Below are 57,308 nucleotides of genomic sequence, written 5' to 3'. Positions count from 1 at the left end.
TTATGCCCTCCATCCCCCCCACCATTTTTAAACCTCACAACGCCTAAATCCAAATCCAAGTCGTCATGGACAATTAAAAGCTCTTTGGTTTTGTAAAAATTTTTAGCGCTTAAAACGCTCTCGCCGCTTAAATTCATGTAAGTTTGGGGCTTTAAGAAGATAAAATCCTTATAAACGCATAAACAAGCGTTGTGTTTGGAAGAAAGAGTGAAAGAAAGATCCAATTCGCTAACGAGCGAATCTAAAATATCAAAACCAGCGTTGTGTCTGGTATGGGCGTAACGCAAAGTAGGATTGCCTAAACCTACTAAAAGCGTCATAACCTAAAATCACTTCGCCTTAATCACACCGATCACAGCGATAGAATCATGATCTAAAATCTTAACATTCTCGTGTTTTTCTAAATCGCGCACCAAAATAGACTCATTCACATCTAAAGGGGCTACATCCACTAAATAGTGATCGGGCAAATGCTCTGGAGCGCATTCCACGCTGATACGCTTTTTAGAGAGCATTAAAATCCCTTTATTTTTCAAGCCCACTGGAGTGCCCTGGTGTTTAACAGGGACTTTAAATTTAGACTTCACGCCCTTAGTAACAGCGAGTAAATCCACATGGATAAGCTCATTAGTAACAGGGTTTTTTTGGTATTCTTGAACCACGACTTCAAAAGTCTTATTCCCTAATTTCACCGGAAAAATCAAATGCTTTTTTTCCTTAAGGTATTTAATGAAAGGGTTTAATTTGAACGCACAATTCACATTTTCAACGCCCTTTCCATAAACATTTGCGATTAGATAGCCATCTTTTTTTAAAGCTTTAGCGTTAGCTTTAGTAATACTCTCTCTAATAACGCCTTCTAACATGTCAATCCTTTAAAATAAAATAAGGGCTTATTCTATCCAAAAAACCCTTAAAAATCAAAAACTGCTTAAAAGCTTTTCAAAGGATTGTTTGAACGCTATCAAGCCTTCTTTAAGGAGTTTTTGAGCGGTGTTTTCTAAATCAATGTTTTGCGCTTTTAATTCTTTTTTAAACGCTTCAATTTCTGTAATCTTTAAAGGGGTTTGATACTCGGTGTTTGGGTCAAGCAAATAAGCGTTTAAAGCCTCTAGGGGGGCTGTATTGATAGAGTTTTTAAAACACAGCGCTTTAATGTAATAATCTTTAACTAAAGCGTTGGATTTAACGCCGGTGGACGCAAAAAGGGTGCTTATTAGCTTATTGGCATGCTGATTGATTTGATAATAGCACTCCGTAGCGTTCATAATCCCGCTTTGAGCTTGCAAATTTTGTGGTGCTAAAGGGTCTATTTCTTTGTCAAATCGTGAGACAAACACGCTAATGACCGCTCTTTTTTGCGCTTCTTTGGCTAAGATTTGAGCGATTTCACCGGCAATTTTAGGCGAAAAAACTAAAGTTACATTAACAGGAATAGAGGCTTTAGTTAAAGCGCTAATCACTTCAAGCCCGCTTTCACTAGCCGGGACTTTAATCATCACATTAGGGCGATCTAATATTTTGAATAACCGCTTGGCTTCATCAATGCTTTTAGCGGCATCATCTTCTAAAAAAGGGTCAATTTCTAGGCTAATGTAGCCATTGTTAAGGTCTTTTTCATGTAAGGGCATCAACGCGCTAGAGACTTGTAAAATATCCTTTAGTGCTAAAGTTTCATAAATTTCTTTAGCTTTTTTGCCTTTGAGTTTAGCGATTTCATCTTTATAAAACGCGCTTTTTGTGATCGCTTCACAAAACAAACTAGGGTTGCTCGTCGCCCCGCAAATAGCCCCCTTATTGATGAGCTTTAAAAAGTCGTTTTCTAAAAAATCCCTTTCTATAAAATCGCACCACAAACTGAATTCTTGCATGTTTTATCCTTGTTTTAAATGTTGGTAATAGCTTTTAACGATTTCTTGGTCGCTAAAAAAAATCGTTTTGTCTTTGAAAATCTGAGTGTTTTCATCGCCCTTGCCTAAAATCAATAACACCTCATCGTCTTTTAAATTTTCTAAAGCGGTTAAAATGGCTTTCTTTCGGTCTTTTTCTATAACCACTTTAGAAGAATTATTGATGCCTTTTAAAATATCCTTAATGATGTCTTCTTCATTCTCGCTTCTGGGGTTGTCTGAAGTTAAGATGATTTTATGAGCGTAATAGCTCGCTATCGTTCCCATTTTAGGGCGCTTGGTTTTATCCCTATCGCCCCCTGCTCCAAAAAGAGCGGTGATTTTTTGGTTTTTAAAGCTTTCAAAGACTTGTTGCATGCCGTCTGTGGTGTGGGCAAAATCCACGATGACCAAGGGTTTGGCATGCACCACTTCCAAACGCCCCTTAACCCCATAAAAGTTTTCTAATAACGGCGCAATCGCTTCTAGCGGTAATTGAGTGAGCAGTTTGACCCCTAAAACGCCCGCTAAGATATTATAAAGGTTGTAACGCCCTAAAAGGGGGGAATGGATTAGAGCTGTCTCCTTATTGTTAGGATCTCTTAAATCCTGTTGGTAGCATAAAGATGCGCTAATGGATGGGGTGAGCGAAAAGGCTTGAATGTTTAAATGCGCTTTTTTATCCAGCGCGTAAGTGTGCGCGTTAATGGGGTTAAAAAGGGCGTTTGTTTCATCTCTGTTAATCGCTTTCAAGCCCTCATCTTTAAAAAAGCTGTTTTTAGCGTCTCTGTAATTTTCTATGCTTTTGTGGAAATCTAAATGATCGCTTGTGATATTGATGAGGATTTTAAGGGCAAAATCAAGCCCAGCAATGCGCTTTTGGACAATCGCATGGGAGCTCACTTCCATGATAAAGTATTCGCATTTTAAACGCACCGCTTCTTCTAAATCGCTATAAAGCTCTAAAAGAGTGGGCGTAGTCAAGCCCTTTTCTTTGATGCGTTCATCGTTAATAAAAAACCCTCTTGTGCCTAAAAGAGCGGTCTTTTTATTCAAATCTAAGAGCAAGGAATACATCAAGCTCGCTGTGGTCGTTTTACCATTAGTGCCAGTAATCCCTACAATTTTCATTTTAAAATCAAAATAGTTTTTAAGCTCGTTAAAATCTAAAATAGCCAGGTTTTTTTCTGCAATGAAAGGAGAGTATTTTTCATTTAAAGGCGTTTTGACAAAAAGGATTTCTTTAGGGTTTTCTAAAACTTCATGCGTGTTATCGCTTAAAAAAGAATAGGTGTGGTTTTGATAAGTCAGGGTTTTTTTAAGCTTCATTCTTTAAGCCTTATTGGATTTGAGGGCGTCTTCTAAAAGAGAGCGCAAAAAATTATCGTAAATAAAAGAATCTTCATGCATGTTTTCAATGTAATTTATCGCTAATTCATAATAGCCATAATGGTTCAATTCTTTCAAAAATTCATAAAAATCCTCTTTATTGTCAAAAATCACCCTAGAGCTGAACATCAAATCTTCAAACGCTTCCTTAAAGCCGCGCTCCAAGCTCAAGCGTTTGAAATCCGCATACAAAATGCCATTCAATTCTTCGCTTTTTTGAGAAATTTGCGCATCAATCTTTTCAGCCATTTGGTTTAGCCCCTCATCAAAAGAAGCGATCAAATTGATGATTTGCTCTTCAGCTTGGTTTTTTAAACTTCGTTTTTGCATAGCGATCAAGCTTTGATACAATTCATAAAAGCTATGGGCTTCTTTAGGAAAATCTTTAGCTATATCGCTCAATAACGCCCCTATTTTGGCTTTTTGGTTGTCTTTATCCAAAAACAACACTTCAGAAAAAAGGCGTAACGCTTCAGCGTAATGGGCTTGTTTGAACGCTAAAAAGCCATCTTTAATCAACGCACGCTTTTTAAATTCATAATCAAACTTTTGCATGCCTAATCATCCTTAAAGCTCGTGAAACTCCTTAGCGTTTTCTAAGCACACCACTTCTAAATTGGGGTGAATATCCATTTTAAGCTGCCTTTCAATGACATTTTTTAAAGTGATCTTACTGCTAGAGCAAGTTTTACACGCTCCCTCTAAAGCCACATAAATTTTCATGCTTTTCACTCCTAGCACTTCAATATTGCCGCCATCTTTGAGCAAGTAAGGGCGGATTTTTTCTATCACAATACGCACCGGTTTTTGTAAATCTTCATCGCTAAATTCTATCATTTTTAAAAACCTTATTTTTAAAATTTTACTTTAAGATACCATATAATGAGCCATTTTTATCAAACAACGCTTTTTAAGAGTGGCTCAAGGGCTAATTGGATAGAATAAAACCACTATTAGAATAAGGTTTTTATGACGATATGGAAATTAAAAACATCAAGGAGTTTGAAAAAGCTTCTAAAAAACTCCAAAAAGACACTTTAAAGATCGCTCTCGCTCTTTTGTTCCTCATTGGTGCTGCTTTGCTCGCTCTTATTTTTGGGCAGGCTAATTCTAAGGGATTGTTGCTCATCTTTGCGGCTGTGATTGGAGGGTATATGGCGATGAATATTGGCGCGAACGATGTGTCTAATAATGTCGGCCCTGCCGTAGGCTCTAAAGCCATTAGCATGGGCGGGGCGATTTTGATTGCTGGGATTTGTGAAATGCTTGGAGCGATCATTGCTGGGGGGGAAGTGGTTTCTACGATTAAGGGCCGTATCGTTTCGCCTGAATCCATTAATGATGCACATGTTTTCATCAATGTCATGTTGGCTAGCCTTTTGAGTGGGGCGTTGTGGTTGCATGTAGCCACTTTAATTGGCGCTCCCGTTTCCACTTCACACTCTGTAGTGGGGGGGATTATGGGGGCTGGAATGGCGGCAGCTGGAATGGCAGCTGTCAATTGGCATTTTTTATCAGGTATTGTGGCCAGTTGGGTGGTTTCGCCTTTAATGGGGGCTTTGATAGCCATGTTTTTTTTAATGCTCATTAAAAAGACTATCGCTTATAAAGAAGATAAAAAGAGCGCGGCTTTAAAGGTCGTGCCTTATTTGGTAGCGTTGATGAGCTTAACATTCAGCTGGTATTTGATTATTAAGGTTTTAAAACGCCTCTATGCACTGAATTTTGAAATCCAACTGGCTTGCGGCTGTATCCTTGCGCTTTTAATCTTTATCCTTTTTAAAAGATTTGTGTTAAAAAAAGCCCCACAATTAGAAAACAGCCATGAAAGCATTAATGAGCTTTTCAATGTCCCTTTGATTTTTGCCGCTGCGCTTTTAAGCTTTGCGCATGGGGCTAATGATGTGGCTAACGCTATAGGCCCCTTAGCGGCTATCAGTCAAACTTTAGAAGATGCAAATAGCCCCATAGGGAATACTTTAAGCTCTGTGCCGTTGTGGATTATGGTAGTAGGGGCAGCTGGGATTGCTTTAGGCTTGAGTTTGTATGGGCCAAAGCTCATTAAAACGGTGGGGTCAGAAATCACAGAATTAGACAAAATGCAAGCCTTTTGCATCGCGCTTTCTGCAGTCATCACCGTGCTTTTAGCCTCTCAATTAGGCTTGCCCGTAAGCTCTACGCATATTGTGGTGGGTGCGGTGTTTGGGGTGGGCTTTTTAAGGGAGCGCTTAAGAGAGCAATCAAGAAGGCGTTTTGCTAGAATCAGAGACAACATTGTAGCGGCACACTTTGGGGAAGATTTAGAAGAAATTGAAGGCTTTTTAGAGCGCTTTGATAAAGCCAATTTGAAAGAAAAATCGCTCATGCTAGAGAGCTTGAAAAAAAGCAAGAACACCGCCATCGCTTTGGAATTGAAAAAGAAAGAAAAAAAGTCGCTTAAAAAAGTGTATAAAGAAGAAGTGATCAAACGCTCCATTTTGAAAAAGATTGTTACCGCTTGGCTTGTAACCGTGCCGGTTTCTGCGCTTTTGGGGGCGCTTCTTTTTGTGGCTCTTGGTTTTATAGAAAAGTATTTCTAGGGTTTTTAAAGGCTTGATTTTTAAAGTTAGGCTTAATCTTTTATGTTAAAATTCTAAGATTTTATATTTATTTTATATTTATCGTTAGGTTTAAAGTCATGGGGAGGAATCAAGGAGCTTATTTGGATCCGTCTGAATCAATTCTGATGTTGATGGTTGCTTTTTTATTGGTGCTGTTGAACGCTTTTTTTGTGCTTTCAGAGTTTGCCCTTGTGAAAGTGCGTAAAACCCGCTTAGAAGAGCTGGTTAAAATCGGTAATTCCAACGCTAAACTCGCTTTAAAGATGAGTCAAAGACTAGACACTTATTTGAGCGCAACGCAGTTAGGCATCACCCTTTCTTCATTAGCTTTAGGCTGGGTGGGTGAGCCCGCTATCGCAAAATTGTTAGCCGCGCTGTTTGAGTCTATGGATTTGAGAGAAAATCCTATTTTTATCCATTCAATGAGCGTGGTTATAGCGTTTTTAAGCATCACTTTTTTGCATGTCGTGCTAGGCGAGATTGTGCCAAAATCTTTAGCGATCGCTAAATCTGAAAAAGCCGCTCTTTTTGCCGCGCGCCCTTTGCATGTGTTTTGGGTGGTGTTTTACCCGGTGGTGCGCCTGTTTGATGTGATCGCTCATTTCTTTTTAAAAAAAGTGGGCATCAATCCTAAAGAACATGATGGCACGCATTCTGAAGAAGAGTTGAAAATCATTGTGGGCGAGAGTTTGAGAGAGGGCATTATTGATTCAGTGGAGGGCGAAATCATTAAAAACGCGGTGGATTTTTCTGACACGAGCGCTAAAGAAATCATGACCCCACGAAAAGACATGGTGTGTTTGGATGAAGAAAACAGCTATGAAGAAAATATAGACATTGTTTTAAAAAGCCGCTTCACGCGCTACCCTTATTGTAAGGGTTCTAAGGATAATATTATCGGCATGGTGCATATTAGAGACTTGCTTTCGCGCTCCATTTTCACCCCTGAAATGCATGATTTCAAGCAAATCGTTAGGAAAATGATCATCGTCCCTGAAAGCGCTTCCATTTCTCAAATCCTTATTAAAATGAAAAAAGAGCAGATCCATACCGCTTTGGTGATTGATGAATACGGCGGCACGGCCGGGTTGCTCACTATGGAAGACATTATTGAAGAGATCATGGGCGAGATTAGCGATGAATACGACTTGAAACAAGAGGGCGTGAACAAACTTGAAGAGGGCGTGTTTGAATTAGAGGGCATGCTAGATTTAGAGAGCGTAGAAGAAGTGCTTCACATTGAATTTGATAAAGAATGCGAGCAGGTAACGCTTGGGGGCTATGTTTTTAGCTTGTTAGAACGCATGCCTATGGAGGGCGATACCATCATTTCGCATGGGTATTTGTTTGAGGTGTTGAGCGTGGATGGGGCTAGGATAAAACGCTTAAAAGCGAGTAAAAAAGATCAAGGAGAAAACAAAGCATGAAAAAAACAACCCTCTTTGTATTGGGCTTATTATTCAATAGCTCTTTAAACGCTGTTGATGGAGTTTCTAAAACCGATCTTTCTTCTTTGAGCATGGCTGAAGATAGCGCATCTTTGGACCACCCTAACGCTCAAAAACTCTCTTTAAAAAACGCATGGACTAGGGTATTGTCTAGCCATGAAGGCTTGCATGCACAAGAATACGCCATTAAGCGAGCGAGTAAAATGAAATTAGCGGCTAAACTTTCTTTTTTGCCTCAAATTGATTTGAGTGCTTTTTATGTGTATCTCTCTAACCCTATTAAAATGGATTTTGCCAGTCAAAAACAACCGGGCGTGCAAAAAGCCACCAACCAGATCCATCAAGGCTTGCAAAATATTCAGCAAAATATCCCCCCTCAAGTATTAACCCCTCAAATCCAGGCAGGCATACAAGGGGTGATGCAAGGTTTTGGGGCTTTGAGCAGCACTTTAGAATCCCCCTTATTGTTTTCTAAGCAAAATGTGGTGCTTGGGGCTTTGAGCATTATTTATCCCCTTTATATGGGTGGGGCAAGATTCACGATGGTGCGCATTGCGGATTTGATGCAAAAAGACGCCAATGAAGTGTATCGTTTGAAAAAGCTTTCCACTTTTCAAGAGCTTGTGAGCGTGTATTACGGCATGGTGTTAAACACAGAAGTGGCTGAAACTTTAGAAGAAGTGGAAAAAGGCCATTACAAGCATTTCCAAAACGCTTTGAAAATGCAAAAAGTAGGGCAAATCGCTAGGGTTGAAACTTTAGGCGCTCAAGTGGCTTACGATAAGGCCCATATCGCTAGCGTTAAGGCTAAAGATGTGTTAGAAGTTTCGCAGCTCTCGTTCAATTCTATTTTGTCTAGCAAAGACGATCTGGCGCCTTCAAGCAAATTAGAGATTCACACGGAGAAAAATCTGCCCGATTTGAGCTTTTTTGTTGCTTCCACGCTCAATTCTTACCCGGCTTTAAAGACTTTAGAAAATCAGATTCAAATTTCTAAAGAAAACACAAAACTTCAGATCGCTAAATTCTTGCCCCAAGTGAGTTTTTTTGGCTCTTATCTCATGAAACAAAACAATTCAGTGTTTGAAGACATGATCCCTAATTGGTTTGTGGGCGTGGCCGGGCGCATGCCCATACTTTCCCCCACAGGGCGTATCCAAAAATACCAAGCGAGCAAATTAGCGGAGTTGCAAGCCAGTAGCGAGCAAATCCAGGCTAAAAAAAACATGGAATTGTTAGTGAATAAGACTTATAAAGAAACGCTTTCTTATTTGAAAGAATACAAAAGCTTGATTTCTAGCGTGGAATTAGCCAAGGAAAACCTAAAACTCCAAGAGCAAGCCTTTTCACAAGGCTTAAGCACGAACGCTCAAGTCATTGATGCAAGGAACACGCTTTCTTCTATCATCGTGGAGCAAAAAAGCGTGGCTTATAAATACATTGTTTCATTAGCGAATTTAATGGCGTTAAGCGATCATATTGATTTATTTTATGAATTTGTTTATTAAAGGAAAAAATCATGTCAAATAGCATGTTGGATAAAAATAAAGCGATTCTTACAGGGGGTGGGGCTTTATTATTAGGGCTAATCGTGCTTTTTTATTTAGCCTATCGCCCTAAGGCTGAAGTGCTGCAAGGGTTTTTGGAAGCCAGAGAATACAGCGTGAGCTCCAAAGTCCCTGGCCGCATTGAAAAGGTGTTTGTTAAAAAAGGCGATCACATTAAAAAGGGCGATTTGGTTTTTAGCATTTCTAGCCCTGAATTAGAAGCCAAGCTCGCTCAAGCTGAAGCCGGGCATAAAGCCGCTAAAGCGCTTAGCGATGAAGTCAAAAGAGGCTCAAGAGATGAAACGATCAATTCTGCAAGAGACGTTTGGCAAGCGGCAAAATCCCAAGCGACTCTAGCCAAAGAGACTTATAAGCGCGTTCAAGATTTGTATGATAATGGCGTGGCGAGTTTGCAAAAGCGCGATGAAGCCTATGCGGCTTATGAAAGCACCAAATACAACGAGAGCGCGGCTTACCAAAAGTATAAAATGGCTTTAGGGGGGGCGAGCTCTGAAAGTAAGATTGCCGCTAAGGCTAAAGAGAGCGCGGCTTTAGGGCAAGTGAATGAAGTGGAGTCTTATTTAAAAGATGTTAAAGCTACAGCCCCAATTGATGGGGAAGTGAGCAATGTGCTTTTAAGCGGTGGCGAGCTTAGCCCTAAGGGCTTTCCTGTGGTTTTAATGATAGATTTAAAGGATAGTTGGTTAAAAATCAGCGTGCCTGAAAAGTATTTGAACGAGTTTAAAGTGGGTAAGGAATTTGAAGGCTATATCCCGGCGTTGAAAAGAAGCGCGAAATTCAGGGTCAAATATTTGAGCGTGATGGGGGATTTTGCGACTTGGAAAGCGACAAATAACTCCAACACTTATGATATGAAAAGCTATGAAGTGGAAGCCATACCCTTAGAAGAGTTGGAAAATTTTAGGGTAGGGATGAGCGTGTTAGTTACCATTAAACCTTAGAAAGGATTGTTTTGTTCAGATTGATAAGCGCATGGGTTTTACAAGACAAGTTCTTGTTTATCGTGTGTTTTATATTGCCTTTTTGTTTAGGGGTTTTAGGCACGCAAATCTTTAAACAAGAAATCCCAAGACAGCTCCCTATCGTGGTGGTGGATTTGGATAAGACCACGACAAGCCATCAAGTAGCGTTTGAATTAGGCGCAACGAGCGCGCTTCAAATCAAATACCAAGTGGCTAGCCTTTTAGAAGCCAAACGCTTTTTAAACTCCGCTGAAGCGTATGGGGCGTTAGTTTTGCCTAAAGATTTAGAGAAAAAAATCAAAATGGGGCGGAAAGTGGGTTTGCCCTTTTATTATAACGCTGAGTATGTTTTAGTGGGGAAAACGCTCAAAAACGCCTTCTTACAAACCGCTTTGACTTTAGACGCTAAAACCTTAGCCACCAAAGCTTTAGTGCGAGATTCCAATTTGATTTCTGCTAAAGCCCAAGCAATGCCCATCATTCTCCAATTGCATGCCCTATACAATGAAGAAAACAATTACACGCAATACCTTTTAAGCGTGATGCTGCCTTGCATGTGGCTTATTTTCATTGCGATTGGCATGCTCAATTTCATTCAAAAAACCTCTAACATGCGCGAGCTTTTGATCAGTATTTTAGCGAATGTGTGCGTGTTTAGTTTTTGGGGGATGGGTATGGCGTTTTATTTTAATTTCATTGGCATGCAGGGGAATTATGCGCATTTGTCATTGGTCTTTTTGGCGGTAGTTTTAATGGTGCTGATTATGAGCGGGTTTGTGGTGCTAGTTTATGGCATTTCAAAAAGTGCTATTGAAACCGCGGGCGCGATTGGGGTCTATACCGCTCCAAGCTTTGCGTTTGCTGGGGTTACTTACCCGCAAAACAACATGGAAATTTTTGGGGATTTTTGGAGCCATTGCTTGCCCATTAGCCATTTTATGAAGTTTTTTTTACAAGAGGCTTACTATAAGACGGATTTTACCGAGTCTTTAAATTCGTTAATGCCGCTTGCGTTCTTTTTAATCTTTTTAGTCTTAGGGCTTTTGATTTTTTATTTTTCTTTTAAAAAAGATAGGGCTAGCGCATGAATTTTTTTAAAATCCTTTTAATGGAATTAAGGGCTATTGTTTCTCATAAGGGCGTTTTATTAATCCTTATAGGCGCTCCTTTAATCTATGGTTTATTATACCCTTTGCCTTATTTAAAAGACATCGTAACGCAGCAAAAAATCGCCCTTGTAGATGAAGACAATTCCTTCCTTTCTAGGCAATTAGCCTTCATGGCGCAAAGCTCCAACGAGTTAGAAATCGCTTTTTTTAGCCCCTCTATGCTGGAAGCCAAAAAGCTTTTAAGAGAAGAAAAAATTTATGGGATCTTGCATATCCCTTCGCATTTTGAAGCCAATATCCACAAGCAGGTGCCTGTAACGATAGATTTTTATGCGAATTCCAATTACTTTTTGATTTATGGCGCGTTAGCGAATGCGGTGGTGGAGAGCATCAACGCTTTAAATGATGAGATAAGATTCAAACGCAACGCCCAAATAGAAGAAGCTGAATTAGGGACAGATGGGATTAAAATTAGGCCTATCGCCTTGTATAACCCTAGTGAGGGGTATTTGAATTACGCGCTCTCTAGCGTGTTTATTTTCATCTTACACCAGGTGATGCTCATTGCAAGCAGCATGTTTACTAGCTCCAGGCGTTTGGAATTGGCCCTTTTAGATAAAAAGCAAATCGCTTTAAGGCTGTGCACAAGACTCTTGGTGTTTATGGCAGCGTTTAGCGTTTTTATTTTATGGTATTTTGGGGCGCTGTTTTCTTTTTATGGGATCGAACGGCATGGAAGCGCTTTAATGGTGTTTTTGAATAGCTTGATTTTCATGCTTGCGACCTTGAGTTTGGGGTCGTTTTTAGGCGCATGGATCAAAAATGAAGCCCACACCACTCAAATCGTTTTGATTTCTTCTTTACCCTTGATCTTTATGATGGGTTTTGTGTGGCCTTTTGAATCCTTGCCCTCTTATTTACAGGTTTTCGTTCAAATAGTGCCAGCTTATCATGGGATCAGTTTGCTAGGGCGATTGAATCAAATGCATGCGGAATTTATAGATGTTTCTGTGCATTTTTATGCGCTCATTGCGATTTTTATTGCGAGTTTTATAGGGTGCGTGTTCAAACTCAACTCTTTAAAGAAAGCTTGTGAAAACGCTTAAAAACCTCATCACTTCCAAGCACCAGATTAAAGCGTCTCGCTTTTTAGGGTATCTTATGCCTTTTGATGATTTTGAAAAAACCCTTTTACAATTGAAAAAAGAGCATTTTAAAGCCGCGCATTTTGTAACGGCGTTCCGCTATTCTTTAGAGGGCAAAATCACGGAGGGTTTTAGCGATGATGGCGAGCCTAAAGGGAGTTCAGGCATGCCTGTGCTTAGCGTTTTGAGGCGAAAGGATTTAATCAATATAGGATTAGTGAGCGTGCGTTATTTTGGAGGCACGCTTTTAGGGGTGGGGGGCTTGATGAAAGCTTATGCCACTAGCGCGTTATTGTGCGTAGAAAACGCTCAAAGAGAAAACGCTTTTAAGGATTTTGTGGAGTTAGAAACTTTAAGCGCTCATTATTCTTATAAAGAATTAGACGCTCTTCAGCGTGAAATTAAGAAATTTAGCCTACAATTAAGCAAAAAGAATTTTTCAAACCAAAGCGTGGAAGTGGAAATCAGCGGCACGAGGGAAAATTTGCAAGCGTTTTTACAACAAAATAAGATAAATTAGGGAGAGTGGTATGGGATTTTTGAGCGGGTATTTTTTATGGGTTAAGGCTTTCCATGTGATAGCGGTCATTTCGTGGATGGCGGCGTTATTTTATTTGCCGCGCCTTTTTGTCTATCATGCAGAAAACGCGCATAAAAAAGAGTTTGTAGGAGTGGTTCAAATCCAAGAAAAAAAGCTTTATTCCTTTATCGCTTCACCGGCTATGGGTTTCACGCTTATTACAGGGATTTTAATGTTGTTGATAGAGCCTACGCTCTTTAAAAGTGGGGGTTGGTTGCATGCTAAATTGGCTTTAGTGGTTTTACTTTTAGCCTATCATTTTTATTGCAAAAAATGCATGCGCGAGCTAGAAAAAGACCCCACAAGAAGAAACGCAAGGTTTTATCGTGTGTTTAATGAGGCGCCAACGATTTTAATGATCCTCATTGTGATCTTAGTGGTTGTCAAGCCTTTTTAAAGACAAGCCATGAAAAAAGAAAAATCATGAAGAAAGAAAAGCACCTCAAGCAAGAAAAAATCATCAACATGTTTGATGATATAGCCAGCTCTTACGATCAAGCCAACCGCTTGATGAGTTTTGGTTTAGACGTTAAATGGCGAGAAAGGGCTTGCGAGCATGCGTTTTTGTTTTTAGAAAACAAGAAAGCGTTAAGGCTTGTGGATGTGGCATGCGGGACGGGGGATATGCTTGTCGCTTGGCAAAAAAGCGCTTTAAATTGTGCTATAGAGTTTAAGGAATGTTTGGGGATTGACCCCTCTAACAACATGCTTGAATTAGCCATTAAAAAATGTGAAGAGCTTGAAAACAAAATTTCTTTCATCCAAGCTCAAGCCAAAGATTTAAAAGGCGTTGAAAATAACAGCGTGGATATTCTCTCCATTGCGTATGGCTTGCGTAATATCGTGGAAAGACAAGAGGCCTTAAAAGAGTTTTTTAGGGTGTTAAAGCCTAGGGGTGTTTTAGTGATTTTAGAATTTTTAAAAAAGGACAACCCCACATGGCTGGATAAAATCTCAGGGTTTTACACGAATAAGGTTTTGCCTTTAGTGGGAGGGGCTATCAGTAAGAATTATGGTGCTTATTCTTATTTACCGCAATCCATTGAGGGGTTTTTGAGTTTAGAGGGTTTGAAGCATGAATTAAAAAACGCAGGGTTTGAGATTTTAAGGACTGAAGATTCTATCGCTCAAATTTCAACGACCATGCTTGTTAAAAAAAGCTAAAGGAATGTTATGCAAGATGAATTATTTGAAACCGAAAAAGCCCCCCCAAAAAACACTAGAAACGCTAAAAACGCCCCTAAAAAAAGCTTTGAAGAGCATGTTCATTCCCTAGAGCGAGCCATAGATCGCTTGAATGATCCTAACTTGTCCTTAAAAGACGGGATGGATTTGTATAAAACGGCCATGCAAGAGTTGTTTTTGGCTCAAAAGCTTTTAGAAAACGCTTATTTGGAGTATGAAAAACTCCAAACGCCAGACAAAAAGGCTTAAAGGATGCGAGTGTTTGCTTTGCAATTAGAGTCTTTTAAAGAAAATCTCATGCAATCCTTATTCAACTCCATACCTAAGCAAAGCGTAATCGTGTTGCCTGAATACGTGATCAACCCCTTTTTCCACCATAACATGGGATTGGATGTGAATGAAATCAGCGCGCAGTCTGTGCGAGCGATAGAATTTTTGTCGCAAAAATGCGAAGAATTGGATTTGATCGTTTCAGCCCCGGTGCTTTTAGAAGAACATTCTAAAATCTATAAAAAAATCGCCCTCATTTCTAAAGAAAGCGTGAAGTATTACACGCAACAACGCTTAATCCCCTATCCTCACTGGGATGAAGAGAGCTTTTTTGACAATGAAAAAAGCGCTTTTAAAGAATTGCTCGTGTTTGAAAGAGACGGCTTGAAATTCGCTCCTTTGTTTGGCTTTGAAGTGCATTTTGATGAAATATGGGTTCAGGCTAAAAATCAGGGCGTGGATGTGGTGCTTTTAAGCAGCGTGGCCACTTTTGAATCCAATGAAAGGTGGCGGCTTTTGTGCCAGATGCGCGCTTTTTGCGCTTCTTGCGTGGTGGTTAGGGCTAATAGAATCGGAGCGTATCGCCAAATCATTGTAGAAGAAGATCAGAAAAACGAATTTTTGTGGAAATTTTATGGGGATAGTTTTGTGGCCTTACCTAATGGCACCATTGAGGATTCTTTAGAGGGTAAAATGGGGGCTTTGAGCGCTCAAATAGATAAAAACGATATAGACGAATGGGCTAAATTGTGGCATTTTAGAACGATTAAAGAGGGTTGAATGATTGATAGAAAACTTTTATTGCAAGATTTTGATAAGGTGGCTCTTTCTTTAAAAAAGCGTAATAATGCGATGGATGATGGATTGGAGCGTTTGTGCGAAGTCATCACGCATTATAAAAATCAGCTCATTGAATTAGAAGGCTTGCAAGCCTTTCAAAACAAGGTTTCTAAAGAATTTGGTATCAAAATGGCTCAAAAAGTGGATACAAGCGATCTCAAAAAAGAGCTAGAAAACAATAAAATCAAATTGAATGAGCTTTCTAAAAGCGTGGGCGAATTGGAGCAACAAATTGATTTGAAGCTTTCCATAATCCCCAATCTGGTGGATGAAAAAACCCCTTTAGGCGCAAATGAAGAAGACAACATAGAAATTAAAAAAATCTTAACCCCAAGGGTTTTCACTTTCAAACCCAAAGAGCATTTTGAACTCGCTCAACAAAATGGCTGGATTGATTTTGAAAGCGGCGTGAAACTCGCCAAAAGCCGTTTTTCGGTCATCAGGGGTTTTGGGGCTAAAATTTATCGCGCGCTCATTCATTTAATGCTGGATTTTAATGAAAAAAATGGCTTTGAAATCATTTACACGCCGGCGTTAGTGAATGAAAAAATGCTTTTTGGGACCGGGCAATTACCCAAATTCAAAGAAGATGTTTTTAAAATAGAAAATGAAAATTTGTATTTGATCCCCACCGCTGAAGTAACGCTCACCAATCTATACAACGACACCATTATTAGCGTTGAAAACCTTCCCATTAAAATGACCGCGCACACGCCTTGTTTCAGGAGCGAAGCAGGGAGTGCGGGCAAGGACACAAGGGGGATGATAAGACAGCACCAATTTGATAAAGTAGAGCTTGTGGCTATCACGCACCCTAAAGAAAGCGATGTCATGCAAGAGTGCATGCTAGAGAGCGCGAGCGAAATTTTAAGGGCTTTGGAATTACCGCACCGGTTTGTGCAATTGTGCAGTGGGGATTTAGGCTTTAGTGCGAGCAACACGATAGATATTGAAGTGTGGCTGCCCGGACAAAATTGCTACCGAGAAATCAGCTCCGTTTCTAACACGAGGGATTTTCAAGCCAGGCGCGCCAAAATCCGCTTCAAAGAAAATCAAAAAAACCAATTAGTGCACACCTTAAACGGCTCTTCTTTGGCGGTAGGCAGGACGATGGTCGCTTTAATGGAAAACCACCAGCAAGCGGATGGGAGCATCCACATTCCTAAGGCGTTAGAAAAATACCTTTAAGGCTAGTTCGTGCTGAATGAAGAGCAAAATTCATTAGAAGAAAAAGGGGGCGAAAACAAAAACGAAAAAGAAACCCCCCTAAAGGGCATTCATTCTAAAATCCCCTCTTTGAAGCAGGCTTTGGAGCAGACGATTAATAAAATCAAAAGCTCTAAAGAGTTTTTTAAACAGATTTTACACAATAAAAAAAAGCTTTATATTGCGCTTGGAATATTGCTTTCACTCATCGCGCTCATTGTGGCTTTGAGTTTGTTACTAGGGCATAAAAAAGAAAATAAACAAACTTCTTTACAAACTAATACCGCCACCACCAATAACGAAACGCCTAACGACACCAACAACGCTAACAACGCACAAGCCGAAGGGCAAATAGAAAATTTAGACTTACCCGATTTAATCGGCAAGGACTCCCTCAAACGAAACGATGAAAATCAAGTGGATGCGATCATGAAAAAAGCGAGCCTTTTGTATGAGCAAGGGCAAAAAGATGAAGCCTTACACCTGTTTGACAAAGCCGCTTCTTTTTCGCAAGGGATTGCGAGCCATAATTTAGGGGTGATTAAGTTTAAGGAAAAGGATTTTAACGGGGCGTTGGATTTGTTTGATTCTAGCATCGCTTCTAAAGAAAACGCGAGCGTGAGCGCGATTGATGCGTTAGTGAGCGCTTATCATTTGCAAGATGAGGATTTGTATTATCATTATCTAAAAATTGTGAGAGACACTCTGTATAAAGACTATAAAAAGTCTTTTTACTCCTACGCTTACGCGCTCAAATCCTATTACGCTGGAGAGTATTTTGAAGCCCTTTCGCCTTTAATGCACCCTAATTCCAACGCCTTTTTAAAGCCTAACGCGCGCTTAGCGTCTAAATTGTTTTTGATGTTTAAAGATGAAACGAACGCTTACAAGCAATTACAAAAAAGCGCAAACGCCCAAGATGAGATTGCTTTAGGGCTTTTACAGGCGCGTTTGGGCCATTACAAGCAGGCTTTGGAGCATTTGCAGCATTATTTGCACAACTACCCTAAAGATTTAAACGCTTTGATGGCTTTGGAATTGGTGAGTCTGAAAAAAGGCGACACCCTTAAAGCGAGCGAAGCCTTAAAATTAGCCAGCCACACAAAAGAAGATAGTGCGCTAGCCAACTCTTTTTACCCCATCAAGCCCACTATCAACCCTGTTTTTTTGGACAAAGAAAGAGCCAAAGAGCGTTTTTGGAACACGCGATATTTTGAAGGCAAAAGGGATTTTATTTACCGCTTGCTATTTTATTACGCTCCTTTTAAGGTTTTAGACTCTAAAGAAACCTTAGGCGTGATTGAAGAGGGGCTGTTTCTTTTGGATTCTGAAGCGCAAAAGGATTTAGAGGGGGCAAGCCTTGCTTTTAAAAGGGGGCGTTTGATGGCGATAGCGGATAAAAACGCGCTCAAAGGGTTGAAAGCGTTAGAAAACAAGCGCTTAAAAAAAGCCCTTTCTTTTTTTGATTTATCTTTAAAAAACAGTCCCAATAACGCGCTCCTCCATTATAATACGGGCTTGATTTATGCGCAATTGGAAAATTACCACAAAGCTTATTTCCATTTTTTAAGGGCTTTTCATTTGAACTCTGCGGATTATTTGAGCGCGGTTTTTGCGATTTTAGCCTCGCATTTCACCCACGAAGACACCACGGAGTTTTTAAGAGAAATCACAGAGAATTTTTATAGTCAGGATTTTTCTAGCCCCACGCAAAAAGCTTTACTCTCTTCGCTCATCGCTTATTTGAATTACCGCACCAATTGGGATATGGAATGGCTCAAAAACGCCCCTAAAAAGCTCCCTTTTTATTACGCGCTAGAAGCGGTGTTCGCTAAAGAGAGCAAGGATAAAAAATTGATGGTGCAATCTTTTGGGAATTTGAAAAAAATGCTCCCTAAAGATCTCATCTCTAATATCTTTTATGAAATCGTCTCGTATTATGATGCGAGCATCCGGCATACTTTAAGCATTTACACCCTTTTAGATTCGCGTAAAATCAGCTGGGATCAAACCATGCAAGGGCCCATTTTAGGGCGTCATTTCTACACCTATATGGGATTTATGGTCAATGATTTAGACCATCAAGAAAGATTATTAGAGCAAAAAATCGCCAGTTTAGAAGAGGGCGAAGCCCCTAACGATTGGTTAGAAAATTTAGCGCTAGTGAGTTTGTTTCAAGGCCAGTATGAAAAAGCGAGCGCGTTGTATCAAAACTTAATTAGCGATCTTAAGGATAATGAGACGCGTTTAAAAATCCTAGCGGGTTTAACCTATATCGCGCAAAGCAATTACAATAACGCCGCTTTATGGCTAGAGCTTGGAAAGCTAGATGATCCTAATAATGAAAATATCCGTTACGCTTTAGGGTTGTTGTATCAAAGAAAAGGGGACTTGAAATCAGCGCTAAACCATTTTTTAGCCATTAAAACCTCTGATTTTTCTTCGCCTTATTTTGATTTTGAAATTGATGCTAACCTTTTAAAAGAGCGTTTGGACCAAGAAAAAAAGGGCGGGTTTTTAGAATAATGGATTTTGAAAAAAGCATTTTAGACAATTTAAACGGAGCGCAAAAAATCGCTGCAAGCCACATTCAAGGGCCTTTGCTGATTTTAGCGGGAGCTGGGAGCGGTAAGACTAAGACTTTAACGAGCCGTTTAGCGTATTTGATTGGCGCTTGTGGCGTGCCTAGCGAAAACACTTTAACGCTCACTTTCACCAATAAAGCGAGCAAAGAAATGCAAGAAAGGGCTTTGAAATTGTTGAAAAACCAAGCCCTTATCCCCCCCTTGCTTTGCACTTTCCATCGTTTTGGTTTGCTGTTTTTAAGGCAACACATGAACCTTTTAAAAAGAGCGTGCGATTTTTCGGTGCTAGATAGCGATGAAGTCAAAACGCTGTGCAAACAGCTCAAAATTTCAAGCTTTAGAGCCAGTATTTCTCAAATCAAAAACGGCATGATGGATTTGAGCATGCAAGATAGCGAATGTTATAAAGCGTATGAGCTTTATCAAAACGCGCTTAAAAAAGACAATTTAGTGGATTTTGACGATTTGCTTTTGTTAAGCCTTAAGATTTTACAAGATAATGAAAAACTCGCCAAAGAGATTAGCGAGCGCTATTATTACATTATGGTAGATGAGTATCAAGACACCAACGCCCTGCAATTAGAATTTTTAAAACAATTGAGTTGCGCGCACCATAATTTGTGCGTGGTGGGCGATGACGATCAGAGCATTTATGGTTTTAGGGGGGCTGATATTTCTAACATTTTAAATTTTTCCAAGCATTTTAAAGGGGCTAAGGTGGTGAAATTAGAGACCAACTACCGCTCCAGCGCTGAAATCTTAGCGTGCGCTAATTCTTTGATTAGCCATAACCAACACCGCCACATTAAAACGCTTCAAAGTTTCAAAGGCTCGCATAAAAGCGTGGTTTGTAAGGAATATTTGACGCAAAAAGAAGAGAGCTTGGATGTGGCTTATCAAATCAAAGCCCTTTTAAAGAAGGGCGAGAATTTAGAAAATATCGCTATTTTGTACCGCTTAAACGGGCTTAGCCGCAGCATTGAAGAGAGCTTGAACGCTTTGAATATCCCTTATAGGCTTATTGGGGCGGTGAGTTTCTATGAAAGAGCCGAGATTAAAGACGCTTTGGCGTTCATGCATGTAGTGGCGAAAAAAGACGATCGCTTTTTTATTAAGCGCGTTTTAAACAAGCCCCCAAGAGGCCTTGGCAAGATCACTCAAGAATGGATTTTTTCTCTTTTAGATGAAGAGGGTTTGAATTTAGAAGAGGCGTTAAAACTTGGGGCGTTTAAAGACAAACTCAACCCCAAAAACGAATACGCTTTAAAGAAATTCACCGCCATGATAGGGCGTTTGAGGGAGGCTTTTGAAATTTCAGTAGAGAAGTTTTGCGAGCGGTTTTTAGAAGAAACCAACCTTTTAAAAAGCTATGAAAAAGAAGACAATTACGAAGAAAGAGAGGGCTTTGTTAAAGAGCTTTTAAGTTTAGTGAAAGAGCATTTTAAAACGAACCCCACGCATTCTTTACTGGATTTTTTGAATGAAAGCGTGTTAGATGTTCATAATACAGAAAACGCGCAAAAAGTGAGTTGCATGAGCGTACATATGAGTAAGGGGTTAGAGTTTAAGCATGTGTTTGTGATCGGATTAGAAGAAGGGTTTTTCCCGCATAGGGGATTCAATCAAGAAAGCGATTTGGAAGAAGAAAGGCGCTTGGCTTATGTGGCAATCACTAGGGCTAAAGAAGAATTACAACTTTCTTATGTCAAAGAGCGTTCGTATTTTGGGAGGAAAATTTCTTGCTCGCCCTCGGTGTTTTTAGAAGAAGCCCAGTTGCTTAAAAGCGATCAAGCCCCTAAACAAAATCACCAAAAAGATACGCCCATTAAAGTGGGGGATTTGATCAAACATAAGATTTTTGGCACCGGTAGGGTTTTAGGCGTGGAAAAAGGCTTGAGCGGTTTGTGCTTGAAAATCAATTGCGGAGGGAATGTCTATGATAAAATCTCAGAAAAATTTGTAGAAAAAGTGGATAACGAGTTTTGAAAATTTTAACCCTTTTTTTGATAGGTTTAAACGCATTGTTTGCCCTAGATTTAAATACGCTTAAAACAGGGATTAAAGAAACTTACCTCAAAGAATACCAAGACTTAAAATTAGAAATTGAAACCATTAATTTAGAAATCCCAGAGCGCTTTTCTCACACTCCCATTTTAAGCTATGCATTAAACGCTTCTAACAAGCTTAAAAAAGATGGGGTCGTGTTTTTAAGATTGGAAAATGAGCCTAATTTACGCCTACCGGTGCGTTATAGCGTGATAGGCAGCATGCAGGCTTTTAAAAGCATAAGCGCGATTAAAAAAGACGAGAACATCACCGCTGACAACACTCAAAAAGAGCGCGTTTTGTTTGGCGCGCTTTCTAACCCCCTATTAGAGGGCGCGATTAATAAAGTGAGCGCGAAAAATTTTATCCCCCCTAACACGCTTTTAAGCGCGGATAAAACCCAAGCCTTAATCATCGTGCGTAAAAACGACATCATCACCGGGGTGTATGAAGAGGGGCAAATCAGCATAGAAATAAGCCTAAAAGCCCTAGAAAATGGCGCGCTCAATCAAATCATTCAAGCGAAAAATTTAGAAAGCAATAAAATACTGAAAGCAAAAGTGTTGAGCAGCTCTAAAGCGCAAATCTTATAAAGGACATTCATGAAATTGGTTTTAGGCATCAGTGGGGCGAGCGGGATACCCCTAGCCTTGCGGTTTTTAGAAAAATTACCCAAAGAAATTGAAGTTTTTGTCGTGGCGTCTAAAAACGCGCATGTCGTAGCGTTAGAAGAATCCAATATCAACCTTAAAAACGCCATGAAAGATTTACGGCCTAGTGGTACTTTTTTTAACGAGCAAGACATCCATGCGAGCATCGCTTCAGGGAGTTATGGCATCCATAAAATGGCGATCATTCCAGCGAGCATGGACATGGTGGCTAAAATCGCGCATGGCTTTGGAGGGGATTTGATTTCTAGGAGCGCCTCTGTCATGCTTAAAGAAGGACGCCCCTTACTCATTGCCCCTAGAGAAATGCCTTTAAGCGCTATCATGTTGGAAAATTTGCTCAAACTCGCCCAATCTAATGCAATCGTTGCACCGCCGGTGATGACTTATTACACCCAGAGCAAGACTTTAGAAGCGATGCAAGATTTTTTAGTGGGGAAGTGGTTTGACAGCTTGGGGATAGAAAATGACTTATATCCCCGATGGGGAATGAACTGATGCAAAAAATCGGCATTTATCCGGGCACTTTTGATCCGGTCACTAACGGGCATATAGACATCATCTACCGATCCAGCGAATTGTTTGAAAAGCTCATTGTCGCTGTGGCGCATTCAAGCGCTAAAAACCCCATGTTCAGTTTAAAAGAACGCCTAGAGATGATGCAACTCTCTACCCAAAAATTTGAGAATGTAGAATGCGTGGCGTTTGAAGGGCTATTGGCTAATCTGGCTAAAGAATATCATTGTAAGGTGCTAGTTAGGGGCTTAAGGGTGGTGAGCGATTTTGAATACGAATTGCAAATGGGCTATGCGAACAAATCCTTAAACCACGAATTAGAAACCTTGTATTTCATGCCCACTTTACAAAACGCTTTCATAAGCTCTTCTATCGTGCGATCCATTATCGCGCATAAGGGCGATGCGAGCCATTTAGTGCCTAAAGAAATTTACCCTTTGATTTCAAAGGTTTAAAATGTATGTGGTGTTAGAAGGCGTTGATGGCGTGGGCAAAAGCACTCAAGTAGGATTATTAAAAGCTAGGTTTAAAAACGCCCTTTTTACCAAAGAGCCAGGGGGGACAAAAATAGGCGAAAGTTTAAGGCGTATCGCTTTAAATGAAAACATCAGCGAATTAGCTAGAGCGTTTTTATTTTTAAGCGATAGGGCTGAGCATGTAGAAAGCGTGATAAAACCGGCATTGAAAGAAAAAAAGCTCATCATTAGCGACAGGAGTTTGATTTCTGGCATGGCTTATAGCCAATTTTCAAGCTTAGAATTAAACCTTCTTGCTACTCAAAGCGTCTTGCCTGAAAAAATCATTCTTTTACTCATAGATAAAGAGGGTTTAAAACAGCGCTTAAGCCTTAAAAGTTTGGACAAAATAGAAAACCAAGGCACAGAAACATTACTCACAATCCAGCAAAAACTCAAAACTCACGCTTATGCGTTAAAAGAAAAATTCGGGTGCGAAGTTTTGGAATTAGACGCTCAAAAAAGCGCTAAAAACTTACACGATCAAATCGCCAACTTTATTGAATGCGTTGTTTAACTTGTTTAAAGCTTTCTTTTAAGCCCCTTTGCCCGAATTGCTTAAACGATTTGCCCTTAAGCTTAAAGGTAAGGGTTTTAGAGGGCGTGAGCGTGTATAGTTTTTACGCTTATAGCGAAATAGAAGAACTCATTAAAAGCAAATACGCGCTGATTGGCTCTCGCATTTTGCCCTTGCTTTCTCAAAAAGCCGGCAAAGAATTTGTGAGAATCTTACAAGAAAAGGGCTTGAATATTCCCCTTTATGGCATCGCCATTGATGATAAAATCAAATCCTTTTACTCGCATTCAGCCGCGCTTTTAAAAGGCTTTTGTCAAGGCAATTTAAAGCCCACTTATGGGCGTTTAAGGGCTAATAATACTATTTCGTATGCTGGGAAAAGCCTGGAATTTCGCACCAATAACCCACGGGATTTCACCTTCAAAGGCGATGAAACTTTAGATTATTTTTTATTAGATGACATTATCACCACCGGCACCACCCTAAAGGAAGCCCTAAAATACCTTAAAACCCTAAACATCAAAGCGCACTTTGCAATCGCGCTTTGCAGCGCGGATGAATGAGTTATAATTTTATTTTTTAAAAGGATAAAACCATGCAAGCTTTTTCTTTAGAAGATGATGTTGATGACTATGTCAAAAAAGAATTGACAAATTTAGGGCTTATGAAAAATAAGGATTTTAATGTTAAAAGCCAAATGAGTTCTAGCCTTAAAAACGCCCTTTTGAATGCGAGTAAAACTAAAGATAAAAAATCTTTTGGCGAGCCAGATTTTAGCTTAGAAAAATACACGCACCCTAAAAATAAAGAGAGCGTTATCCCTATAATCATAGAAAACAAACTCCACGCTAAAAATTTAAAAAAGCTTAAAAACGGTGCGCTGCAAAACGATGATCATTCCATTTCAAAATTCGCCGTGAATGGGGCTTTACACTATGCTCAAAATATCCTAAGAAACAAAGAAAAATATAAAGAATGTATCGCCATAGGCATAGCCGGCGATGATGAAAAAAACCTTGATATAGAAGTGTATTATGTTTTTGCAAGTGGGATCAATTCGCACAAACTCACTAACGCTAAAACCCTGCATTTTTTAGAAAATCAAGAATCGTTTAACGCTTTTTATAAAGAATGCGCACTCACTGAAGAAGAAAAGCATTCCATCTTAATCAAAACCAAAGCCGATCTAAACGAAACCACTAAAAAACTCAACCGCCTTATGCATAGCCATAACATCACCGTGCATCAGCGCGTGCTATACGTGAGCGGCATGCTTTTATCCATGCAAGAAATTAAGGGCAAAAAAGGGGGCTTAAAACCAAGCGATTTAAAAGGCGAAATAACCGATACTAGCCGTGATGGCGTTTTAGTGTTTAACCAAATCAGCGAATTTTTGAAAACCAAAAACTTGAGCGAAGAAAAACGGGATCTAATGCTCGCTAGTTTTAAAGAAATCAGTAAAGACCCGCAGCGTGATAAAGAAACGAGCCTTCATAAATCCATAAGCATGCTTTTAGAAAAAGATTCAAGCATCACTAAGCAAATTTTTACTTTTCTTTATGAATTTGTCCATAAGCCCATTAATGAAAGCGATAATACCGGTCATTTAGACATCATGGGCGAACTTTATAGCGAATTTTTAAAATACGCTTTAGGGGATGGTAAGGAATTAGGCATTGTTTTAACCCCGCCTTATGTAACTAAAATGATGAGCGAGCTTTTAGGGGTTAATGCAAAGTCTTTTGTGATGGATTTGGCCGCAGGGAGCGCGGGCTTTTTAATTTCTTCTATGGTGCTAATGATTGAAGACATTGAAAAAACCTATGGTAAAAACACCACTATAGCGAACGAAAAAATAAAAAGCATGAAAACCACGCAACTTTTAGGCGTGGAGCTTAACGCTGAAATGTTTTCGCTAGCCACCACTAACATGATTTTAAGAGGCGATGGTTCAAGCTTGATCATCAAAGGCAACACTTTTGAAACCAATAAAAAGATTTATGAAGATTTTAAACCCAATATCCTTTTATTAAACCCTCCTTTTAGCTACGAAGAAAACGGCATGCCTTTTATCAAGTTTGGATTAGAATATATGCAAAAAGGTGCTTTAGGAGCGATCATTATCCAAGATAGCGCAGGGAGCGGGCAAGCTTTAAAATCCAATGTTGGAATTTTAAAAAAACATTCGCTTTTAGCGAGCATTAAAATGCCCACCGATTTATTCATGCCTCAAGCCGGAGTGCAAACAAGCGTTTATATTTTTAAAGCCCATGAGCCACACGATTATGAAAAGCCCGTTAAATTCATAGACTTTAGAAACGATGGCTTCAAACGCACCAAAAGAGGCTTAAATGAAATCTCTAACCCTACCAAACGCTACGAAGAAATCATTAAAATTTACAAAGCCGGCTTAAACGCTCAAGTTTCTAAAGAGCTGTGGGGCGATTTAGAAACAATCTATATTGAAGATTTTATCGCTAAACCGCATGAAAACAAGCATGCTAAAGACTTTAATTTTGAAGCCCACCAAAAGAATGAGACTAAACCCGCATTAGAGGATTTTAAAAGAACGATAGCCGATTACCTTTCTTATGAAGTGGGCTTGATTTTAAAAAACCAAACGCCCCCAAAGTGATTGGCCCCCTTAGTAGTCAACTCAACGCTATTAAGTGGGGCGAGTTCAAATTAGGGGATTTGTTTGAAGCGAGTAACGGTGATTTTGACATTCAAAAACGCCACATCAACCATAAGGGCGAATTTGTCATCACTGCAGGGCTTAGCAATAATGGCGTTTTAGGGCAAAGCGATATAAAAGCAAAAGTTTTTGAAAGCCATACCATTACGATTGACATGTTTGGTTGCGCGTTTTATCGCAGTTTTCCTTATAAAATGGTAACACATGCTAGGGTATTTTCTCTCAAACCTAAATTTGAAATCAACCATAAAATCGGCTTGTTTCTATCCACGCTATTTTTTGGTTACCCTAAAAAATTCGGCTATGAAAACATGTGTTCATGGGCAAAAATTAAAAACGATAAAGCCATTCTACCCCTAAAACCCACCGCTAAAACTCAAACCCTTGAGGATATTGATTTTCATTTCATGGAAAAATTCATAGCCGAACTTGAGCAGTGTCGGCTCGCCGAACTTGAGCAGTGTCGGCTCGCCGAACTTGAGGCTTATTTAAAAGCTACAGGGCTATCAAACACCACCCTTTCTAACAATGAAGAAAACGCCCTTAATGCTTTCAATGGCAAAAATTCTGGGGGGGGGGGGGTAATACCCCATGCGGCTTGACATGGAAAAGCTTCAGATTAGGGGATTTGTTTGAAGTGTTGTCAAGTAAGAAAATTTATCATGCCAACACGATAAAAATCCATGACACACAAATAGAAAGCAGCTACCCTTATGTCGTGCGCGCTGCAACTAACAATGGTATAAAAGGCTTTATTATAGATGACCCTACATTTACTAATGAAAAAAATACCCTTTCGTTCGCGCAAGACACTTTCACCGTGTTTTATCAAAAACAACCTTATTTTACAGGCAATAAGGTTAAAATTTTAAAACCAAAATTTGCTTTCAAAAGCCCTAAAATTTTACATTTTATAAGCGCGATTTTACAATTTATTTTAAAACCCTTGACTTGGGGGCTAGGCTCTACAACAGAAAGTATTGCGGAGTTTAAAATTTCTTTACCCCTAAAACCCACCGCTAAAACTCAAACCCTTGAGGATATTGATTTTAACTTCATGCACACCCTAATCAACGCCTTGATGAAATAAACCATTCAAGGCGTGGCTCAATACTGCGACGCTAAAATCCAAGCCACAAAAGAAGTTATTAACCAAGAAACACCCGTTCAAAAAGACTCGTTATTTTGAAAGAGATGAGGTCCAGCTTGTGTTACAATAAACTTAAAATTCGCTTGATTGAAGAGGGTTGAACCATGGAGCAGCCAGTCATTAAAGAGGGGACTTTAGCTTTAATTGATACTTTTGCGTATTTGTTTAGAAGCTATTACATGAGCGCTAAAAATAAGCCTTTAACCAACGATAAGGGCTTTCCTACAGGGCTTTTAACGGGGCTTGTGGGCATGGTTAAAAAATTTTATAAAGATAGAAAAAACATGCCTTTTATCGTGTTCGCTCTAGAAAGCCAGACTAAAACTAAAAGATCTGAAAAATTAGGCGAATACAAACAAAATCGTAAAGACGCCCCTAAAGAGATGCTTTTACAAATCCCTATCGCGTTAGAATGGTTGCAAAAAATGGGTTTTACTTGTGTGGAGATGAGCGGGTTTGAAGCTGATGATGTGATCGCAAGCCTGGCCACGCTAAGCCCTTATAAAACGCGCATTTATTCTAAAGATAAGGATTTTAACCAGCTTTTGAGCGATAAAATCGCGCTTTTTGATGGCAAAACGGAGTTTTTGGCGAAAGATTGCGTGGAAAAATACGGGATTTTGCCGAGTCAATTCACGGATTATCAGGGCATTGTGGGGGATAGCAGCGATAATTACAAGGGGGTTAAAGGCATTGGGAGCAAGAACGCTAAGGAATTGTTACAGCGATTAGGGAGTTTGGAAAAAATCTATGAAAATTTAGACTTGGCGAAAAATTTACTCAGCCCTAAAATGTATCAAGCCCTTATACAAGATAAAGAGAGCGCGTTTTTAAGCAAGGAATTAGCCACTTTAGAAAGAGGATGCATTAAAGAATTTGATTTTTCAAGTTGCGCTTTTCCTAGCGAAAACCCCTTATTGAAAATCAAAGATGAATTGAAAGAATATGGTTTTATTTCTACTTTAAGGGATTTAGAAAGTTCCCCTACGCCTTTAATTTTAGAAAATACACCCCTATTAGAAAATGCCCCTAAAAAATCACGCATGATCGTTTTAGAAAACACCGAGCCTTTGAGCGCGTTTTTAGAAAAGCTAGAAAAAACTAAGGCAAGGATTTTTGTGCGTTTGGTGCTAGATAAAGAAAAAAAAGTTCTAGCCCTAGCGTTTTTATATGAAGATCAAGGCTATTTTTTACCTTTAGAAGAGGCGTTATTTTCGCCCTTTTCTTTAGAGTTTTTGCAAAACGCTTTTTCTCAAATGTTACAGCATGCGTGTATCGTTGGGCATGATTTAAAGCCTTTATTGAGCTTTTTAAAAGCCAAATACCAGGTGCCTTTAGAAAACATTCGCATCCAAGACACTCAAATTTTAGCGTTTTTAAAAAATCCGGAAAAAGTGGGGTTTGATGAAGTTTTAAAGGAATATTTAAAAGAAGAATTAATCCCGCATGAAAAAATCAAAGATTTTAAAACAACAAGCAAGGCGGAGAAATTAGAGCTTTTAAGCGTGGAATTAAACGCTTTGAAGCGTTTGTGCGAGTATTTTGAAAAAGGGGGGCTAGAAGAGGGTTTGCTCGCTTTAGCTAGTGGAATTGAAACGCCGTTTGTGAAAGTTTTAATGGGCATGGAATTTCAAGGCTTTAAGATTGATGCGCCTTATTTCAAACGCTTAGAGCAGGAGTTTAAAGATGAATTAAAAGTTTTAGAGCACCAAATTCTGGATTCAATCGGCGTGGATTTTAACCTCAACTCCCCCAAGCAACTCAGCGAGATCTTGTATGAAAGATTAGAGCTTCCTAAAAATAAAAGCCGTTCTACTGATGAAAAAAGCTTGTTAAAAATCCTAGACAAGCACCCAAGCATCCCTTTGATTTTAGAATACAGAGAATTGAATAAGCTTTTTAACACTTACACCACCCCCTTATTGCGCCTAAAAGACAAAGACGATAAAATCCATACCACTTTCATCCAAACCGGCACAGCTACCGGGCGTTTAAGCTCGCATTCGCCTAATTTGCAAAATATCCCGGTGCGATCTTCTAAAGGCTTACTCATTCGTAAGGGCTTTATCGCTAGCTCTAAAGAATATTGTTTGCTAGGGGTGGATTATTCGCAGATTGAATTGCGCCTGTTAGCCCATTTTAGCCAGGATAAGGATTTAATGGAGGCGTTTTTAAAGGGGCGAGACATCCATTTAGAAACTTCTAAGGCGTTGTTTGGAGAAGAACTAGCCAAAGAAAAACGATCCATCGCTAAAAGCATTAATTTTGGGCTGGTGTATGGCATGGGGAGTAAGAAATTGAGCGAAACTTTAAACATCTCTTTAAGTGAGGCTAAAAGCTACATAGAGGCGTATTTCAAACGATTCCCTAGTATCAAAGATTATTTAAACCGCATGAAAGAAGAGATTTTAAAAACTTCTAAAGCTTTTACTTTGCTTGGGCGTTACCGGGTGTTTGATTTTAATGGCGTGAATGATTATGTCAAGGGCAATTATTTGCGAGAGGGCGTGAATGCGATTTTTCAAGGGAGCGCGAGCGATTTATTGAAATTAGGCATGCTCAAAGTGAGCGAGCGTTTCAAAAATAACCCTTCGGTGAGGCTGCTTTTGCAAGTGCATGACGAATTGATTTTTGAAATTGAAGAAAAAAACGCCCCAGAGTTGCAGCAAGAAATCCAACGCATTCTTAATGATGAGGTTTATCCTTTGAGGGTGCCGTTAGAAACAAGCGCGTTTGTGGCGAATCGTTGGAATGAACTAAAAGGTTAGTTTTTTAATTGAGTTTAAGAAAAAATATATTATTATTTCTTTATAAGTAATACTTAACCATGTTAAGCTAATATAATATAGAGCGATTATCAAAAAATAAAGGGAAAAGACTGAATGCTGAAAAGAATTATATTATTAGGGGCTTTGGGTGTTTTAGCGAGCGCTGAAGAGAGTGCGGCTTTTGTGGGAGTCAATTACCAGGTGAGCATGATACAAAATCAGACTAAAATGGTGAATGACAACGGCTTGCAAAAGCCTTTGATAAAGTTCCCGCCTTACGCAGGAGCGGGTTTTGAAGTGGGCTATAAGCAATTTTTTGGCAAGAAAAAATGGTTTGGTGCGCGTTATTATGGGTTTTTTGACTACGCGCACAACCGCTTTGGCGTGATGAAAAAGGGTATCCCGGTGGGCGAGAGCGGGTTTATTTACAATAGTTTTAGTTTTGGAGAGACGACTTTAACAGAAAGGGATTCCTATCAAGGGCAATATTATGTCAATCTATTCACTTATGGCGTGGGGTTAGATACGCTGTGGAATTTTGTGAATAAAGAAAACATGGTTTTTGGTTTTGTGGTAGGAATCCAATTAGCCGGGGATAGTTGGGCAACAAGCATCAGTAAAGAGATCGCTAATTATGTAAAACACCACAGCAATTCCAGTTACAGCCCGGCTAATTTCCAGTTTTTATGGAAATTTGGGATCCGCACCCATATCGCTAAACACAATAGCTTGGAATTAGGGATTAAAGTGCCTACGATCACGCACCGGCTTTTCTCCATCACCAACGAAAAGGGATACACCTTACAGGCTGATGTGCGTAGAGTTTATGCGTTTCAAATCAGTTACTTGAGGGATTTTTAACCCCTTTTTAGATACAATCACACCTAAACTATCCTTTAAAGGTGTGAAATGGCAGATTTAGAGAATTTAGACTGGAAAAATTTAGGCTTTAGCTACATTAAAACGGATTTTCGCTTCATCGCCACTTATAAAAACGGCTCTTGGTCGCAAGGCGAATTGGTTAGCGAAAATGTGTTACAACTCAGCGAAGGCTCGCCGGTCTTACACTACGGGCAGGCTTGTTTTGAAGGCTTGAAGGCTTACCGCTCTCAAAACGGGAAAGCTTTACTTTTTCGCCCTTTAGAAAACGCCAAACGCTTGCAAACTTCATGCGAAAGACTGCTCATGCCCAAAGTGAGCGAAGAGCTGTTTTTAAGGGCATGCGCTGAAGTGGTGGAAGCGAATCAAAAATGGCTCGCTCCTTATAAAAGCGGGGCGAGTTTGTATTTGCGCCCTTTTGTCATAGGCGTAGGGGATAATTTGGGGGTGAAGCCGGCCAGCGAATACCTTTTTATCGTGTTTTGTGTGCCTGTGGGGGCGTATTTTAAGGGGGGTATAGAAAAAGGATGGGCTAGGTTTATCACTACGGCGTTTGATAGGGCCGCGCCTAAAGGCACCGGTGGGGTGAAAGTGGGGGGGAATTATGCTGCAAGCCTGTTAGCCCACAAAATAGCCACAGAGCAAGGCTATGATGATTGCATTTATTTAGACCCTACCACGCACACTAAAATTGAAGAAGTGGGGGCGGCGAATTTTTTTGGCATCACGCATGATAATGCCTTTATCACCCCGCATTCGCCAAGCATTCTGCCAAGCATTACAAAAAAAAGCTTGATGGTTTTGGCTAAAGAATATTTGAACCTCAAAGTAGAAGAGAGGGAAATCCTAATGGATGAGTTGGGCGCGTTCAAAGAAGCTGGAGCGTGTGGGACAGCTGCGATCATTACGCCCATTAAAGAAATCGTGCACAATAACAAGTCTTATTTTTTTGAAGCACCGGGCAATACCACTAAACAACTCTATGATTTGCTTTTATCCATCCAACAAGGCGAACAAGAAGCCCCCAAAGATTGGATTTTTGAAGTTTGCTAAAAGGTTAAAATTTATAGCTGTATGCCGCATAAAATAAGGGCGAAGTCTCAAAGCGTCTAGAGCTAGAAAGCAATCTGGCGGTGGGTAAGATTTTAAACCCTAATTCAATGCGGTGTCTTAAAAAAAGCGTGAGCATGACCCCCCCATTAATCGCTAAGCCCCCTGAAACCACAGAATGTTTAAAAAACTTGAAATTTTGCTTGTCCGTATAAACGACTAAAGCCCCCCTAGCTCCTCCAAACGCCCCTAAATAATGCTTATAACTCCCTAAAGGAAATTCCATAATCACATCCAAACCCACCGCAAGCATGGTAAAAAAAGAGTTTGTAGGATCTTTATGGCTTTGGTAATTCACTTTTCCTGACCCAAGATCCCATGCAAAAACCCCCCTGATCCCGATGTATTTTTTAAAAAAACTCTGCACGCCGGTTTTTAAATTGAGCGTTGCAATCCAATCTTTCATTTCCTTGCCTTGATAGTCCTTAATGGCCTCTACAGCGCCAAACCCTCCTAAAAAATACCACCCGCTTTTTTTACGAGTGAGCTTTTGGCGGTTAATGATGCTTCTATAGAGCTTTTCATGGGCTTCTTGGTAATTTTTTTTAGGGGTTTTATCGTGCAAAATAGGCATGGCTTCAAGGGGCGGAATAACAAATCCCCCCATTAAGAAAACACCAAAAAAAATGATTTTTTTAAACATTTTAAAAATAATTAATCCTTTATTAAACGGAATGCTGTTTAACTTTTTGGTTTATCATTGTGTTAAAATAATCGTTTTAACAAACAAAATTTTGTTAATAGATTTTACCTAATCTAAGAGAGAATATATTTTAATGAAGACAGAGAAACAAAAATTTTTAGAGATGCGTAAAGATGGGGCGAACTCTGTGCTGATTTTAAGAGGAGATTGGGATTTTAAAACGAGCGTGTTTCGTTTAGATGAGTTGAAAAAAAAATTATTAGATCATCAAGGGCCTTTAAAAATGGATTTTTCAGGGTGCCAAAAAATAGATTTTGTTTTTGGCATGTTTTTATTTGATTTAGTCAAGGAGCGTTCTTTAAACATTGAATTGGGTAACGTGAGCGAGAATAACGCATGCGCTTTGAAAGTGGTTAAAGACTGGCTTGAAAAAGAAGACGATTTAGAATCTAAAAAAGCGGGCAAAAAATACGAACTCATGATCACTAAATTAGGTAAGAGTATCGTAGAGACTTATAACACCTTCTTAAACGCATTCAATTTTTGCGGCATGATTTTATTTTACTTCATTAAAAGCGTTTTCAACCCCAAACGCTTTTGCATCACTCCTTTGCTCTATCATATCAATGAATCCGGGTTTAAGGTTTTGCCAGTGAGTATTTTAACGGTGTTTATCGTGGGGTTTGCCGTTGCTTTACAAGGGGCTTTACAATTACAAGACCTGGGCGCACCTTTAATGTCGGTGGAAATGACGGCTAAACTTGCTTTAAGAGAGATCGGTCCCTTTATTTTAACCCTTGTGGTTGCCGGGAGGAGCGCGAGCAGTTTTACCGCGCAAATTGGGGTGATGAAGATCACTGAAGAATTAGACGCGATGAAAACCATGGGCTTTAACCCTTTTGAATTTTTAGTGTTGCCTAGGGTGTTAGCCTTAGTGATTGTTTTGCCTTTATTGGTGTTTATTGCTGATGCGTTCGCCATTCTTGGGGGCATGTTTGCGATTAAATACCAATTGGATTTGGGCTTCCCGAGTTATATAGACAGACTGCATGACACAGTGGGTTGGAATCATTTTTTGGTAGGGATTGTCAAAGCCCCTTTTTGGGGGTTTGCGATTGCGATGGTAGGGTGCATGCGCGGGTTTGAAGTCAAGGGGGATACTGAGAGCATTGGGCGCTTGACCACCATTAGCGTCGTGAACGCTTTGTTTTGGATCATTTTCTTAGACGCTGTTTTTTCCATTATCTTTTCTAAGTTGAATATATGATGAGCGCTGCTAACAATCAAGTCTTAATTGAAGTCAAAGATCTCCATAGTGCTTTTGGGAGCACCATTATTCATAGGGGCGTGAGTTTTAGCGTGCATAAGGGCGAAGTGATGGCGATTTTAGGGGGTTCAGGGAGCGGTAAAAGCACGCTTTTAAGGTGCATGATCTTACTCAATCGCCCTACAAAGGGGGAAGTGTTGCTTTTTGGGGAAGATATATGGAAACTCAAAGAAAGAGAGCAGCAAAAGATTTTTAACCGCTGCGGCATTTGCTTCCAGTTTGGGGCGTTGTATAGCTCTTTAACGGTTTTAGAAAATGTGGGTGTCATGCTAGAGCAATACGGCGCTTATTCTAAAAAAATTGTTGAAGAAATTTCTAAAATGTGGATTGAAAAAGTGGGTTTGCCCCCTAGGGCTTACCACCTTTACCCCTATGAATTGAGTGGGGGGATGAAAAAGCGCGTGGGTATAGCAAGGGCCATGGCGACTAATCCGGAGATCTTATTTTTAGATGAGCCAACAAGCGGGCTAGATCCTTATAGCGCGGGCAAATTTGATGAATTGATTATGACGCTCAAAGAGAGCTTACAGCTTACGGTGGTGATGATTACGCATGATTTAGACTCCGTGCATGATTGCGTGGATCGATTCATCATGCTCAAAGACGGGCTATTGGAGTTTAATGGGGATTTAAAAGATTTTATTAAAAAAGCTCAAACTCAAGGGCTAGATGAAGGCAATTTATTCAATTCAACACGAGGAGAGAAATTTTGGAAAGGCATGTGAATTACACTTTAATCGGCGGGCTCTTCTTTTTATGCTTAGTGTGCATGGTAGGCTTTATTTTATGGCTAGGCCATTTGGGATTAGATGACGGAAAGTATTATGAATATGTGGTCTATACGGACAAAGACTTGGGAGGCATTGCGACCAACTCGCCCATAAATTACAAAGGGATTCAAGTGGGGAATGTCATTAAGGTGGGTTTTGCAAAGGATAGAGTGGGGGTGGTCCGTTTGGATTTGATGATCAAATCCAGCGTTAAGATCCGTAAAGATTCCAAAGTGGCGGTTTCTTCTAGAGGGTTTATGGGGTTAAAATTTTTAGCCTTAGAGCAAAGCCACAATGAAGAATTTTATGGTAGCGGCGATAAAGGGGAGCGGATTTTAATCTTTAAAGAAGGGCTTATGGATCGCTTGAGTGGTGATGCTAATCAAGTGGTGCAAGAAGTGATGAAAGCGATTAGGAATGTGAATAGGATTTTAGACGATGAAAATGTGGAAAAATTCAAGCACATTCTCGCTTCAGTAGATGATCTCATCGCTAACTTGGATTCAAGAAAGACTCAATTTGATTCCTTGATTGGCAACGCTAACAATCTTGTTTCTAATGTCAATAATGTGGTTTTAGATGTGGATAAACGCATCAAACAGGGGCAATACGACTTTAAAGCGATGTTCACTCCCTTAATCATGCAAGCGCAGTTGAGCTTGAGAAACATTGATAATTTTGTGGAAAAAGGCTCTGCTTTGATAGACAAATTTGATGCTAACCCCTATAAAACGATTTTTGGAGAAAGGAAATAATCATGAGAGCTGCGGCGGTAAAAATCTTTTCACTCTCATCAGCATTAGCCCTATTGCTTCAGGGTTGCTTGAGTATCAATTTAAAACAAATGCTACCAGAGATCAGAACTTATGATTTGAATGCGAGTTCTTTTGAAATCATGCAATGCCCTAAACCTTTGATCGAAGTGAGACTCATTAGTATTTTGAGCGCGGATTTATTCAACACTAAAGAGATCGTGTTTAAAGCCAAAGACGGGCAGATCACGCATGGGAAGCACCAAAAATGGATAGACTTGCCTCGCAACATGTTAAAAACCATGTTCATGCAAGAAGCGCAAAAAGCATGCTTAGGCGTGGCTTTGCCCCCTTATGGCGCGGGCGCGCCAACTTATGCGGTCCGTTTTACGATTTTATCGTTTTCTCTTTTAGAAAAAGAAAATTCTACCTATAGAGCGGAATTCGCGCTAGGCTATGATATTAGCGTGAAAGGCGATTCGCATTCTGGAGTGATCATTAAGCATGAAAATATTTCTAGTTTGGAAAATAAAACGACCAAAACGACTAAAAATGGCAATCAAGATTTTCAAGAAAGTGCGATACAATCTCTCCAACATGTAAGCGAACAAGCGATGCAAGAAGCGATTTCTTTGATTAAAAAAGCGGTTGAAGCGCAAAGCGTAAGCCCGTTAAAAAAATAAAACATAAGGAGGAATTGTTTGAATTTACGATTGGCTGGAGCAAGCGTTTTAACGGCTTGTGTCTTTTCTGGGTGTTTTTTTTTAAAGATGTTTGATAAAAAACTTTCTAGCAATGATTGGCATATCCAAAAAGTAGAAATGAACCATCAAGTGTATGACATTGAAACCATGCTCGCTGATAGCGCTTTTAGAGAGCATGAAGAAGAGCAAGATTCCTCTCTAAATACCGCTTTACCTGAAGATAAAGCAGCACTTGAAGCCAAAGAGCAGGAGCAAAAAGAAAAAAGAAAACACTGGTATGAGCTTTTTAAAAAGAAGCCAAAGCCTAAAAGCTCTATGGGAGAGTTTGTGTTTGACCAAAAAGAAAATCGTATTTATGGCAAAGGTTATTGCAACCGGTATTTTGCCAGCTATGTATGGCAGGGCGATAGGCACATTGGAATTGAAGATAGCGGGATTTCAAGAAAAGTGTGTAAAGATGAGCATTTAATGGCGTTTGAATTGGAATTTATGGAGAATTTTAAGGGTAATTTTACGGTAACTAAGGGCAAGGACACGCTCATTTTAGACAACCAAAAAATGAAAATTTATTTGAAAACGCCTTGAATGGGTTTTTGATTTCAAAACAATCTAAAACCGCTAAATTAGGGATTAAAAAGAAATTTTTAAGCGCTTTTTAAGAGATGATCGCTTGCTTTTTGATGGCTTTTTTATTGTTGATCGTAAAAGACGCTTTGAATATTTTTAGATTTAAGCGCCAAAAGCCCCCTAAAAGGGCTTTTTTTAAAATCAAAAAGAGGGTTTAGGGGTTTTGTCTGTTATTACAGGGAGTTCTGGATAGAGTATTTTAGGTTTTTTACCCTTTAAGGCTTCAAAGAAGGTTTCAATTTTTTTCGCTTCTTCATCGCTGATTTCAATGCCTAACTGGATAGAGCCCATTTCTTTAATCGCATCCTTAATATCCCAAAATTGCCCGTTATGGAAATAAGGCATCGTTTCGGTGATATTCCTTAAAGTAGGCACTTTCACAAGCCCGTTTTTATCGCCTTTGAAATCGCCCACATTAGCGAATTTATAAGGTTTGACCACCCCAAAAGGCTGCATCGTTCCCCCAAGATTAATGCCGTTATGGCAAGCCACACAGCCTTTAGAAATGAATAAATCCAGCCCTTCTTTTTCGGCCTTACTGAGCGCTTTAGGATTGCCTCTTAAAAAATCATCATAACGGCTTGGGGTGATAAGCGTGGCTTCAAACATAGCGATACTATCTGCGATCAATTTAAAATCAATTTTGACTTTAGAGCCATAAGCTTTTCTAAAGAGTTTGACATAGCCTGGCATGGAATTGATTTTTTCTACCACCACTTTTGGATCAGCCCCCATTTCAAAAGAAGACTGGATGGGCCCTTGCGCCTGTTCGTTCAAATGCGTAACCCTCCCGTCCCAAAACTGCACATCGTTAAACACAGAGTTATACACCGTTGGGGAGCTTAAAAGGTGGGGGTTTTTCTTCCATTGAGAACCTATAGCGCTTGGGACTAAATCCACCCCGCCTAAGCCCAGATTATGGCATGTGTTGCAAGACACGAGATAGGAAGTGGAAATCCTAGGGTCAAAATAGAGCATTTTGCCTAATTCCACTTGAGCGGAGGTCATGATCTCGCTGTTTTTGGTGCCAATACCCACATCTCTGGTTTTTTTGATCTGGTATTCTTTGAGTGCTTTGCCCATAGGCATAGGCTCTAATTGGCTTTCCCTCGCTTTTTTGATCAATTCTAAATCGTTCAAGGCGTGAACGCAAGAAAAAGCCAAGCAAACGCCCAACAAAATGGATTTTTTCATGATGAACTCCTAAAATAGCATTAAAATAGCATTAAAAATAATAAAAACTTTCTTATTATAACCACCATTTTAAAATAATTTACCACTAAATGAACCGATAAAGAGTTTTTTAAAGAGCGATAGGTATAATGGCATTAAATCCAAATAGGGGTTATACAATGAAAGAGAATAAAGCCTTCACGCATTTGCACTTGCACACAGAATATTCGCTTTTGGACGGAGCGAACAAGATTAAAATTCTAGCCAAACGCATTAAAGAATTGGGCATGAAAAGCGTGAGCGTAACCGATCATGGGAACATGTTTGGAGCGATTGATTTTTATACGAGCATGAAAAAAGAAGGCATTAAGCCTATCATCGGCATGGAAGCGTATATCCATAATGATGACAACCTTTCTAGCAAAGAAACCAAACAACGCTTCCATTTGTGCCTGTTCGCTAAAAACCAAGAGGGCTATGAAAATTTGATGTTCTTAAGCTCTATGGCGTATTTAGAAGGGTTTTATTATTTCCCGCGCATCAATAAAAAACTTCTAAGGGAGCATTCTAAAGGCATTATCGCTTCTAGCGCATGCTTGCAAGGGGAAGTCAATTACCATTTGAATACTAATAATGAGAGAAACCGCAAGTATGGGGCTAAAGGCTATGATGAAGCCAAAAAAATCGCTTGCGAATACCAAGAGATTTTTGAAGACGACTTTTATTTGGAAATCATGCGCCATGGCATTTTAGATCAGCGATTCATTGATGAGCAAGTCATTAAAATGTCTTTAGAAACAGGGTTAAAAATCATTGCTACCAACGACACCCACTACACCATGCCTAATGACGCCAAAGCTCAAGAAGTAGCGATGTGCGTAGCGATGGGTAAAACCCTAAACGATAAGGGGCGTTTGAAACACTCCGTGCATGAGTTTTACATCAAGTCCCCTGAAGAAATGGCAAAGCTCTTTGCAGATATTCCAGAAGCTTTAGAAAACACCCAAGAAATCGCTGATAAATGCGTTTTAGAGATTGATTTAAAAGACGATAAAAAGAACCCCCCAACCCCTCCAAGCTTCAAATTCACTAAAGCTTATGCCCAAAATGAGGGACTGAATTTTGAAGATGACGCTTCTTATTTTGCTTATAAGGCCAGAGAGGGCTTGAAAGAGCGCTTAGTTTTAGTGCCAAAAGAAAAACATGATCAATACAAAGAACGATTAGAAAAAGAAATTGAAGTCATTACGAACATGAAATTCCCGGGGTATATGCTGATTGTGTGGGATTTTATCCGTTACGCTAAAGAAATGGGCATTCCTGTAGGGCCTGGTAGGGGGAGTGCGGCTGGGAGTCTGGTGGCTTTTGCTTTAAAGATCACGGATATTGACCCCTTGAAATACGATTTGCTCTTTGAAAGGTTTTTAAACCCTGAAAGAGTCAGCATGCCTGATATTGATACGGATTTTTGCCAGCGCCGGCGTAAGGAAATCATAGAATACATGATTGAAAAATACGGCAAATACAATGTGGCTCAAGTCATCACCTTTAATAAGATGTTGGCTAAAGGCGTGATCAGAGATGTCGCAAGGGTTTTGGACATGCCTTATAAAGAAGCCGATGATTTTGCCAAACTCATACCCAACCGCTTAGGCATCACGCTTAAGGGCTATGAAAAAAATGGCGAGTTCATAGAGGGGGCGTGGGAATTGGAGCCTAAAATCAAAGAATTAGTAGAGAGTAATGAATTAGCCAAACAAGTGTGGGAGTATTCGCTCAATTTAGAGAATTTGAATCGCAACGCAGGCGTGCATGCCGCAGCCTTAGTGGTGGATAGCCAAAAAGAGTTGTGGCACAAAACCCCTTTATTTGCCTCTGAAAAAACCGGCGGTATCGTTACGCAATATTCCATGAAGTATTTAGAGCCGGTGGATTTGATTAAGTTTGACTTTTTGGGGCTTAAAACCTTGACCGTGATTGATGATGCGCTTAAAATCATTAAAACGCAGCATAAAATTAGCGTGGATTTTTTATCGTTGGATATGGACGATCCGAAAGTGTATAAAACGATCCAAAGCGGGGATACGGTGGGGATATTCCAGATTGAATCCGGGATGTTTCAAGGGCTTAACAAACGCTTGAGGCCTTCAAGCTTTGAAGACATTATCGCCATTATCGCGCTAGGCAGACCGGGGCCCATGGAATCAGGCATGGTAGATGATTTTGTGAACAGAAAGCATGGCATTGAGCCTATCGCTTATGCGTTTAAAGAATTAGAGCCGATTTTAAAGCCCACTTACGGCACGATCGTCTATCAAGAGCAAGTGATGCAAATCGTGCAAACTATTGGCGGTTTTAGTTTGGGTGAAGCGGATCTCATCCGCCGCGCTATGGGGAAAAAAGACGCTCAAATCATGGCGGACAATAAGGCTAAATTCGTAGAAGGCGCTAAAAATTTAGGGCATGATGGCCAAAAAGCGGCTAATTTGTGGGATTTGATCGTTAAATTTGCTGGTTATGGTTTCAACAAATCGCATTCAGCCGCTTATGCGATGATCACTTTCCAAACGGCGTATTTAAAGACTTATTACAAGCATGAGTTCATGGCAGCGATGCTCACTAGCGAATCCAATAAGATTGAATCCGTGGCACGCTATATTGATGAGGTCAGGGCTTTAGAAATTGAAGTGATGCCCCCACACATCAATTCTTCTATGCAAGATTTCAGCGTGGCGGAGTTTAAAAATCAAAAGGGCGAGTTGGAAAAGAAAATCGTGTTTGGTTTAGGAGCGGTTAAAGGGGTTGGGGGTGAGCCGATTAAAAACATCATTGAAGAAAGGGCTAAAGGGGATTATAAGAGTTTGGAAGATTTTATTTCACGGGTGGATTTTTCTAAACTCACTAAAAAATCTTTAGAGCCATTAGTGAAATCAGGGAGCTTGGATAATTTAGGCTACACCCGAAAAACCATGCTCGCTAACTTGGATTTAATCTGTGATGCGGGGCGCGCTAAAGACAAGGCTAATGAAATGATGCAAGGGGGTAACTCCCTTTTTGGAGCCATGGAAGACGGAATTAAAGAGCAGGTTGTTTTGGACATGATTGATTTGGGCGAACATGACGCTAAAACGCTTTTAGAATGCGAATACGAGACTTTAGGAATCCATGTTTCAGGCAATCCCTTAGACGAGTTTAAAGAAGAAATTAAGGGCTTTAAAAATTTAGTCAAAAGCATTGATATTGAAGAGTTAGAAATTGGATCGCAAGCTTATTTGCTGGGTAAAATCATGGAAGTCAAAAAGAAAATTGGCAAACGAAGCGGTAAGCCTTATGGCACAGCGGACATTTTGGATCGATACGGCAAGTTTGAACTCATGCTTTTTGAAAAGCAATTAAACGCCTTAGAAGAGTTGGATATTAATAAGCCTCTAGTGTTTAAATGCAAGATTGAAGAGCAAGAAGAAGTGGCGCGATTAAGGCTTTTTGAAATCTTGGATTTAGAGAGCGCTAGGGAGGTTAAAATCCCTAAAGCCCGCTATAAAGACCCTGAAAAGCAAAAAGAAGAGGTGCGCGAAATCCCCCCCATGGAAATACTCGCTTCCAGCTCTTGCTCTTTAGCGATCGTGTTAGAAAACGATGTGAAAAAAGAGTTTTTAAGACAAATCAAAGAGAGCGCTCTAAAACACCAGGGCAAACGCCCCTTGTATTTGATCATCAAAGATAAGGATAAGCAATTCAAAATCCAAAGCGATCTAATGGTAAATGAAAAGATCAAGGACGATTTTAAAGGGTTAGAGTGGAGGGATTTAGCTTGAGGATCAACCAGTTTTTAGCCCATTACACCAAGCACTCCAGAAGAGAAGCCGAAAAATTGGTTTTAGAGGGGCGGGTGAAAATCAACCACGAGCATGCCAAACTCGCTAGCGTGGTTAAAGAAAACGACAAGGTGTTTTTAGACAAACGACTCATCAAACCTTTAAAAAACAAAAAATTCAGCGTTCTGGTTTATCACAAGCCAAAGGGCGAGTTAGTGAGCAAAAACGATCCCTTAAAACGGCGCGTGATTTATGAAAGCTTGGAGAAAAAATACGCCCATTTTGCGCCTGTGGGGCGTTTGGATTTTGCGAGTGAAGGGGTGTTATTGTTGAGCGACAGTAAGGCAGTGGTGAGCGCTTTAATGCATGCGAATTTAGAAAAAGAGTATCTTGTTAAAATTCAAGGCTTTGTTACAAGAGAGATGGAAAATGCGATGCAAGAGGGCTTGAAATTAGAAAACGCTACTAAGGGAGCGCACCAAAAAACCTCCATTAAAAGCATGGAATTTGCCCCCTTTATTGGTTATGAAATCATCAAAAACCATGCCAAATACTCTAAACTTAGAGTCATTATCAATGAGGGGAAAAACAGAGAATTGAGGCGCTTTTTTGCATTTTTTAACGCTGGAGTGTTGGATTTAAGGCGTGTTCGTTATGGTTTTGTGAATTTGAATGCCTTGCCGGTAGGGAAAATGCGTTTTCTAAACCGCCAAGAATACAATGAGTTGCATGCGTTCATGGCTAATGCGGCTAATGTTAAAGGGGATTAGCTTACGAGTTATGCTATACTTTGGAGTTGGGGGAAATAAAAAAATAAGGATTATCATGTCAGAAATTATTAACGGGAAGAATTACGCAGAGAAAATCGCTCATCAAGCGGTAGTGGTTAATGTTGGGGCGAGCTGGTGTCCAGATTGCAGAAAGATTGAGCCGATTATGGAAAATTTAGCCAAAACTTACAAAGGCAAGGTGGAATTTTTTAAGGTTTCTTTTGATGAGAGCCAGGATCTAAAAGAGAGCTTAGGCATTCGCAAGATCCCCACTTTGATTTTTTACAAAAACGCCAAAGAAGTGGGTGAAAGGCTTGTAGAGCCCGGATCTTCAAAGCCGATTGAAGACGCGATTAAAACGCTTTTATAAAGGGCGTTAAAGAGCCTTGTTGTTAAAAAGAACCCATAGGAATCTTTTTTAGCCCCTTTTTTTCTATAAGGGGGCTAACTTCAAATAGTTTTTATCTTTCTTTATCTCAAAAAATCGTTTTTTATCGTTTTTAAATAAGCATGTTTGTTAAAAAAGTTTCTTTAATTAAGCTAAAAATGAGCGAATTTGTGGTATTAATGCTCGCAGTGTGAAATTTGTAGGGCTAGAACTTGTAAAATGTGAAAAAAAAGACACATAAAATGCTAAAATCCGCAAAAACACTGTGTGTTTATATTAGAAGTTTAAAATTAGGAACGGAAGTATCTGTTTTAAATTTTGAATAGGGAGTTTCTATCACTATGGTATTGAAAACAAAATTAAAAATTATAAGCTCGGTGATTTTGAGTGCTTTATTGTGGGTGGGTTGCTCAAGCGAAATGGCAACTTATCAAAATGTGAATGATGCCACTAAAAATACGACTGCAAGTATTAACAGCACGGATTTATTGCTAACCGCTAACGCGATGTTAGATTCCATGTTTAGCGACCCTAATTTTGAGCAACTCAAGGGCAAGCATTTGATTGAAGTTTCAGATGTGATTAACGACACCACGCAACCCAATTTGGACATGAATCTTTTGACGACTGAAATCGCGCGGCAGTTGCGGTTGCGATCTAATGGGAGGTTCAATATCACAAGGGCGAGTGGAGGGAGTGGCATTGCAGCGGATAGCAGAATGGTGAAACAGCGCGAAAAAGAACGAGAGAGCGAAGAGTATAATCAAGACACCACTGTAGAAAAAGGCACTTTAAAAGCCGCTGATTTATCTTTAAGTGGTAAAGTATCTAGTATCGCAGCCTCTATTAGTAGTTCTAGGCAACGATTAGACTATGACTTCACCTTAAGCCTTACCAATAGGAAAACGGGTGAAGAGGTATGGAGCGATGTTAAGCCTATTGTGAAGAACGCTAGCAATAAGCGTATGTTTTAAATTTATATTTGAAAGGATGAGCGATGAAAAATCAAGTTAAAAAAATTTTAGGAATGAGTGTGGTAGCAGCGATGGTGATCGTAGGTTGTAGCCATGCCCCAAAATCAGGTATCAGTAAAAGCAATAAGGCATACAAAGAAGCGACTAAAGGTGCTCCTGATTGGGTTGTAGGGGATTTAGAAAAAGTGGCGAAGTATGAAAAATATTCAGGGGTCTTTTTAGGAAGGGCTGAAGATTTGATCACTAATAACGATGTGGATTATTCTACTAACCAGGCTACAGCGAAAGCTAGGGCTAATTTAGCAGCGAATTTAAAATCCACTTTACAAAAAGATTTGGAAAATGAAAAAACTAGAACGGTAGACGCTTCTGGTAAAAGGTCCATAAGCGGCACTGATACTGAAAAAATTTCCCAATTAGTGGATAAGGAATTGATCGCTTCTAAAATGCTTGCCCGCTATGTCGGTAAAGACAGGGTTTTTGTTTTAGTGGGCTTGGATAAGCAAATTGTGGATAAAGTACGCGAAGAGTTAGGCATGGTTAAAAAGTAGGGTTTTAATGAAACGCCTTGCTATCGCGCTTGCTTTGGTGTTGGGAGTGGCGTGGGGGAAGTCCTTGCCTAAGTGGGCAAGAGATTGCTCAAAAGAAGTGCAAATTGAAAAGACCCAAACCAAAGATGAAAAAATTTTAGTGTGTGGGATGAGCGATATATTGCTTTCAGATATGGATTATAGCTTGTCCTCAGCCAGACAAAACGCCTTAGAGAAAGTGATGGAAGCTTTCAAGGGGGATAAAATAGAGATTAAGGCTAGTGAGCTAAAGGCCACTTTTATTGATACGGATAAAGTTTATGTGCTTCTAAGAATCACTAAGAAGCATGTCGCTTTAACGAATGAGTAAGGATTAATAATGAAAAAGATTATTCTTGCATGCCTTATGGCTTTTGTGGGTGCCAATTTAAGCGCAGAGCCTAAGTGGTATAGCAAGACCTACAACAAAACAAACACCCAAAAAGGCTATCTTTATGGGAGTGGTTCAGCCACTTCTAAAGAGGCTTCTAAGCAAAAAGCGTTAGCGGATTTAGTGGCGTCTATTAGCGTGGTGGTTAATTCCCAAATCCACATTCAAAAAAGTCGTGTGGATAATAAGTTAAAATCCAGCGATTCACAAACGATCAACTTAAAAACCGATGACTTGGAATTGAACAATGTAGAAATTGTCAATCAAGAAGCGCAAAAAGGGATCTACTACACCAGAGTAAGGATTAATCAAAACTTGTTTTTGCAGGGTTTAAGGGATAAGTATAACGCTCTTTATGGGCAGTTTTCCACCTTAATGCCTAAGGTTTGCAAAGGGGTTTTTTTACAGCAATCCAAGAGCATGGGGGATTTATTGGCTAAAGCGATGCCTATAGAAAGGATTTTAAAAGCGTATTCTGTCCCGGTGGGTTCGTTAGAAAATTATGAAAAAATCTATTATCAAAACGCTTTCAAACCTAAAGTGCAAATCACTTTTGATAACAACAGCGATGCGGAGATTAAAAACGCTCTCAAAAGTGCTTATGCCAGAGTGCTAACCCCTAGCGATGAAGAAAAACTCTATCAAATCAAAAATGAAGTTTTCACAGACAGTGCTAATGGCACCACACGCATTAGAGTGGTTGTTAGCGCGAGCGATTGTCAAGGCACGCCCGTATTGAATAGAAGCCTTGAAGTGGATGAAAAGAATAAGAATTTTGCTATCACGCGCTTGCAATCTTTGCTTTATAAAGAATTGAAAGATTATGCCAATAAAGAAGGACAGGGCAATACGGGGCTATAAGCAGGATATTAATCTTGCTTGCACTTTTTTATTCATTCAGTTTTGTAACCGTCATTATTTTGTTTAGCGTGGCGTTTTCGCACCCATTAAAATAAACCCTCTAAAGGTTTGTGGCTTTTGTTCTCGCCAAATAAACTAAAACATTATTCAACACTCTTTATTCCACAAACTCACTTAAAACCACACCTGCTAAAAACTAAAATTAACAAAAAACTAAAATCTTTTTAAAACCACCCAAGCAGAAATCCCAAACATCTTTGTAGTATAATGCCCCCATACATTTGTATCTAGCGTAGGAAGTGCACAAAGTTACGCCTTTATAGATATGATGTGTGAGACCTGTAGGGAATGCGTTGGAGATCAAACTCTGTAAAATCCCTATGATTAGGGACACAGAGTGAGAACCAAACTCTCCCCCAACATCAGCTTAGGAAGCCCAATCGCTTTAGCGTTTGGGCGCTTCACGAGCCTATACAAGCGAGATTGTTTGAAAAAACCAAGTGACTTTGGGCTTTCAAATCCCTCTAAGCTAGGGTCTGTCTTTTTGTCCCACAAACTACAAACTTTTTTAAAAGCTAACGCAATTTTAAACCAAACAAACGCCTAAAAAGGGGCGTTTGAATACGAAAGGAGAGCAAAAACATGAGACAAAATAATAAGACAAAAAAAGCTTCAACGAGCTTAAAGAAGTCACGCAAGCGATACGAGAACAAAAACAGCGATCCATAACGCTCACGCGCAAAACAGAACTGAAACCGCTTACAAGAGAGCCTAAAAAGAGCGTTTTTAGAGCCAAAGTTAAAGAATTTTAACCCCTAAAACACCCACCCATAATTAAAAAACACTTTAAAATGGCTGCCCCCTTCATTGAGGGTGATAGAATTGGTGGTTGCGCCATCGCTAGAAACGACCCTAGATTTCAACTGGACTAAAGGAACGCTAATGCCCACAGAATATTTAGAATGCTTGTAGCGGTAATTCAACCCACCGGTCACATTTAAATTACCGCTCCCTTTGTATTGGTTCAACAAATAATAGCTGTTGTATAAGCCTCTTAACCCCCCAAACACCCCAAGAGAGGAAGTGAAAACTTTCTTGGTTAGAATGTTTTTAGGGTTCTTTTCGTTGGTGTAATTGGTGATAAAATCAAACAACACATCCATTCCCACGCCATAGCTTAATTGTTGGATCTTTTCGTTATTGGCTTGAGCGTAGTTGTATTTGATGATGCCATAAGAAGACAGCCCTAGATAATCGTTAAAATATTTTTGATAGCCCATTTTAAGATTAACGCCTAATAGGGGGGCTCCAAAGGGCCGTGAGGTTTTTGAAGTGCGATAGGTAGTGGCGCTAGATCTAGTAGATGAAAGGCTTTGACTGATCGCGCTAAGCATAGTGGTCGCAAAATCTTGCGTGTTCAAACTAGCGTTTAAATAGTTGGTTTGGCTGCTCAAATTAGTGTAATCCACCGGTAGGGCGTTTTGATCAATGAGTTGCTGCCAAACCGCGCTGGTAACGCCTATAACCCCAGCGGGGACTTGAGAGCAATCAGTATAGATAGAGTTAGGATAGCTGCCCGCTGTATAGGGCTTATCTTTAAAACGAGAACACACATCATAGGTAGAGCCATCGGTATCTCGCACTTCGTGCCCGTTGTCAAACACTTGCACTTCTTTCCCATCCACTTGCTCTATTTTCCCGCCCTTACAGCGCTCTTCTGGCCCACTGCCTTCTTCACACATGCGCACCCTCTGATAAGTCATGTTCCCATTATGCGTATAGCCTAAAGTATGCCCATATTCATGGATAATGTCTCTTAATTGCATGATGGCGACTTTATTCAAATCTTTGCCAAACAGTATTTCAGGATCTAAGAAAGGAGACAATATCCCTAAAGCGCCATAATTGACGCCATCATCGCCTGGGCCATTCGGGCCACCATATTGAGACCCTAACCCTAAATCCCCTCCTCTTGTGGGCAAGAGATTCACATAAATATTATTAGCGACTCTATAGCTATAGATGACATCTTGTGGCGTTAATATCACTGAGCCTGTTTGCCCATTTTCTATATTGTATTCATCTCCAGCATTTTTAGCGATCAATTTAGGATCCACAAGCCCATCGTTGTAAGGATTCACGCAAGTGAGGTAATCAGAATAACATGGCGCTGACAGGTTGTTATCGCTAAACTGGAAAGGAGCGTTTTTAACGGCATCTTCCCAAGATTTAGAATCAAACACCGCCATCATGTTCAGCATTAAATTGGTCAAATTTTTAGCGTCTTGAGAGGTGAAAGCCGGCACTTTAGCCACGCAATTTTCTTGATTTTCGTATGGAGGGCATGGGGGTTTAGAACCACTGCCGTTACCGCTAGAAAATTGGTTGTAATTGATATAGGTCATTTGAAGATTGGTTGTAACCTTACTGAGCTTATCAAACAGATTCTGCGTGCTGGCATCAGAAAATCGTGTGGTGGTGGTTTGGAGTTGTTGGAAGCCATCAGCGTTAAGTTGCGGATCGTTAAACAAGCTTGCGGGCAGAATGATTTGAGATTGTTTAGGGATAGTTTCTATCACGCCCAAACTGACTACATTGCCTTGATCGTCTGTATAGCTAAGCTCAATATTGTTTAAATTATAAGGCAAGAAGTTTTGTATCATAATCAAGCTGTTATTGCCATAGCCCGCTTCCTCAGCGCTTTCTTGGTTGTAAGCGGTTACATACACAGGGGTTAAAGAATAAAAGGTTAAGTTGGTGATATTGTCCTGTGCAAATAACTCAGTCGCATTCTTTAAAATGGTGCTTTGGGAGATGTAGTATTTCCCATAGGTGCTTTGAGGGGTAATGGGTTTTGGTTTGGGTTTTGGTTTGGGTTTGGGTTTTTCTTGAGTGGTGGCTATGGTTTGTTCTTGGGTTTGTGTGCCTTGCAATAGCCCGGTTTCAAACCCGGCTTCTATAAAAAAGCCATCTTTTTGGTGTTTTTGAAAGGCTTCTACAGCGGTGAATGATCCGATTAGGGACAAACAAATCGTTTTGCTAGCGAGTTTTAGCATGAAATCTCCTTAATTGTCTTTTTTAACATTTTTACTCAAAAGCAGTTGATAGTATGTATATATTTTAAACTAGCTCATTTTACCCCTTTTTGAAAAATGGCAGTATGGTTTTTTGTAAATATGGGTATTAAACGGCACTAATGGGTAAAAAGTCTTAAAAAGTAGCACTAAAAAGGGGTTTTTAATCCATGCTTTAAGCGGTTTCATTTGCCTAAGCAAAATTCACTGAACATGCTATCAAGCATTTGGCTGGTTTCATAAGGGCGGGTGAGCAAGTTCAAGTTTTCTATCGCGCTTAAAATATGATAAGAAAAAAGCTCCAAAGTGTCTAAATGGCTTTTAGCGTTTTGCAATTCAATAATGGTGTTTTCTAGGGCGGTTGTTTGGGCTAGGGAAGTGAGTAAGAGCTTGTTTTGAGTGTCTAGTTTGGGGAAAAACTCACTGATTTTTTGGCTCAAATCTTTCAAACAAGCCTTGGAATTTAGGGTGTTGGTCTCTAGTAAAGCATAAGGGATTTTAAGATGGGATTTTAAGATTTCAAGCTCTAATTTGGGGGCTAGATCGTTTTTATTCAAAACAACAATGCAAGGCTTTTTAGCACGATTAAGGGCGTCAATGATAGTAAAATCTTCTTTTTCTAGGGGTTTAGAAAGATCAAACACGCTTAAAACGATGTCGCAATTTTCTAAACTTTTAAGGCTTTTTTCAATCCCTAATCGTTCTATTTTATCCGCACTCTCTCTAATGCCGGCCGTATCAATTAAGCGCACCTTATGCCCTTGCAATTCAATGACTTCTTCTATGGTGTCTCTTGTTGTGCCTTTAATATCGCTCACTAAAGCCCTTTCTTCTAAAAGCATGGCGTTTAATAAAGAGCTTTTGCCAGCATTGGGTTTGCCAACAATGCTTAAGGCATGCCCTTTGTTTTTTTGTTTTTGCATGTTAGAAAAATCCAGTAAGTCTTTAAAAGAGGCGATTTGTTTTTCTAAATTTTGAGACACTCCATTTAAAAAATCGCTAGGAATGTCTTCTTCGCTATAGTCAATCAAAACTTCTGAGCTGGCTAAAAGCTTTAAAAGATCGTTCCTGGCCTCTTCAATAAAAATTTTTAACTCGCCCTTAAGCTGCCTGGCTAAAGCGTTTAAAACGCTTTCATCTTCACAAAGGATGAGCTGAACGCTCGCTTCAATCTCGCTCAAATCCATTTTATGGTTTAAAAAGGCTTTTTTACTAAATTCCCCCGCTTTAGCAAGCCTAGCCCCTAAATTCAAACAAGCTTGTAAGATATTTTGCGCTAAAAGGGGGTTTCCATGGCATTGGATTTCGCACACATCTTCGCCGGTGAAACTATAGGGGGCTTTGAAATAAATCACTAACGCTTTGTCTAATAAAACACCATTAGAAAAAATATCGCGCACATAAGCGTATCTGGGGGTGAAGTCTTGTTTTTGGGTGAGTTGTTTGAGGATGTTTAGGGCGTTATGGCCGCTGATTTTAATGATGCTAATCGCTCCCTTGCCTAAAGGGGTAGCGATAGCGGCGATGGTGTCATTCATTGTTAAAGTCGTTGATGACGATGTATTTTTCATCGTTTAAGTTGGTTTTGATGGAAACATATTTGTTAGGGAACGCTTTCCGTAATTTCTTTAAAGCGATATAGGTTAAAACGCCATCAGGGGCTTTCATCTGCCCCTTACCCACTTCATGAACGGTCATGATCGTGCTTTGGAGTTGCGCTTCCATAACCTTTTCTTGGTTTTGTAAAAAAGTGGAGATTTCTAAGCGGATATTATAGCCATAAGCAGGGTGGATCCAGTTAAAAAGCAAGTAAGAAAGGGCTTTGTAACGATAACCTTTCTCGCCAATTAAAAGAGCGGAGTCTTCGCCATCAATATCAATCAATAAAACCCCCGGTTCATAAAGACTCACTTCCACTTTGTTGATTTTATAAGGCAAATGGGAGAACAAGTCTTTCAATTCTTGTTTGATCTCATGGAGTTTGTCTCCATTATGAGATTCTTCTTTAAGGTTTTTTTTAGGGGGTTTAGGGGTAATGATTTCTTCTTGCGGTGTTTTTGTTTCTGAGTTTTGTTTTTTTTCTTCTGCACTTTGATGGATTTCTTTCGTGTTGGTTTCTTTAACGCTCTCGTCTTTAATCTCTTTAACGCTTTCTTTAACGCCAGCTAAGATAATGGCTTCTTTTTTACCAATGCTTAAAAACCCTTTAGAGGGTGTTTGAATGACTTCGTATTGCAAATTAATAATGGGGCAATTCAAGGCGATAGAAGCTTGAATGAGGGCTTCTTCTAAGGTTTTGGCTTTGATTTCAATAAAATTTTGCATCAACTTTCCTTTTTGTTTTGCGCATGCATGCGTTTTTTATTCTCTAAAACTTTATTAATGATGAGTTGTTGCAACACCGAAAGGATGTTGTTCGTGGTCCAATACAAGACTAACCCTGCAGGGAAAGTGATTAAAAAGATCGTGAATAATAGGGGTAAGAGTTTAAAAATCTTCGCTTGCATGGGATCGGTCATGGTGTTTGGCGTAACGCTTTGGTGCCAATACATAGACGCTCCCATAAGAAGCGGTAAAATAAAATACGGATCCATGATGGATAAATCATGAATCCATAAGATCCACTCTGAGCTTTTCAATTCCACCGCGTTATAAAGCACTCTATAGATCGCAAAAAACACCGGGATTTGTAAGATTAAGGGCAGACAACCCCCTAGCGGGTTGGCCCCATGTTTTTTGTAAAGTTGCATCATGTGGGCTTGCAACTTTTGGGGTTCGCCCTTGTATTTTTCTTGGAGTTCTTTCATTTTAGGGGCTATTTCTTTGAGCTTTTGCATGCTCACCATGCCTTTATAGCTTAAGGGGTAGAGGATTAGGCGCACGATAATCGTTAAAAGAATGATAGCCCAACCCCAATTGCCCACAAATTGATACAAATAATCCAGTAAAACAAACACGCCTTTCGCAAAGAAAGTGATCAAGCCATACTCTATCACATCAGTGAGCATGGGTGAAATCGCTTTCAAAGAGCGGTAATCTTTAGGGCCAATATAGCCATGCAAATCCGCTTCATTTTTAAGGGAAATGAAGCCTAAGGGGTTTTTAGTGCCGATTTCTGAATCGATTAAGGCTTCAAAACCTTGAGGATCTTTAGTGAAAAGCAAGGTGGTGAAATACCTATCCACGCTGGATAAAAAGAGGGTGTTAGAAAAGCGTTTGATTTCTTTAGCGTCTTTATCCTCAATTTTTTCAATTTTTTTGTCGTTGTTTTCTAAAAGCACGCCTGAAAAGGTGTAGCTGTCCAAATCAGCCACCGGCCTGTAACCATTGGTGATCACATAGCTAGGGATAAGGTTATTGGGCGATTTGAATGCGATTTTTAAATCATAATGCAAATCATCATAGAAAGTCAGGGTTTTAATGATAGTAAGAGCGCCTAAATCTTGGGTTAAAACGAGCTGTTCATTAGGTCCAAGAGTGGTTTTTGAAGTGCTATAAGGGGTGTTGAACGCTTTGTTGTTGAGCGTGGGGTCTAAAAAACGCACTTCTAAAGGCTTGAGTTTATCGGCTGCTAAAAGGGGGAGTTCTTTTAGGGGGGTTTGCGGGTTAGCTTTGGGGTTAAAAAGATGGCCCACATGCTCTAAAAAGCCCTTTTGTTTGGGGGTTAGATATTTTTTATCCTTGAGATAAACCTGTTTGATACGCCCTAAAGAATCAATTTCAATTCTGGCATGCTCAAAAGAAATGGCGCTTAGCAAATTCTCTTGGGGGATTGTTTGGGTAACACTAAAATTTTGGGCGTTGGGCGCGTTAGGACTTGTTGCTGTATGGTTGTTGGTTGTTTCTTGCTTTGTGGTTTGGGTTGTTGTTTTGTTTGGTTTTTGGAAAAAATAGCTATAAAGAGCGATAAACAAGAAAGACAGAGCGATCGCTAAAATCAAGCGGAGATTATTATTGTTGTTTCTATCCATTGTGATTAAACCTTAATGATGTAGTAAGTTGTGCGGCTTTTTGCAGTAGGAACGAGCCAAAAAGTGATGGTTTTAAAATTGCGGTTAAAATCTTTATGAGATTGAATCAGGCTTGGGCGTTTCAAGCGAGTAGTAGGGTAAGCAATGCCCCCAGAGCAAAAAGGGTTGCATGAGAGTATCCTTATAGCGATTTTACCCATAGCGCTCAAAGGGTTTTCAAAACAGAGCAACCACAGAGCGTAGTTGGAGCAAGTGGGGTAAAACCGGCAGCTTGAAAAGGTGAAAGCCGAAAAAAAGCGTTGGTAACCCCTAATTGATGCCGTAAAAATCGTGCTCAAAAAAGGCGTTTTATTGTTTCGCATAGGTATGAGTCATTCCTTTTTTCAAGTCTTTTAAGGCTTTGTTCATATAGTTTTTAATGGAAGTTAGCATTTCTAAAAAATGTTTTTCTAAAGCCCAAAAATCTAAATAGTAACAATCGCTTCTAGGCACAAATACCAAAGCAAGCCCTTGACAAAGCGTAGCATGCTTTAAGGTGAGCGAACGAAAACGGCGTTTGATAAGGTTTCGTTTCACGGCGTTGCCGACTTTTTTGGACACGCTTAAACCTAATAAATAAAGTGCTTTTTTGTCTTTAAGCCTACAAGAGAGCGGATCTTTAAAGTCCTCTTTTTCTTTTGGTGGCTCTTTTGATAAATCCAAAACAAAGAGCGAAAAAAAAGGGTTATGTTTTTTGAAGCCCTTTTGATAAACCCTATCAAACTCGCTCTTGTTTTTTAAAGAGTCATAGGGTTTAGACGGAAAGCTTTTTTCTGCCCTTAGCTCGTCTGGCATTAATCACCTTGCGCCCGTTTTTGGTTTTCATCCTCACAAGAAAGCCATGGGTTCGCTTTCTTGGTGTGTTGTGTGGTTGGTAAGTGCGTTTCATTTAAAACTCCCTTGATAAAAATTAAACATAAGTACAGATTTTAGCTAAAGAATGCTAAAAATTGACTAAAACTAATTTTTTTGATTCTTTTTATCTTCAACAAGAATGTAAAGCTGCTTTAAATTGTTCGTTTGCAACAAATCCACTACTTTGATAAAGTTATCCAAATTGCTTTTCTTATCACCTTGCAAGACAATAGGGGTGTCTTTAGCCAAAGTGGAAACCTTGTGTTTTAAATTTTCAAAGCTGATTTCTTTATCGTCTAAATAGAAAGAGCCTTTATTGGAAATGGCGATCGTAACTTGTTTTTTGTCCAACACATCTTTAGAATCAGTGCTGTCTTTATCCACTTGGGGAATGCTAATAGGGAGCTTTGAAGTTTGCACAAAAGACGCCGTTGTAAGCACGATCACCAACAACACAAGCATGATGTCAATAAAAGGCACCACATTCATGGATTCTACTTTTTTCACCGCTTAATCCTTAGGCTTTGTTATAAATCTCATGGGATTGCGTGTCAACTGGGTGGTGGAAAATATCCCATTTAGTGACTAAAATCTCGCTTTTTCTCACGAGCAAGTTATAAATCACAATCGCAGGGATCGCTACCAATAGCCCCATGCCAGTCGCTTTTAAAGCAAGGGCCAAATTAGTCATGATCGCTTTAGTGTCAATGCCAGAAGCGGAGCCTAAATCCATAAAAGTGAGCATGATCCCCATAACCGTTCCTAAAAGACCGATATAAGGGGCGTTTGAGCCAATCGTGGCCACTAAAGTCAGTCGTTTGTGTAAGGCTAATTCCAATTTACGCCTGTCTGTGTAGTCATCTACACGAAGAGTGGCAAAAAACCACAACCTTTCTATTGCGATCGCTATAACGATGACTGATAAAAAGATCAAAAACCCTATAATCCCATAATCTACTATTTCTTTCATTATTATCCTTTAAAGTGGTGTTTTAAATCAGCAAGAATTTCTTTATTAAGCACTTTTTCTTTGAGACTTTGTCTTTTATCGTGCAATTTTTTTCCTTTCACTAAAGCAATTTGGATTTTAGCTTTATTTCTTTGGTTAAAATACAATTTCAATCCTACGATACTCAAGCGTTCTTTAGACGCTTCAATTTGCCATTTCAATAATTGCTTTTTGTGTAAAAGCAACTTACGCTCTCGCCTTTCATTGGGCTTGTAATACGCATGGATTGTATCTAAATATGATATATGAACACCAAATAAAAAAGCTTCTCCTTTGATTATTTTAACAAAATTATCTTTTAAATTCACTCTAGTTTGCCTCAAAGCCTTCACTTCAGAGCCTAAAAGTGCTAATCCTGCTTCTAAAGTTTCCAAAATTTCATAGTCAAAATAGGCTTTTTTATTGCTGGCAATGAGTTTCATTCGCCCCCTTTTTGCATAGGCTTTAGCCTAAAAAACGCGCTCCCGCTCCCGCTAAAAAACCACTCCTTGCCTAATTCGCTTTCTATACTTCTTAAAGCTTGGTTAGTGAGTAGGGCTGGTTTTAAAAGATCGTTTAATCCGTTTCTGTCGCAAGTTTTTAGGCATTCCAAACTCGGCTTTTTAAGCCATTCTTTAGCTTGAGAAAAACAAGTTTCAGGTTTATAAGCTTGATAAACGGCTTTGGTGCTGCAAAAAACATGATTTGGCGCATAGATTTCTAGGCGGTTTTCTAAAGGCTCTTCTTCAAAATTTTCAACGACTTCGCCATAAGAAGTAGCGTTGGCGCTTTTGTATTGCGAGATGAAAAAATTGGTGTCCGCGCCCACTAAAGATCCCATGCTATAAAGCTCTTCTAAACTCAAACGCCAGTCAAAAATGTGATTTAGATGATACAATAACCCCCCAGCATCAGCGCTCCCACCGCCTAACCCGGCTTGAGTGGGGATGTTTTTTTCCACTTCAATCGCTAGGGTGTCTAGGGATTTGATGACAGAATGAGAGAAATTTTTTGATTTTAAAAAATTTTTTAAAATTTGGAGGGCTTTAAAGAGCGAGTTTTCTTCTAAAGGGCAATCAAAATCCCCTTTTAGTGAAAAGGAAAGCGCACTTTTGACGCTGATAATATCCTTTAGCTTATCTTTGACCAAACACATGCGAGAAATGAGCTTATGGTAAGCCCCTTCTTTGTGGAGGATTTTTAAAAAAATATTGACTTTAGGATAAACTTCAAAAGCATGCATCAAGGCTTAATGACCTTTTTGATGTTCTCTAACAAGCTTTCATCTACGGATGCAGAAGCTTTTTGGTTTTCGTTCACAATGGCCTCTTTGAGTTCAGTGCGCAAAATAAGGGTGCTTTCAGGTGCTTCAAACCCTAAACGCACACTCCCTCTATCTATAGAAATGACTTTAATGTGGATGTTATCATCAATGACAATCCCCTCATTAACTTTGCGGCTGAGTATGAGCATGTCTAATCTCTTGTTCCTTATAGAGAAGAGCTAAACACAACGCTCTCTATAATATCGCCTTGCTTGATTTTATCCAAGACATTAAGACCTTCTGCGTTGGTGATTTTACCAAACACGGTGTGTTCGCCATCTAAATGGGGCAAATCCACAAAACACAAGAAAAACTGACTCCCTCCCGTGTCTCTCCCGGCATGCGCCATAGAGATAGAGCCTCTTTTGTGCTTGTTGGGGTTATGGGCCACTTCGCATTTAATGCGGTGTCCTGGCCCGCCTGTGCCTGTGCCATAAGGGCAACCTCCTTGAGCCACAAAGCCGGCGATCACACGATGGAAATTAAGCCCATCATAAAAACCCTCTTTAGCTAAAGCTACAAAGTTACTCACCGCTTGGGGCGCGTCTTTGTAAAAAAGCTCTAGAGCGATATTGCCTTTATTGGTTTTGATTGTGGCGTAAGCGGTTTTTGCAAGCTCTTCTTCTTTAATTTCATAAGTTTTAATTGGATCCATCATAAACCTTTGCGATAAGCTTTTGTCATTCAAATGATCTATTATAGCAACAAATTAAAACAAATGGTATTTTAGCCGATAGTGCTGTAGGATACCTTTGAAATTTAAGCGGTAAGTTGGATAATGGTGTGTTGGCATAAAAGATTAGCGGTTGGTTGTTGCATCGTTTTATTTTCATGCATGATGAACGCTAATAACATTCAAATCGTTAGAGACGATCCGCCCCTTGATCCAACGCTCCCTGCATGGGTTTATTCTGTTGCGTTATTGAAAGTGTATTTTAGCGATGGGACTTATAAAGAAGGCTATGCGACTTTGCTCAAAAACGGGCGTTATATCGCTTCTTCTGAAACGCTTTATTCTAACGGCTTATACCCTAAAACGATTTTAGCCAAAATGCAAGACAGCAGTGCTAAAGAGCTGATTTGTATAGCCAGCTTGCGCCTTGAAGCGATGGATAGGAATCAAGGGCTTTCGCTTTTAAAAACCGCCGATTTTAGAGACGATTATTGCCATAAAAGAGAAGAGAGCTATTATCATGCAAGGATTTATGCCAAATACGCTCAAACTTTTCATTCAAATCCCTATACCAATCAAAAAGCACCCAATTCTGATCTCTACTACCCAGCGTTAAATGAGGGGAATTCTTTTTCTATACAGATAACGGGCATTTCTGTGGCTGAACTTTTGAAATCTAAAAAGTTTCTTTCGCTTGATAGTTCTTTTAAAAAGGGGAGCGTGTTGTGGGGAGGGAGGCCTTATTTTAGCGAAGTGGGGGAGTTTATGGGAATGGCTAGCAGCACTTTAGAAAACCAAGAAAGTCTGGTGATTATCCCTAAAGAAAAGATCGTGCAATTTTTAAACGCTCTAAAAAATCAAAATATTTTCCCAAACATTCCCTAATTTAAGCAAACCTTAAGCTTTCTATGACTATACTTTCATTTCCTTGTTTCAGCAAGGGCTTTAAAAAGCCGCTTGATACCTTACAAGGATAGCTG

General features: G+C 39.7%; 57 protein-coding genes and 1 pseudogene (1 of these 58 running past the window's edge). 37 read left to right on the top strand and 21 right to left on the bottom strand.

What is annotated here, in order from left to right; all coding sequences use genetic code 11:
- The 6 genes in view from pth to FIM44_RS00265 are tightly spaced (at most 54 nt apart) and all read right to left on the bottom strand, a layout consistent with a single transcriptional unit that may run on beyond the window.
- Nucleotides 1-320: the 5' portion of an aminoacyl-tRNA hydrolase gene (gene pth / locus FIM44_RS00290; RefSeq protein ID WP_140578473.1), read on the bottom strand. It extends 241 nt beyond the left edge of the window; only the first 320 of its 561 coding nucleotides appear in the window; the start codon lies at nucleotides 318-320; its stop codon lies off the left edge, out of view.
- 9 nt (nucleotides 321-329) lie between these two features.
- A complete protein-coding gene (locus FIM44_RS00285) occupies nucleotides 330-866 on the bottom strand; it encodes a 50S ribosomal protein L25/general stress protein Ctc (protein ID WP_140578471.1) in 537 nt (178 codons plus the stop codon).
- 54 nt (nucleotides 867-920) lie between these two features.
- Nucleotides 921-1,871, bottom strand: a complete 951-nt coding sequence (tal, locus tag FIM44_RS00280; RefSeq protein WP_140578469.1) for a transaldolase — start codon at nucleotides 1,869-1,871, stop codon at nucleotides 921-923.
- 3 nt (nucleotides 1,872-1,874) lie between these two features.
- Entirely contained in the window at nucleotides 1,875-3,218 is a 1,344-nt protein-coding gene (locus FIM44_RS00275) for a UDP-N-acetylmuramoyl-L-alanyl-D-glutamate--2,6-diaminopimelate ligase (protein WP_140578467.1), read from the bottom strand.
- 3 nt (nucleotides 3,219-3,221) lie between these two features.
- Nucleotides 3,222-3,833: a hypothetical protein gene (locus FIM44_RS00270; RefSeq protein WP_001168571.1), complete on the bottom strand. Its 612-nt coding sequence runs from the start codon at nucleotides 3,831-3,833 to the stop codon at nucleotides 3,222-3,224.
- Between the two features lie 12 nt (nucleotides 3,834-3,845).
- A complete protein-coding gene (locus FIM44_RS00265; RefSeq protein WP_000569298.1) occupies nucleotides 3,846-4,115 on the bottom strand; it encodes a NifU family protein in 270 nt (89 codons plus the stop codon).
- Between the two features lie 140 nt (nucleotides 4,116-4,255).
- On the opposite strand from FIM44_RS00265, the gene FIM44_RS00260 reads away from it, so the two are divergent.
- From FIM44_RS00260 to ilvE, 24 genes and pseudogenes are all read left to right on the top strand, one after another.
- Nucleotides 4,256-5,857, top strand: a complete 1,602-nt coding sequence (locus tag FIM44_RS00260) for an inorganic phosphate transporter (protein ID WP_140578465.1) — start codon at nucleotides 4,256-4,258, stop codon at nucleotides 5,855-5,857.
- A 98-nt stretch (nucleotides 5,858-5,955) separates the two neighbouring features.
- Complete coding sequence (locus FIM44_RS00255; protein ID WP_120880722.1) at nucleotides 5,956-7,305, top strand: hemolysin family protein; 1,350 nt, start codon at nucleotides 5,956-5,958, stop codon at nucleotides 7,303-7,305.
- A complete protein-coding gene (locus tag FIM44_RS00250) occupies nucleotides 7,302-8,834 on the top strand; it encodes a TolC family protein (protein WP_140578463.1) in 1,533 nt (510 codons plus the stop codon). The genes FIM44_RS00255 and FIM44_RS00250 overlap by 4 nt, the downstream gene beginning before the upstream one ends.
- 11 nt (nucleotides 8,835-8,845) lie before the next feature.
- On the top strand, nucleotides 8,846-9,835 hold the full coding sequence (locus tag FIM44_RS00245; RefSeq protein ID WP_000071823.1) for an HlyD family secretion protein: 990 nt from the start codon (nucleotides 8,846-8,848) through the stop codon (nucleotides 9,833-9,835).
- An 11-nt stretch (nucleotides 9,836-9,846) separates the two neighbouring features.
- A complete protein-coding gene (locus FIM44_RS00240; RefSeq protein ID WP_140578461.1) occupies nucleotides 9,847-10,944 on the top strand; it encodes an ABC transporter permease in 1,098 nt (365 codons plus the stop codon).
- Nucleotides 10,941-12,071: an ABC transporter permease gene (locus FIM44_RS00235; RefSeq protein ID WP_140578459.1), complete on the top strand. Its 1,131-nt coding sequence runs from the start codon at nucleotides 10,941-10,943 to the stop codon at nucleotides 12,069-12,071. The genes FIM44_RS00240 and FIM44_RS00235 overlap by 4 nt, the downstream gene beginning before the upstream one ends.
- The gene (locus FIM44_RS00230) at nucleotides 12,058-12,630 is read left to right on the top strand and encodes a YigZ family protein (RefSeq protein ID WP_140578457.1); all 573 of its coding nucleotides are present in this window, start codon (nucleotides 12,058-12,060) and stop codon (nucleotides 12,628-12,630) included. The genes FIM44_RS00235 and FIM44_RS00230 overlap by 14 nt, the downstream gene beginning before the upstream one ends.
- A 10-nt stretch (nucleotides 12,631-12,640) precedes the next feature.
- Nucleotides 12,641-13,087, top strand: a complete 447-nt coding sequence (hemJ, locus tag FIM44_RS00225; protein ID WP_000506520.1) for a protoporphyrinogen oxidase HemJ — start codon at nucleotides 12,641-12,643, stop codon at nucleotides 13,085-13,087.
- 26 nt (nucleotides 13,088-13,113) lie between these two features.
- Entirely contained in the window at nucleotides 13,114-13,854 is a 741-nt protein-coding gene (ubiE, locus tag FIM44_RS00220; protein WP_120845488.1) for a bifunctional demethylmenaquinone methyltransferase/2-methoxy-6-polyprenyl-1,4-benzoquinol methylase UbiE, read from the top strand.
- 9 nt (nucleotides 13,855-13,863) lie between these two features.
- Nucleotides 13,864-14,124 (top strand): exodeoxyribonuclease VII small subunit, encoded by a 261-nt coding sequence (locus FIM44_RS00215; RefSeq protein ID WP_140578455.1) that lies wholly within the window; start codon nucleotides 13,864-13,866, stop codon nucleotides 14,122-14,124.
- Nucleotides 14,125-14,127: 3 nt separating this feature from the next.
- Nucleotides 14,128-14,925 (top strand): carbon-nitrogen hydrolase family protein, encoded by a 798-nt coding sequence (locus FIM44_RS00210; RefSeq protein WP_140578453.1) that lies wholly within the window; start codon nucleotides 14,128-14,130, stop codon nucleotides 14,923-14,925.
- Complete coding sequence (serS, locus tag FIM44_RS00205) at nucleotides 14,926-16,173, top strand: serine--tRNA ligase (protein WP_140578451.1); 1,248 nt, start codon at nucleotides 14,926-14,928, stop codon at nucleotides 16,171-16,173.
- Between the two features lie 9 nt (nucleotides 16,174-16,182).
- Complete coding sequence (locus tag FIM44_RS00200; protein WP_140578449.1) at nucleotides 16,183-18,717, top strand: tetratricopeptide repeat protein; 2,535 nt, start codon at nucleotides 16,183-16,185, stop codon at nucleotides 18,715-18,717.
- The gene (gene uvrD, locus FIM44_RS00195) at nucleotides 18,717-20,762 is read left to right on the top strand and encodes a DNA helicase UvrD (protein ID WP_194148663.1); all 2,046 of its coding nucleotides are present in this window, start codon (nucleotides 18,717-18,719) and stop codon (nucleotides 20,760-20,762) included. Before FIM44_RS00200 ends, uvrD begins: the two co-directional genes overlap by 1 nt.
- Entirely contained in the window at nucleotides 20,759-21,415 is a 657-nt protein-coding gene (gene flgA / locus FIM44_RS00190; RefSeq protein ID WP_140578445.1) for a flagellar basal body P-ring formation chaperone FlgA, read from the top strand. The genes uvrD and flgA overlap by 4 nt, the downstream gene beginning before the upstream one ends.
- Before the next feature lie 9 nt (nucleotides 21,416-21,424).
- Nucleotides 21,425-21,988, top strand: coding sequence for a UbiX family flavin prenyltransferase (locus tag FIM44_RS00185; protein WP_140578443.1), 564 nt, complete (start codon nucleotides 21,425-21,427; stop codon nucleotides 21,986-21,988).
- Nucleotides 21,988-22,461 (top strand): pantetheine-phosphate adenylyltransferase, encoded by a 474-nt coding sequence (gene coaD, locus FIM44_RS00180; protein ID WP_140578729.1) that lies wholly within the window; start codon nucleotides 21,988-21,990, stop codon nucleotides 22,459-22,461. The genes FIM44_RS00185 and coaD overlap by 1 nt, the downstream gene beginning before the upstream one ends.
- A gap of 1 nt (nucleotide 22,462) precedes the next feature.
- A complete protein-coding gene (tmk, locus tag FIM44_RS00175; RefSeq protein ID WP_140578441.1) occupies nucleotides 22,463-23,038 on the top strand; it encodes a dTMP kinase in 576 nt (191 codons plus the stop codon).
- Nucleotides 23,026-23,601, top strand: coding sequence for a ComF family protein (locus FIM44_RS00170; protein ID WP_140578439.1), 576 nt, complete (start codon nucleotides 23,026-23,028; stop codon nucleotides 23,599-23,601). Before tmk ends, FIM44_RS00170 begins: the two co-directional genes overlap by 13 nt.
- 32 nt (nucleotides 23,602-23,633) lie before the next feature.
- Complete coding sequence (locus tag FIM44_RS00165; RefSeq protein ID WP_140578437.1) at nucleotides 23,634-25,673, top strand: HsdM family class I SAM-dependent methyltransferase; 2,040 nt, start codon at nucleotides 23,634-23,636, stop codon at nucleotides 25,671-25,673.
- Nucleotides 25,670-26,922: pseudogene (locus FIM44_RS08895) on the top strand (restriction endonuclease subunit S). Before FIM44_RS00165 ends, FIM44_RS08895 begins: the two are co-directional and overlap by 4 nt.
- A 65-nt stretch (nucleotides 26,923-26,987) precedes the next feature.
- On the top strand, nucleotides 26,988-29,651 hold the full coding sequence (gene polA / locus FIM44_RS00155) for a DNA polymerase I (RefSeq protein WP_140578435.1): 2,664 nt from the start codon (nucleotides 26,988-26,990) through the stop codon (nucleotides 29,649-29,651).
- 114 nt (nucleotides 29,652-29,765) lie between these two features.
- Nucleotides 29,766-30,512, top strand: coding sequence for an outer membrane protein (locus FIM44_RS00150; protein WP_140578433.1), 747 nt, complete (start codon nucleotides 29,766-29,768; stop codon nucleotides 30,510-30,512).
- Between the two features lie 48 nt (nucleotides 30,513-30,560).
- Entirely contained in the window at nucleotides 30,561-31,583 is a 1,023-nt protein-coding gene (ilvE, locus tag FIM44_RS00145; RefSeq protein WP_140578431.1) for a branched-chain-amino-acid transaminase, read from the top strand.
- A gap of 4 nt (nucleotides 31,584-31,587) precedes the next feature.
- On the opposite strand, the gene FIM44_RS00140 is transcribed toward ilvE, so the two are convergent.
- Nucleotides 31,588-32,283 carry an outer membrane protein gene (locus FIM44_RS00140; RefSeq protein ID WP_121104299.1) on the bottom strand — a complete coding sequence of 232 codons (696 nt, stop codon included), beginning with the start codon at nucleotides 32,281-32,283 and terminating at the stop codon, nucleotides 31,588-31,590.
- Nucleotides 32,284-32,416: 133 nt separating this feature from the next.
- Here FIM44_RS00140 and FIM44_RS00135 point away from each other — a divergent pair, with 133 nt between their 5' ends.
- Genes FIM44_RS00135 through FIM44_RS00115 form a run of 5 tightly spaced genes read left to right on the top strand, consistent with a single transcriptional unit; the run spans nucleotide 32,417 to nucleotide 36,421 of the window.
- The gene (locus FIM44_RS00135) at nucleotides 32,417-33,550 is read left to right on the top strand and encodes an ABC transporter permease (protein ID WP_140578429.1); all 1,134 of its coding nucleotides are present in this window, start codon (nucleotides 32,417-32,419) and stop codon (nucleotides 33,548-33,550) included.
- Complete coding sequence (locus tag FIM44_RS00130) at nucleotides 33,550-34,335, top strand: ABC transporter ATP-binding protein (protein WP_001271378.1); 786 nt, start codon at nucleotides 33,550-33,552, stop codon at nucleotides 34,333-34,335. The genes FIM44_RS00135 and FIM44_RS00130 overlap by 1 nt, the downstream gene beginning before the upstream one ends.
- Nucleotides 34,320-35,135 (top strand): MlaD family protein, encoded by an 816-nt coding sequence (locus tag FIM44_RS00125; protein WP_140578427.1) that lies wholly within the window; start codon nucleotides 34,320-34,322, stop codon nucleotides 35,133-35,135. Before FIM44_RS00130 ends, FIM44_RS00125 begins: the two co-directional genes overlap by 16 nt.
- A 2-nt stretch (nucleotides 35,136-35,137) precedes the next feature.
- Nucleotides 35,138-35,815 (top strand): hypothetical protein, encoded by a 678-nt coding sequence (locus tag FIM44_RS00120; RefSeq protein ID WP_140578426.1) that lies wholly within the window; start codon nucleotides 35,138-35,140, stop codon nucleotides 35,813-35,815.
- An 18-nt stretch (nucleotides 35,816-35,833) separates the two neighbouring features.
- On the top strand, nucleotides 35,834-36,421 hold the full coding sequence (locus FIM44_RS00115; RefSeq protein ID WP_001053512.1) for an META domain-containing protein: 588 nt from the start codon (nucleotides 35,834-35,836) through the stop codon (nucleotides 36,419-36,421).
- A 183-nt stretch (nucleotides 36,422-36,604) separates the two neighbouring features.
- Here the strand turns inward: FIM44_RS00115 and FIM44_RS00110 are convergent, their stop codons facing one another.
- A complete protein-coding gene (locus tag FIM44_RS00110; protein ID WP_140578424.1) occupies nucleotides 36,605-37,657 on the bottom strand; it encodes a cytochrome-c peroxidase in 1,053 nt (350 codons plus the stop codon).
- Between the two features lie 158 nt (nucleotides 37,658-37,815).
- Here FIM44_RS00110 and dnaE point away from each other — a divergent pair, with 158 nt between their 5' ends.
- The 7 genes from dnaE (at nucleotide 37,816) to FIM44_RS00075 (ending at nucleotide 45,404) form a co-directional block, all read left to right on the top strand.
- A complete protein-coding gene (gene dnaE, locus FIM44_RS00105) occupies nucleotides 37,816-41,451 on the top strand; it encodes a DNA polymerase III subunit alpha (protein ID WP_140578422.1) in 3,636 nt (1,211 codons plus the stop codon).
- Entirely contained in the window at nucleotides 41,433-42,221 is a 789-nt protein-coding gene (locus tag FIM44_RS00100; protein ID WP_140578420.1) for a pseudouridine synthase, read from the top strand. Before dnaE ends, FIM44_RS00100 begins: the two co-directional genes overlap by 19 nt.
- A 55-nt stretch (nucleotides 42,222-42,276) precedes the next feature.
- The gene (locus FIM44_RS00095; protein ID WP_128034243.1) at nucleotides 42,277-42,591 is read left to right on the top strand and encodes a thioredoxin family protein; all 315 of its coding nucleotides are present in this window, start codon (nucleotides 42,277-42,279) and stop codon (nucleotides 42,589-42,591) included.
- A gap of 359 nt (nucleotides 42,592-42,950) precedes the next feature.
- Nucleotides 42,951-43,583, top strand: a complete 633-nt coding sequence (gene lpoB / locus FIM44_RS00090) for a penicillin-binding protein activator LpoB (protein WP_000243392.1) — start codon at nucleotides 42,951-42,953, stop codon at nucleotides 43,581-43,583.
- A gap of 23 nt (nucleotides 43,584-43,606) precedes the next feature.
- A complete protein-coding gene (locus tag FIM44_RS00085) occupies nucleotides 43,607-44,134 on the top strand; it encodes an LPP20 family lipoprotein (protein WP_000795978.1) in 528 nt (175 codons plus the stop codon).
- Nucleotides 44,135-44,141: 7 nt separating this feature from the next.
- Nucleotides 44,142-44,483, top strand: coding sequence for a hypothetical protein (locus FIM44_RS00080; RefSeq protein ID WP_140578418.1), 342 nt, complete (start codon nucleotides 44,142-44,144; stop codon nucleotides 44,481-44,483).
- A gap of 9 nt (nucleotides 44,484-44,492) precedes the next feature.
- Nucleotides 44,493-45,404 carry an LPP20 family lipoprotein gene (locus FIM44_RS00075; protein WP_140578417.1) on the top strand — a complete coding sequence of 304 codons (912 nt, stop codon included), beginning with the start codon at nucleotides 44,493-44,495 and terminating at the stop codon, nucleotides 45,402-45,404.
- Nucleotides 45,405-46,219: 815 nt separating this feature from the next.
- Here FIM44_RS00075 and FIM44_RS00070 read toward each other — a convergent pair.
- The 13 genes from FIM44_RS00070 to FIM44_RS00010 all read right to left on the bottom strand — a co-directional run bounded on the left by FIM44_RS00070 (nucleotide 46,220) and on the right by FIM44_RS00010 (nucleotide 56,310).
- Complete coding sequence (locus FIM44_RS00070; protein WP_140578415.1) at nucleotides 46,220-48,460, bottom strand: outer membrane beta-barrel protein; 2,241 nt, start codon at nucleotides 48,458-48,460, stop codon at nucleotides 46,220-46,222.
- Between the two features lie 203 nt (nucleotides 48,461-48,663).
- The gene (gene mnmE, locus FIM44_RS00065; RefSeq protein WP_194148662.1) at nucleotides 48,664-50,016 is read right to left on the bottom strand and encodes a tRNA uridine-5-carboxymethylaminomethyl(34) synthesis GTPase MnmE; all 1,353 of its coding nucleotides are present in this window, start codon (nucleotides 50,014-50,016) and stop codon (nucleotides 48,664-48,666) included.
- A complete protein-coding gene (locus FIM44_RS00060) occupies nucleotides 50,009-50,803 on the bottom strand; it encodes a Jag N-terminal domain-containing protein (protein ID WP_140578411.1) in 795 nt (264 codons plus the stop codon). The genes mnmE and FIM44_RS00060 overlap by 8 nt, the downstream gene beginning before the upstream one ends.
- A complete protein-coding gene (yidC, locus tag FIM44_RS00055) occupies nucleotides 50,803-52,449 on the bottom strand; it encodes a membrane protein insertase YidC (protein ID WP_140578409.1) in 1,647 nt (548 codons plus the stop codon). The genes FIM44_RS00060 and yidC overlap by 1 nt, the downstream gene beginning before the upstream one ends.
- A 5-nt stretch (nucleotides 52,450-52,454) precedes the next feature.
- Nucleotides 52,455-52,811, bottom strand: coding sequence for a membrane protein insertion efficiency factor YidD (yidD, locus tag FIM44_RS00050; RefSeq protein ID WP_140578408.1), 357 nt, complete (start codon nucleotides 52,809-52,811; stop codon nucleotides 52,455-52,457).
- Nucleotides 52,798-53,283 carry a ribonuclease P protein component gene (rnpA, locus tag FIM44_RS00045; RefSeq protein ID WP_140578406.1) on the bottom strand — a complete coding sequence of 162 codons (486 nt, stop codon included), beginning with the start codon at nucleotides 53,281-53,283 and terminating at the stop codon, nucleotides 52,798-52,800. Before rnpA ends, yidD begins: the two co-directional genes overlap by 14 nt.
- Nucleotides 53,243-53,377 (bottom strand): 50S ribosomal protein L34, encoded by a 135-nt coding sequence (gene rpmH, locus FIM44_RS00040; RefSeq protein ID WP_001847286.1) that lies wholly within the window; start codon nucleotides 53,375-53,377, stop codon nucleotides 53,243-53,245. Before rpmH ends, rnpA begins: the two co-directional genes overlap by 41 nt.
- Nucleotides 53,378-53,448: 71 nt before the next feature.
- A complete protein-coding gene (locus tag FIM44_RS00035; RefSeq protein WP_024114310.1) occupies nucleotides 53,449-53,850 on the bottom strand; it encodes an ExbD/TolR family protein in 402 nt (133 codons plus the stop codon).
- Between the two features lie 10 nt (nucleotides 53,851-53,860).
- Complete coding sequence (gene exbB / locus FIM44_RS00030) at nucleotides 53,861-54,313, bottom strand: TonB-system energizer ExbB (RefSeq protein WP_000659259.1); 453 nt, start codon at nucleotides 54,311-54,313, stop codon at nucleotides 53,861-53,863.
- Nucleotides 54,314-54,315: 2 nt separating this feature from the next.
- Complete coding sequence (smpB, locus tag FIM44_RS00025) at nucleotides 54,316-54,774, bottom strand: SsrA-binding protein (RefSeq protein WP_050852008.1); 459 nt, start codon at nucleotides 54,772-54,774, stop codon at nucleotides 54,316-54,318.
- A complete protein-coding gene (locus FIM44_RS00020) occupies nucleotides 54,771-55,574 on the bottom strand; it encodes a 4-(cytidine 5'-diphospho)-2-C-methyl-D-erythritol kinase (protein ID WP_194148661.1) in 804 nt (267 codons plus the stop codon). The genes smpB and FIM44_RS00020 overlap by 4 nt, the downstream gene beginning before the upstream one ends.
- On the bottom strand, nucleotides 55,574-55,804 hold the full coding sequence (locus FIM44_RS00015; protein WP_140578402.1) for a carbon storage regulator: 231 nt from the start codon (nucleotides 55,802-55,804) through the stop codon (nucleotides 55,574-55,576). The genes FIM44_RS00020 and FIM44_RS00015 overlap by 1 nt, the downstream gene beginning before the upstream one ends.
- A gap of 17 nt (nucleotides 55,805-55,821) precedes the next feature.
- On the bottom strand, nucleotides 55,822-56,310 hold the full coding sequence (locus FIM44_RS00010) for a peptidylprolyl isomerase (protein ID WP_194148660.1): 489 nt from the start codon (nucleotides 56,308-56,310) through the stop codon (nucleotides 55,822-55,824).
- Between the two features lie 123 nt (nucleotides 56,311-56,433).
- On the opposite strand from FIM44_RS00010, the gene FIM44_RS00005 reads away from it, so the two are divergent.
- Nucleotides 56,434-57,213, top strand: a complete 780-nt coding sequence (locus tag FIM44_RS00005; RefSeq protein ID WP_140578400.1) for a hypothetical protein — start codon at nucleotides 56,434-56,436, stop codon at nucleotides 57,211-57,213.
- Nucleotides 57,214-57,308: the final 95 nt, after the last annotated feature.

This window comes from Helicobacter pylori (assembly GCF_006440215.1).
In the GTDB taxonomy this organism is placed as follows: domain Bacteria; phylum Campylobacterota; class Campylobacteria; order Campylobacterales; family Helicobacteraceae; genus Helicobacter; species Helicobacter pylori_CS.
The sequence above is the reverse complement of the archived record's forward strand: the minus strand, read 5'-3'. Positions and strand labels throughout refer to the sequence as shown.

Excerpts from the sequence above, each read along its gene's own strand:
- FIM44_RS00005 (WP_140578400.1), top strand. The coding sequence starts at position 56,434 with ATGGTGTGTTGGCATAAAAGATTAGCGGTTGGTTGTTGCATCGTTTTA.
- tal (WP_140578469.1), bottom strand. The coding sequence starts at position 1,871 with ATGCAAGAATTCAGTTTGTGGTGCGATTTTATAGAAAGGGATTTTTTA.
- FIM44_RS00255 (WP_120880722.1), top strand. The coding sequence starts at position 5,956 with ATGGGGAGGAATCAAGGAGCTTATTTGGATCCGTCTGAATCAATTCTG.
- FIM44_RS00165 (WP_140578437.1), top strand. The coding sequence starts at position 23,634 with ATGCAAGCTTTTTCTTTAGAAGATGATGTTGATGACTATGTCAAAAAA.
- FIM44_RS00185 (WP_140578443.1), top strand. The coding sequence starts at position 21,425 with ATGAAATTGGTTTTAGGCATCAGTGGGGCGAGCGGGATACCCCTAGCC.
- smpB (WP_050852008.1), bottom strand. The coding sequence starts at position 54,774 with ATGAAACTCATTGCCAGCAATAAAAAAGCCTATTTTGACTATGAAATT.
- FIM44_RS00085 (WP_000795978.1), top strand. The coding sequence starts at position 43,607 with ATGAAAAATCAAGTTAAAAAAATTTTAGGAATGAGTGTGGTAGCAGCG.
- polA (WP_140578435.1), top strand. The coding sequence starts at position 26,988 with ATGGAGCAGCCAGTCATTAAAGAGGGGACTTTAGCTTTAATTGATACT.
- FIM44_RS00170 (WP_140578439.1), top strand. The coding sequence starts at position 23,026 with ATGCGTTGTTTAACTTGTTTAAAGCTTTCTTTTAAGCCCCTTTGCCCG.
- yidC (WP_140578409.1), bottom strand. The coding sequence starts at position 52,449 with ATGGATAGAAACAACAATAATAATCTCCGCTTGATTTTAGCGATCGCT.
- FIM44_RS00015 (WP_140578402.1), bottom strand. The coding sequence starts at position 55,804 with ATGCTCATACTCAGCCGCAAAGTTAATGAGGGGATTGTCATTGATGAT.
- FIM44_RS00275 (WP_140578467.1), bottom strand. The coding sequence starts at position 3,218 with ATGAAGCTTAAAAAAACCCTGACTTATCAAAACCACACCTATTCTTTT.
- FIM44_RS00140 (WP_121104299.1), bottom strand. The coding sequence starts at position 32,283 with ATGTTTAAAAAAATCATTTTTTTTGGTGTTTTCTTAATGGGGGGATTT.
- FIM44_RS00130 (WP_001271378.1), top strand. The coding sequence starts at position 33,550 with ATGAGCGCTGCTAACAATCAAGTCTTAATTGAAGTCAAAGATCTCCAT.
- FIM44_RS00020 (WP_194148661.1), bottom strand. The coding sequence starts at position 55,574 with ATGCATGCTTTTGAAGTTTATCCTAAAGTCAATATTTTTTTAAAAATC.
- FIM44_RS00110 (WP_140578424.1), bottom strand. The coding sequence starts at position 37,657 with ATGAAAAAATCCATTTTGTTGGGCGTTTGCTTGGCTTTTTCTTGCGTT.
- FIM44_RS00095 (WP_128034243.1), top strand. The coding sequence starts at position 42,277 with ATGTCAGAAATTATTAACGGGAAGAATTACGCAGAGAAAATCGCTCAT.
- yidD (WP_140578408.1), bottom strand. The coding sequence starts at position 52,811 with ATGCGAAACAATAAAACGCCTTTTTTGAGCACGATTTTTACGGCATCA.
- tmk (WP_140578441.1), top strand. The coding sequence starts at position 22,463 with ATGTATGTGGTGTTAGAAGGCGTTGATGGCGTGGGCAAAAGCACTCAA.
- serS (WP_140578451.1), top strand. The coding sequence starts at position 14,926 with ATGATTGATAGAAAACTTTTATTGCAAGATTTTGATAAGGTGGCTCTT.
- FIM44_RS00260 (WP_140578465.1), top strand. The coding sequence starts at position 4,256 with ATGGAAATTAAAAACATCAAGGAGTTTGAAAAAGCTTCTAAAAAACTC.
- FIM44_RS00010 (WP_194148660.1), bottom strand. The coding sequence starts at position 56,310 with ATGGATCCAATTAAAACTTATGAAATTAAAGAAGAAGAGCTTGCAAAA.
- FIM44_RS00285 (WP_140578471.1), bottom strand. The coding sequence starts at position 866 with ATGTTAGAAGGCGTTATTAGAGAGAGTATTACTAAAGCTAACGCTAAA.
- FIM44_RS00120 (WP_140578426.1), top strand. The coding sequence starts at position 35,138 with ATGAGAGCTGCGGCGGTAAAAATCTTTTCACTCTCATCAGCATTAGCC.
- FIM44_RS00250 (WP_140578463.1), top strand. The coding sequence starts at position 7,302 with ATGAAAAAAACAACCCTCTTTGTATTGGGCTTATTATTCAATAGCTCT.
- FIM44_RS00265 (WP_000569298.1), bottom strand. The coding sequence starts at position 4,115 with ATGATAGAATTTAGCGATGAAGATTTACAAAAACCGGTGCGTATTGTG.
- rnpA (WP_140578406.1), bottom strand. The coding sequence starts at position 53,283 with ATGCCAGACGAGCTAAGGGCAGAAAAAAGCTTTCCGTCTAAACCCTAT.
- ilvE (WP_140578431.1), top strand. The coding sequence starts at position 30,561 with ATGGCAGATTTAGAGAATTTAGACTGGAAAAATTTAGGCTTTAGCTAC.
- rpmH (WP_001847286.1), bottom strand. The coding sequence starts at position 53,377 with ATGAAACGCACTTACCAACCACACAACACACCAAGAAAGCGAACCCAT.
- FIM44_RS00080 (WP_140578418.1), top strand. The coding sequence starts at position 44,142 with ATGAAACGCCTTGCTATCGCGCTTGCTTTGGTGTTGGGAGTGGCGTGG.
- FIM44_RS00215 (WP_140578455.1), top strand. The coding sequence starts at position 13,864 with ATGCAAGATGAATTATTTGAAACCGAAAAAGCCCCCCCAAAAAACACT.
- hemJ (WP_000506520.1), top strand. The coding sequence starts at position 12,641 with ATGGGATTTTTGAGCGGGTATTTTTTATGGGTTAAGGCTTTCCATGTG.
- FIM44_RS00135 (WP_140578429.1), top strand. The coding sequence starts at position 32,417 with ATGAAGACAGAGAAACAAAAATTTTTAGAGATGCGTAAAGATGGGGCG.
- coaD (WP_140578729.1), top strand. The coding sequence starts at position 21,988 with ATGCAAAAAATCGGCATTTATCCGGGCACTTTTGATCCGGTCACTAAC.
- FIM44_RS00245 (WP_000071823.1), top strand. The coding sequence starts at position 8,846 with ATGTCAAATAGCATGTTGGATAAAAATAAAGCGATTCTTACAGGGGGT.
- FIM44_RS00060 (WP_140578411.1), bottom strand. The coding sequence starts at position 50,803 with ATGCAAAATTTTATTGAAATCAAAGCCAAAACCTTAGAAGAAGCCCTC.
- lpoB (WP_000243392.1), top strand. The coding sequence starts at position 42,951 with ATGGTATTGAAAACAAAATTAAAAATTATAAGCTCGGTGATTTTGAGT.
- ubiE (WP_120845488.1), top strand. The coding sequence starts at position 13,114 with ATGAAGAAAGAAAAGCACCTCAAGCAAGAAAAAATCATCAACATGTTT.
- FIM44_RS00075 (WP_140578417.1), top strand. The coding sequence starts at position 44,493 with ATGAAAAAGATTATTCTTGCATGCCTTATGGCTTTTGTGGGTGCCAAT.
- FIM44_RS00210 (WP_140578453.1), top strand. The coding sequence starts at position 14,128 with ATGCGAGTGTTTGCTTTGCAATTAGAGTCTTTTAAAGAAAATCTCATG.
- FIM44_RS00150 (WP_140578433.1), top strand. The coding sequence starts at position 29,766 with ATGCTGAAAAGAATTATATTATTAGGGGCTTTGGGTGTTTTAGCGAGC.
- uvrD (WP_194148663.1), top strand. The coding sequence starts at position 18,717 with ATGGATTTTGAAAAAAGCATTTTAGACAATTTAAACGGAGCGCAAAAA.
- mnmE (WP_194148662.1), bottom strand. The coding sequence starts at position 50,016 with ATGAATGACACCATCGCCGCTATCGCTACCCCTTTAGGCAAGGGAGCG.
- FIM44_RS00235 (WP_140578459.1), top strand. The coding sequence starts at position 10,941 with ATGAATTTTTTTAAAATCCTTTTAATGGAATTAAGGGCTATTGTTTCT.
- FIM44_RS00270 (WP_001168571.1), bottom strand. The coding sequence starts at position 3,833 with ATGCAAAAGTTTGATTATGAATTTAAAAAGCGTGCGTTGATTAAAGAT.
- exbB (WP_000659259.1), bottom strand. The coding sequence starts at position 54,313 with ATGAAAGAAATAGTAGATTATGGGATTATAGGGTTTTTGATCTTTTTA.
- FIM44_RS00070 (WP_140578415.1), bottom strand. The coding sequence starts at position 48,460 with ATGCTAAAACTCGCTAGCAAAACGATTTGTTTGTCCCTAATCGGATCA.
- dnaE (WP_140578422.1), top strand. The coding sequence starts at position 37,816 with ATGAAAGAGAATAAAGCCTTCACGCATTTGCACTTGCACACAGAATAT.